Source organism: Xenorhabdus yunnanensis, from assembly GCF_028598805.1.
Lineage (GTDB): Bacteria > Pseudomonadota > Gammaproteobacteria > Enterobacterales > Enterobacteriaceae > Xenorhabdus > Xenorhabdus yunnanensis.
Genome location: NZ_JAQRFI010000002.1, coordinates 115344 through 173014 on the forward strand (window position 1 = coordinate 115344; position 57671 = coordinate 173014).

A 57671-nucleotide genomic window follows, 5' to 3' on the forward strand; every position below is an offset into this window, starting at 1 on the left:
GAATACCATTACTCTTGTTTTCCTGAATCAACTTTGACGGCTTTGGAACTTCATGAAACGTCAGCGGAATATCAGGTTCAGAAACAAGACCCTCTATCTATTTGGGTAAGTGCATTTAATTTACTCAACGAGGAAGAAAAGGAGGTAATTATCGAAGTGATATTACGAGATGGCATAAGAAGTTTTTTAGAAAAAATTACAGCTACTTGAGGCAGCTTTTGAAAAGCCAAATGTTTAAAATTTGGCTTTCTCTTCACTGCTCCAGTACAAAGCGAGGAGAAAAAGATGAAGAAAGAATGGTATTCTGCAAAGGAACTCATCGGCCTCGCAGGGCTGCCATCGTCTCCCCAAGGAGTTAATCTGATGGCAAGACGCGAAGGTTGGGAACAACGCCGTAAGCGCGGAGTGCAGGGAAAGGCGCTCGAATATAATGTCAACAGTTTGCCCGAAGAAGTGCTGAATGTACTGACTGTCAGTGAAAATTCGGTCGAGTACTACCGGAATAAGCGACAGGATCCATTTATAATCTGGGTAGAGGCTTATTACCAGCTGAGCAAACCCGAAAGGGAACGAATGGTTAAGTTCATTTTGAGAAAAGGGCTGGCTAGCCTTATCCAATACGTTGGTATTCAAGATATTGATAGTAAAGACAGTATCCCAGATTGAGTAATCTGGGACACTGATTGATTCAACTCAGGAAAGTCGCTGTACAGCGACATGAGCTAATCCCTCAAGGGCCGCCTTGTATGGAGAATCGTCCAGTATTTGCAATGCTGAAATTGCCTTATCTGCTTCTTCCTCCGCCCGTTGGCGGGTGTATTTAAGTGAGCCACACTGTTTCATTGTTGCGAGTACGGTATCCAGTAAATGGCGGCCATTTCCTTGTTCAATAGCACTTCGGATTAAAGCGGATTGTTCCGGTGTCCCATGGTTCATGGCGTGCAAAAGAGGTAATGTTGGCTTGCCTTCGTTCAGGTCATCCCCCGTATTCTTGCCGAGCTTGTTGTTGTCTGCGTCGTAATCCAGCAGATCGTCAATTAATTGAAATGCTGTCCCCAGATAGCGACCATAATCACGCAATGCTGCTTCTTGTTCAGGAGTGGCGTTGGCAAGAATGGCTGCTGAATGGGCTGCGACTTCAAACAGGCGGGCAGTTTTACTATAAATAACCCTCATATAGTCATCTTCTGAAATATCAGGATTATTGCAGTTCATCAACTGCATTACTTCGCCTTCAGCAATGACATTGGTGGCGTCAGACATCAATTTCAATACGCGCATGGAGTCAAGATCGGTCATCATTTGAAATGAACGCGTATAAATGAAATCACCCACAAGGACACTAGCAGCATTGCCATAAATGGAGTTGGCTGTCGCCTTTCCACGGCGCATGTCAGATTCATCAACAACATCATCATGCAGCAATGTTGCGGTGTGGATAAATTCAATCAAAGCAGCAACTTTTATGTGCTTTTTGTCTTCGCAGTGAAGAGCTTTACCTGCCAATACTGCTATCATTGGCCGGATGCGCTTGCCACCACCGCTGATAATGTAATAACCAAGTTGGTTGATCAGCGCAACGTCAGAATTTAATTGGTTAAGAATGGTTTCATTAACCGCTGTCATATCATTAGCGGTAAGTTTAATTATCGATTCTAAATTCATGTTTTGGCTTTGGACTCTGATTCAGAGCTGTGCTCATTAATTAGCATATCAATAGATATCATGATATATCGATTGTACTTGAAAAACCGTTCAAATAAATGACAATTGAAAAACTCTGTTTTTTTCTCATCTGTTCTAATTCTGCACTTGTCTTCCAAACGGTTTTTGCGTAGAATTCGCGCCCTATTGTGAATATTTTATAGCGCACTCTGGAAAGAATTTTTAGGGGGTGCGCGGAAAGCGGAGTTTATATGTACGCAGTTTTCCAAAGTGGTGGTAAACAACACCGAGTAAGCGAAGGCCAAACAATTCGCTTGGAAAAGCTGGACATCGCAACAGGTGAAACGGTTGAGTTTGACCAGGTGCTGATGGTCGCTAATGGTGAAGACATCAAAATCGGCGCTCCAGTAGTTGAAGGCGTTAAAATTAAAGCTGAAGTTGTTGCTCACGGTCGTGGCGAGAAAATTAAAATCGTTAAGTTTCGTCGTCGTAAACATAGCCGTAAGCAACAGGGCCACCGTCAGTGGTTCACTGATGTTAAAATCACTGGCATCGCTTAAGATTTTAGGAGAGCAGATTAATGGCACACAAAAAGGCTGGCGGCTCGACTCGTAACGGTCGCGATTCTGAAAGCAAACGTCTGGGTGTAAAACGTTTTGGTGGTGAGTCTGTTTTGGCAGGCAGCATCATCGTTCGTCAACGTGGTACTAAATTCCACGCAGGTAACAACGTAGGTTGTGGCCGTGACCACACCCTGTTCGCATTAGCTGACGGGAAAATTAAATTCGAAGTTAAAGGTCCAAAAAACCGTAAATTCATCAGCATCGAAGCTGAATAAGTTTTTTGAATCTTAATCGAACCTGAAGCCCTGCAATGTGTTGCAGGGCTTTTTATATTCTGGATTACGCCATCTCTGGGTACATCAGCCATCCAGCTTTATAGTGGCTATCCTACGGAGAAAAATGATGAAATTTGTAGATGAAGCCAAGATTCTGGTTGTTGCGGGAGATGGTGGCAATGGTTGCGTCAGCTTCCGTCGTGAGAAATATATTCCCAAAGGTGGGCCGGACGGCGGTGATGGTGGTGATGGTGGTGATGTCTACCTGCTGGCAGATGAAAACCTCAATACACTGATTGATTACCGTTTTGAAAAATCCTTCCGCGCTGAACGTGGTCAAAATGGACAAAGCCGCGATTGTACTGGTAAACGTGGTCAGGATATTACCATTAAAGTTCCAGTTGGAACTCGTGTGCGTGATATTGCCACGGGAGAAGTGCTTGGGGATATGGTGCGCCATGAACAGCGTTTTATGGTTGCAAAAGGAGGCTTCCACGGCCTAGGCAATACTCGTTTTAAATCTTCGGTGAATCGTGCTCCTCGTCAAAGAACGATGGGGACACCTGGAGAAAGCCGTGAGCTGATGTTAGAACTGATGTTGCTGGCTGATGTGGGAATGCTGGGTATGCCAAATGCAGGCAAATCCACCTTTATCCGCGCTGTATCGGCAGCAAAACCGAAAGTGGCTGATTATCCGTTTACAACTCTGGTGCCAAGTCTTGGCGTCGTGCGTATGGATAACGAGCAAAGCTTTGTAGTAGCGGATATCCCTGGTTTGATTGAAGGGGCATCAGAAGGTGCTGGATTGGGCATTCGTTTCTTGAAACATTTGGAACGTTGCCGTGTATTGCTGCATTTGATTGATCTCTGTCCGATCGATGAATCTGATCCGGTTGAAAATGCCCGTATCATCATCAAAGAGCTGCACAAATATAGTGAAAAACTGGCAGAAAAACCGCGCTGGTTGGTGTTTAACAAGGTAGATCTCACAGATCCAGAAGAAGTTAAGCAGCGAGCAAAAGCCATTGCTGATGAGCTTGGCTGGGAAGGTGATTATTACATGATCTCAGCTGTGAACCGTCAGGGCGTGAAAGAGCTTTGCTGGGACATTATGGAATTCATGAAGACGCAGCCTCGTAGCATGGAAACGTCGGAAGAATCTCAGCCCGAAAAAGTCGAATTCATGTGGGATGACTACCATAAAGAACAGTTACAGCAATCATCTGATGAAGATTGGGATGATGACTGGGACGAAGAAGATGACGAAGGCATTGAGTTTATTTATAAACACTAATCTTCATGTAGATATTCGAACATAACAAAAGGGCGCTAAATACAGCGCCCTTTTTTCGTTCAATCTTTTTTGAACAGCTGAGTCTGTTCAGTGTTTTTGGTATAACGTTTTATATAAATCGTGTTCAAAACGCGATAGTGGAACACGGCGGGTTCGCTGTTCTTCAGGGGGAACCGAGTACCCAGAGATAAATTGGACAAAAGCAATTTGTTGCCCACTGGCGGCAGTCATAAACCCTGTGAGATTATAAACCCCTTGTAATGATCCTGTTTTAGCAAAGACTTTACCATCAACTCCCGACTCATGCAGACCTGGACGATAAGCCAACGTGCCATCATATCCCGCTCGGGGCAACATGGAGATGAAATCCAGCTCATCATTGTGCTGAGCAATAAATTGCAATATCTCCATCATGGTTGTCGGTGTGATTAAATTGTGGCGTGAAAGGCCTGAACCATCCACCATGATGGTATTCCTTAAATCAATACCGGCTTTTTGTTTCAGTATCTGACGAACTGCATCAGAACCTGCCCGCCACGTGCCTGGAACGTTGAAATAACGATGGCCGAGGGTACGAAAGATTGTATCTGCAATCATGTTATCTGATTTTTTCAACATGATTTTGAGCATATTATTTAATGGTGCAGACTGATTCAGGGCGAGAATTTTTTCTGGGTGTAGGGGAATTGATTGGCGCCGTATATGACCTTTTAACTCAATGCCTGCAATATTAAGCTCATTTTTCAGGATATTGCCAGCATAACTAGGTCCATTTTGGATGGCAAATACCAGTGGGAGTGGTTCATCGCGTTGTGTCAGACAACCTGTGAGAGTGTATCGATTCAAGTCACCCACCGTAACATCAAGTTCACAATATTTTGCTTCTGGTGATCCCTTAGCCAATGTTTTGACTTCACTGAATACATTGACAGGATAAAAAGAGGGTACACGGACAAATGCCAGCTCATCAGGTTGTTTTGAGCTGTAAAGTGAAACAGAAAAGCAGTTTTTATCCACGATTGCTGCTGATGGAGGAGCACTGAAGCATTGGGTCATATCGTTCCACACCCAGCCGGGCGCTTTATCGTGGCTGGCAAAAATTGAAACATCTATGATGAGATCGCCATTAATTTGTTTGATGCCAGATTGTTTTAAGGTCTCGACCATATTGCGCAGTTGCGTGCGCGTCAGCATCGGGTCACCTACAAAACGGGCCATTAGATTACCTTCTAATACGCCATCGGAAATATTAGCATCACTTTCCAGTGTTGTTATAAAACGGTAATCCTTACCAAGCTGTAATAGAGCTGCCAATGCCGTTACAATTTTCTGCGTACTTGCAGGTAAAGCCATCTGTTGCCCGTGGTAATCAATTAACGGTTCTTTTGAGCCAACTACTTGGGCGATAAATGAAAAATTAGTTCCCGTAGGTAAATATTGGGCACTTTTCTCAATAGAAGAAGCATTTACACTGAAAATACTCAGGCTTAAGCTGAGTATACAAGCTATTCTGTTGGTAATTTTTAAAAGAGCCATAGATCTCGCATACGAAGGTGAATGTATTCCAAAAATATTTGTATTAATAATACTAAGGTGCAATTCAAAGGAAAAGTAAACGATGATCCATCATCAACTCTACGTTAGAATAATAGATTAGCAGGTAAATATGCATGTGAACTTCAGATTATGCTGGTTTACACTCCTTTTATTGTCTGGAGGCCCGCCTGATAGGGTGTGCTCATTGTGCTGTTATTATAAAAATCAGGAAGATGTGTTTGGGCTTAGGATTGATTTAGAGGTTTGATAAATGAAACAAATTCCGATGACTGTACGTGGCGCGGATAAATTGCGCGAAGAATTAGAACATTTGAAAAATGTACGTCGCCCTCAAATTATTGCCGCAATCGCTGATGCCCGTGAGCACGGTGATTTGAAAGAAAACGCGGAATATCATGCCGCTCGTGAGCAGCAGGGTTTCTGCGAAGGCCGTATTCAGGAAATTGAGGCAAAACTTTCTAATGCACAGGTGATTGATGTCACGAAGATGACCAATAGTGGCCGGGTGATTTTTGGGGCAACGGTAACGGTACTGAACGTGGATTCTGATGAAGAGCAGAACTACCGTATCGTAGGTGATGATGAAGCAAATATTAAAGAAAATCTTCTTTCAGTAAATTCACCGATTGCTCGTGGCCTGATTGGTAAAGAAGTGGATGATGTTGTTGTGATCACCACGCCCGGCGGTCAAGTGGAATACGAAGTTTTGAATGTGGATTATCTCTAAAACACCATGATAATCGACTATCTGTGCTGATATGTGAAGTTGACATAAAAGAAAAAAGGCCAGTTTTTGGCCTTTTTTATCATGGTGAATACAATCAATATGGCATTTTTGTACAAATATGCCGTGATTATTTAGGTAGACTAATCTTGCGTTCTTCCGATGGACGGTAGAGAACTAACATTTTTCCAATGATTTGCACATTATGTGCACCGGTTTCACGAACAATCGCTTCAGCGATCAAAGTTTTTAGTTCACGGTCTTCGCCTGCAACTTTGACTTTGATAAGCTCGTGATGCGAAAGAGTTTGTTCGATTTCAGCCAACACGCCTTCGGTTAGCCCATTGTTGCCGATCATAACGACAGGCTTTAATGAATGAGCGAGGCTTTTCAGGTATTGGACTTGTTTCTTGTTAAGAGTCATCGTTTTTTTACTTAGTTGGGATTGAAAACGGCATATTCTACCGCCATCTCATATCTATCACCATAAAAGTGTGGTGTGGTTTGATAAGAGAGCGCAAAAAAATAAGGTTCTCTATTAGTATAGTTGGAAAGAACAATGGCCAATAAAAAACGTTCAGCAAGCTCAAGTCGCTGGTTACAGGAACATTTTAGTGATAAATATGTTCTTCAGGCGCAGAAAAAAGGGCTTCGCTCTCGCGCTTGGTTTAAACTTGATGAGATACAGCAAAGCGACAAAATCTTTAAACCGGGCATGACCGTTGTTGATTTAGGCGCTGCTCCGGGTGGATGGTCTCAATATGTAGTTAGTCAGATCGGCAATAGTGGACGAATAATTGCTTGTGATCTTTTGCCGATGGACCCGATAGTTGGAGTCGATTTCCTTCAAGGAGATTTTCGTGATGAGCTTGTATTGAAAACATTACTTGAGAGAGTTGGTGATAATAAAGTCCAGGTCGTCATGTCGGATATGGCTCCCAATATGAGTGGAACCCCCGCGGTCGATATTCCCCGATCCATGTATCTGGTTGAGTTAGCGTTGGGTATGTGTCGTGATGTGCTGGCCCCTGGGGGTAGTTTTATTGTCAAAGTGTTTCAGGGAGAAGGCTTTGATGAATACCTGAGGGAAATACGCTCCCTTTTTGCGAAGGTAAAAACTCGTAAACCAGAAGCTTCGCGGGCACGATCACGTGAAGTATATATTGTAGCGACAGGGCGGAAAGTATAGTACCCTGACTACTATTTGTTAACACAGTTGTAATATGAGGTTAATCCCTTGAGTGACATGGCGAAAAACCTGATTCTCTGGTTAGTCATCGCAGTTGTCTTGATGTTATTGTTCCAGAGTTTTGGTCCCAGCGACTCTAGTGGTCGTAGGGTAGATTACTCTAATTTCATCAATGAGATATCGCAGAATCAAGTAAGCGAAGTAAATATTTCGGGTCGTGACATTAATTTCACTAAGAAAGACAACAGTGGAAAATACAGCACTTATATGCCGATTCAGGATGAAAAGTTGCTGGATAGCCTACTCAGTAAACAGGTAAAAGTTATTGGTGAACCACCAGAAAAACAAGGCCTGTTGGCGACCCTCTTTATTTCATGGTTCCCAATGCTACTGCTAATTGGCGTTTGGATCTTCTTTATGCGTCAAATGCAAGGTGGTGGCGGTAAAGGGGCTATGTCTTTTGGTAAAAGCAAAGCCCGCATGTTGACGGAAGACCAGATCAAAACTACATTTGCTGATGTTGCTGGTTGCGACGAAGCAAAAGAAGAAGTGGGCGAATTGGTTGAGTATTTGCGTGAGCCTGGCCGTTTCCAAAAACTGGGCGGTAAGATCCCGAAAGGTATCCTGATGGTTGGTCCTCCGGGTACTGGTAAAACGTTGCTGGCGAAAGCTATCGCTGGCGAAGCGAAAGTCCCTTTCTTCACCATCTCTGGTTCTGATTTCGTTGAAATGTTTGTTGGTGTAGGTGCTTCTCGTGTTCGTGATATGTTTGAACAGGCGAAAAAAGCAGCACCGTGCATCATCTTTATTGATGAAATTGATGCAGTAGGCCGTCAGCGTGGTGCTGGCTTGGGCGGTGGGCACGATGAACGTGAACAGACACTGAACCAGATGCTGGTTGAGATGGATGGCTTTGAAGGTAACGAAGGTATTATTGTTATCGCAGCAACTAACCGTCCTGATGTTCTGGACCCTGCCTTACTACGCCCTGGTCGTTTTGATCGTCAGGTAGTTGTTGGCCTGCCGGATGTACGTGGTCGTGAGCAAATCCTGAAAGTTCATATGCGTCGTATTCCGCTGGATACTGATATTGATGCATTGATCATTGCTCGTGGAACACCGGGTTTCTCTGGCGCAGATTTGGCTAACCTTGTGAATGAAGCTGCTTTGTTTGCTGCTCGTGGTAACAAGCGCGTTGTTTCTATGGTTGAGTTCGAAAAAGCCAAAGATAAGATCATGATGGGAGCAGAGCGCCGCTCAATGGTGATGACGGAGGAACAAAAAGAATCCACCGCATACCATGAAGCTGGACATGCCATTATCGGTCGTTTGGTACCAGAACACGATCCTGTGCATAAAGTGACGATAATTCCTCGCGGCCGTGCGTTAGGTGTGACGTTCTTCTTACCAGAGGGTGATCAGATCAGTGCGAGTCGTCAGAAATTGGAAAGCCAAATTTCAACTTTATACGGTGGTCGGTTAGCTGAAGAAATTATCTATGGTGTAGATAATGTTTCTACTGGTGCGTCCAATGATATTAAAGTGGCGACTTCTATTGCGCGCAACATGGTGACACAGTGGGGTTTCTCAGAAAAACTGGGGCCATTGCTGTATGCGGAAGAAGAAGGTGAAGTTTTCCTCGGTCGTTCGGTTGCCAAGGCAAAACATATGTCTGAAGACACTGCGCGTTTAATTGATCAGGAAGTGAAGGCTATCGTCGATCGTAACTATTTACGTGCTCGTCAGCTTCTGATGGATAATCTTGATGTTCTTCATACAATGAAAGATGCGTTGATGAAGTATGAAACTATTGATGCACCTCAGATTGATGATCTGATGAATCGTACAACAGTACGCCCACCAGCAGGTTGGGAAGGTGACAATAATAATGGCGGTAATAACGGCAGTAATAGCAATAACCGCCATAACACATCATCCCCGCAGCAAACTTCAAAGCCAACGGATGATAATCCAACCACGTAATCTGGTTAACAATCTTACCAACCAAGGGCAATAACGAATTGTTGCTCTTTTGGACTTGAAGACTGTATTTCTTAAATTAAACCCCAGGCTTGTCCTGGGGTTTTGATATTAAGGCACCTAGCGATGAAACTAACAGCCAGAGGCAGTGTCCTCAATCTTGCCTGCCCACAAGTGATGGGAATTTTGAACGTTACTCCCGATTCTTTCTCTGATGGTGGAACCCATAATACCTTTGACATAGCATTGAGACATGCCGCTAAGATGATTGAAGAGGGAGCGGCCATTATTGATGTGGGAGGAGAGTCAACTCGTCCCGGCGCTGATGAGGTAAGTGAGCAGGAAGAATTGGATCGTGTTATTCCAGTGATTGAAGCCCTGGCACAGCGCTTTGATACTTGGATCTCCGTGGATACGTCAAAAGCTGCTGTCATGCGAGAATCAGCCAAGGCAGGGGCTCATATTATCAATGATATTCGCGCGTTGCAGGAACCAGAAGCACTTGATGCGGCAGCACAAAGTGGCTTGCCAATCTGCTTAATGCATATGCAGGGACAACCCCGTACTATGCAAACTGAACCTCATTATGAGGATGCCTTATCGGAAGTAAAAACATTTCTGATACAGCAAATTGAGCGCTGTATTACGGCGGGTATTGCAAAAAACAACCTGATTCTTGATCCTGGCTTCGGTTTTGGTAAGAACTTATCGCATAATTATCAGTTATTGGCTCGCTTGCAAGAATTCCATCATTTGGGCTTGCCTATTCTGGCGGGGATGTCACGTAAATCTATGATTGGTAAATTGCTTGATGTACCACCGCAGGAGCGTGCGACAGGAAGTGTCGCTTGTGCTGTAATTGCAGCCATAAAAGGTGCCCAAATTATCCGTGTGCATGATGTGAAAGAAACCGTTCAGGCAATGCAAATCGTTCATGCAACACTGTCTGCCAACATGGCTTGCAAGGAATACGGTATCTGAAAAGAATACGATTTTTGTAAAATGCACAGTTTGTAAAGTATAACGTTTGTAAAATACAACGTCTGTAAAGCACATGATGCCAGCAAAAATTCGCTGTGAGCAGAGAAATAAGTTCAGCAAAGGAAAAAGAAATTTATGAGTAACCGTAAATATTTTGGTACTGACGGTATCCGTGGCAAAGTGGGTAATACCCCGATTACCCCTGACTTTGTTTTGAAACTTGGTTGGGCTGCAGGAAAAGTGCTGGCGCGTCATGGTTCTCGCAAAATCATCATTGGTAAAGATACCCGAGTCTCAGGTTATATGCTGGAATCTGCACTGGAAGCAGGGTTGGCCGCCGCAGGATTATCAGCATCTTTTACCGGCCCTATGCCAACACCTGCTGTGGCATATCTGACACGTACTTTTCGTGCAGAGGCTGGCATTGTTATTTCCGCTTCCCATAATCCTTACTATGATAACGGTATTAAATTTTTCTCTATTGATGGAACTAAATTACCTGATGATGTTGAAGAAGCGATTGAATCGGAAATGGAAAAACCCCTGACTTGTGTGGAATCTGCTGAGTTAGGGCGTGCAAATCGGATTGTTGATGCGGCGGGTCGCTACATTGAATTTTGTAAAGGAACATTTCCCAGTGAGCAAAGTTTAAATGGATTGAAAATTGTTTTAGATTGCGCTAACGGTGCTACTTACCACATTGCTCCGAATGTTCTCAGAGAGCTGGGAGCGGATGTTATTATGATTGGTTGCGAGCCTAATGGCATCAATATCAATGAAGAATGCGGTGCAACAGATGTTCGTCTATTGCAAAAGCGAGTACTGGAAGAGCAGGCACACGTTGGTCTGGCATTTGATGGCGATGGTGACCGTATCATCATGGTTGATCATCTGGGTCAAAAAGTTGATGGTGATCAAATTCTTTATATCATCGCGCGTGAAGCCTTGCGACAAGGCCAGCTACGTGGTGGAGCAGTGGGTACGTTGATGAGCAATATGGGGCTGGAGTTGGCACTAAAACAGCTTGGCATTCCATTTGCGCGAGCGAAGGTCGGCGATCGCTATGTGCTGGAAAAATTGCAGGAAAAAGGTTGGCGTCTTGGCGCAGAAAACTCAGGCCACGTGATTTTGCTGGATAAAACTACAACAGGTGACGGAATTGTTGCTGGATTGCAAGTCTTGAGTGCTATGGTACGCAATAATATGAGCCTGCATGACCTATGCAGTGGTATGAAACTGTTGCCTCAAATTTTGGTTAACGTTCGCTTTGCGGGTGATACCGATCCCTTGCAATCAGAATTAGTGCTGGAAGCCGTAAAATTAGTTGAGGCGGAATTGAATGGCTGTGGTCGTGTTCTGTTGCGTAAATCAGGTACAGAGCCATTGATTCGCGTAATGGTGGAAGGTGAAGATGAAAAGCAAGTCACTGCATTGGCGCATCGTATCGCAGATGCAGTGAAAAAAATCAGTTGATTTGTTGATTTTTTCTTCGATTGGCGCCAGTATTTAAAATTAATCTTGCGTGTCTGATACGCTTTGGTTAGTATTCACACCCGCTCAATAAGTTAATTTCTTTAATTTTGTGGGCGGGTGATGCACTATAACGTCGCTACGAAATTGTGGTAAACCCCACGAGGAAACGGGTACAACATATGTATGAAGCTCTTTTAGGTATATTCTTGCTGGTTGGTATCGGGCTGATCGCTCTGGTTCTGCTACAGCAGGGTAAAGGTGCTGATATGGGTGCTTCTTTCGGCGCGGGTGCATCTAGCACACTGTTTGGTTCATCGGGTTCCAGTAACTTCATGACTCGTATGACAGCTATTTTGGCTACGCTATTTATTGTTATCAGTCTGATTTTGGGTAACATGACCAGCAACAAGACTAGTTCCAGTAGTAAATGGGATAATCTTGTCGAACCTGTAAGAGTTGAAAAACATACAGAAGTTCCGGCACCGCCAGTAAAACCAAATAATAGTGATATCCCGCAGTAAATTTCAGTAATAGAATTGAAATAGGGTTGTTGGTTTTAACAGTGTTGTTTTTAATTGTTAGTAAATAACCATTAAAATAACAGTCCTATGAATCAGTGCCGAGGTGGTGAAATTGGTATACACGCTACCTTGAGGTGGTAGTGCCTAAACAACGGGCGTACGGGTTCAAGTCCCGTCCTCGGCACCATTAATCTAGAAACTTGCGTTTTTAGTATTATCAGCGTAAGATTTGCCACGTTTTCGAACGCGGGATGGAGCAGCATGGTAGCTCGTCGGGCTCATAACCCGAAGGTCGTCGGTTCAAATCCGGCTCCCGCAACCACTTCTTAATAACATGTACCTTTTCAACAGTAATAATTCGACAGCCATTGAGATATCGATCCTGATTTGGCAGATTGCTTTGAAAGGTATAGAAAGAAGCTGGTTGAGACCACTGGCAGTAAACAGGGTCCAGTTGCATAAAGCCCCGAGTCTCGGGGTTTTTTGTTATTTGACAGCAGAACTACTGGGCTATATAGCCCTTTTTTTATGTCTTGGGGGTGGGCTTGTCCACATTAGAGCAAAAATTAACAGAGATGATTTCAGCACCAGTTGAAGCTTTGGGTTTTGAATTAGTTGGCCTGGAGTTTATTCGCGCACGTGTATCAACTTTGCGGGTCTATATCGATAGTGAAGAGGGTATCACTGTTGATAATTGTGCTGATGTTAGCCACCAGGTCAGTGCAGTGCTTGATGTTGAAGATCCGATTTCAGTACTTTATAACCTGGAAATATCTTCACCAGGGCTTGAGCGTCCACTGTTTAAAGCTGAGCATTACCAGCGTCTTATGGGTGAAAAAGTCAGCTTAGTTTTACGCATGGCAATGCAGAATCGTCGCAAATGGCAAGGTATCATCAAGGCCGTTGATGGTGAAATGATTACGGTTACGGTGGATGGAAAAGACGAAGTGTTCGCACTGAGCAACATCCAGAAAGCGAACCTGGTACCCCACTTTTAAAGTTCGGATGAGGCAACTAGGATGAATAAAGAAATTCTGGCTGTTGTGGAAGCGGTTTCTAATGAAAAATCTCTCCCTCGCGAAAAAATCTTCGAAGCATTAGAGATTGCACTGGCGACAGCCACCAAGAAAAAGTATGAGCAGGAGATCGACGTTCGCGTTTGCATCGATCGTAAATCGGGTGATTTTGATACCTTCCGTCGTTGGTTAGCTGTAGACGAAGTGACTCAGCCAACACGCGAAATCACACTAGAAGCTGCAAAATATGATGACCCAGAGGTTGAACTGGGTGGTTATATTGAAGATCAAATTGAATCAGTGACTTTTGACCGTATCACGACACAAACGGCAAAACAGGTTATCGTACAGAAAGTACGTGAAGCTGAGCGTGCGATGGTTGTGGATCAATTCCGTGAACAGCAAGGCGAAATTGTGACCGGTCAGGTCAAAAAAATGAACCGCGAAAATATTACTTTGGATTTAGGTAATAACGCTGAAGCGGTTATTTTGCGTGAAGACATGTTGCCACGGGAAAACTTCCGTCCGGGTGACCGCGTACGCGGTGTCCTGTATGATGTGCGTCCTGAAGCGCGTGGTGCACAGCTTTTCATCACCCGTTCTCGTCCAGAGATGTTGGTTGAGTTGTTCCGCATCGAAGTGCCTGAGGTTGGCGAAGAGATCATTGAGATCAAAGCTGCTGCCCGTGATCCAGGTTCCCGAGCAAAGATTGCAGTGAAAACCAACGACAAACGTATTGATCCTGTTGGCGCTTGTGTCGGTATGCGTGGTGCAAGGGTACAGGCCGTTTCCAGCGAGCTGGGCGGTGAAAGAATTGACATTGTGCTGTGGGACGATAACCCTGCGCAGTTTGTCATTAATGCAATGGCTCCGGCGGATGTTGCATCTATTGTGGTTGACGAAGATAACTGCACAATGGATGTTGCCGTAGAAAATAGTAATCTTGCTCAGGCGATTGGACGTAATGGTCAAAACGTTCGCCTAGCGGCACAGCTGTTGAAAAAGCATTGTGGTGATGACAAGTGGGAACTGAATGTCATGACTGCGGAAGAGCTACAAGCAAAACATCAGGCAGAAGCACATGCTTCTATTGATACATTTACTAAGCATCTCGACATTGATGAAGATTTCGCCACCGTATTGGTCGAGGAAGGCTTCTCCACACTAGAAGAGTTGGCCTATGTGCCAATCAATGAACTTCTGGCAGTAGAAGGTCTTGATGAAGAAACTGTTGAAGTTCTTCGTGAACGCGCTAAAGCGGCCTTGACGACGCTGGAACTGGCTCAGAAAGAGAGTCTTGGTGATCAGCAACCTGCCGAAGATTTATTGAATCTGCCTGGCATGGAGCGTACTTTGGCGTTTGACCTGGCTGCCCGTGGCATCTGTACTCTGGAAGATCTTGCCGAGCAGGGTATCGACGACTTATCTGATATCGAAGGACTGAATGATGAGAAAGCAGGAGAACTCATTATGGCAGCCCGTAATATCTGTTGGTTTGGCGATGATGCATAAATAAACTGTAGCAGGAAGGAACAGAATGACAGAGGTAACCGTAAAATTACTGGCAGAAGAGATCCAGACATCGGAAGAACGTCTAATCCAGCAATTCGCTGATGCTGGCATTCAGAAAACCGCAACTGACTCTGTTTCCCAGAAAGAAAAAGAAGCTTTGCTGGCCCACCTTAACCGCGAACAAGGCGGTTCTGGCGGTCAGCCAGGTAAATTGACACTACAGCGTAAAACGCGCAGTACACTAAACGTTCCTGGCACCGGTGGCAAAAGTAAATCGGTAGCGATTGAAGTCCGCAAAAAACGCACATATGTAAACCGCGATGCCATTGAACAGGTTACAGCGGAAGAACAGGCGCAGCGTGAAGCGGAAGAGCAAGCTCGGCGCGAGGCAGAAGAGAAGGCGCGGCTTGAAGCTGAAGCGAAACAACTCGCGGAAGAGCAAGCTAAACGTGTAGCTGAAGAAAAGGCGAAACGTGAAGCAGAAGAGAGCGCTCAACGTGAAGCAGAAGAAAAAGCCAAACGTGAAGAGGCTAAACTGTCTCAGCGTGAGGCGGCGGAAAAAGAAAAAGTGACTAAGCAACATACCGAAAACAAACAAAAATCAGTTCAGACTGAATCTGCCGCGCAAAATGAAAAAGCGCGTCGTGAAGCGGAAGCTGCAAATTTAAAACGTAAAGCTGAAGAAGAAATGAGCCGTAAGGTGGAAGCAGAAGCTAAGCGTGTTGCAGAAGAAGCGCGTAAAATGGCAGAAGAGAATCAAGAAAAATGGTCTAATGTCTCTGATAACAATGAGAATAGTGACTACCACGTAACCACTTCCCGCTATGCTCGTGATGCGGAAGATGAAAATGACGCCAAAGTAGAAGGCGATCGTCGTGCCCGCTCCCGTGGCGGCAAAGCAGCCCGCCAGAAGAAGAATAACAAACATTCTGAATCGAAAGCAGATCGCGAAGAAGCACGTGCAGTGGGTCGTACCAAAGGTAAACAACGTAAGCCTAGCTCTTTACAGCAGAGCTTCACTAAACCTGTTGCCGCGGTTAACCGTGATGTCGTGATTGGTGAAACAATTACTGTAGCTGAATTAGCTAACAAAATGGCCGTTAAAGGTGCTCAGGTTATCAAAACCATGATGAACATGGGAGCAATGGTAACCATCAACCAAGTTATCGATCAAGAAACAGCGCAAATGGTTGCCGAAGAAATGGGGCACAAAGTTATCCTGCGTCGTGAAAACGAGCTGGAAGAAGCGCTGATGAGCGATCGTGATACGGGTGAAACTCTGGCAGAATATCGTGCTCCAGTTGTAACTATCATGGGTCACGTTGACCACGGTAAAACCTCTTTGCTGGACTATATCCGCTCCACTAAAGTGGCTTCCGGAGAGGCTGGCGGCATTACCCAGCACATTGGTGCTTATCATGTGGAAACTGAAAAAGGCATGATCACCTTCCTGGATACTCCGGGTCATGCTGCATTTACTTCCATGCGTGCACGTGGTGCGAAGGCAACAGATATCGTTGTTCTGGTTGTAGCAGCGGATGATGGCGTAATGCCTCAGACCGTAGAAGCTGTCCAGCATGCTAAAGCGGCCAACGTACCGGTTGTTGTTGCTGTGAACAAGATCGATAAGCCAGAAGCTGATCCGGATCGTGTGAAGAATGAACTGTCACAATACGGCATCATTCCAGAAGATTGGGGCGGTGAAACCCAGTTCATCAATGTGTCTGCTAAAGCGGGTCTTGGTATTGATGAATTGCTGGAATCAATTTTGCTTCAGGCTGAAGTTCTTGAACTGAAATCTGTACGTACTGGCATGGCGAATGGTGTAGTCATTGAATCCTTCTTGGATAAAGGCCGTGGTCCAGTTGCAACTATTCTGGTTCAGTCTGGTACTCTGAACAAAGGTGATATCGTTCTGTGTGGCTTCGAATATGGCCGTATCCGTGCGATGCGTAACGAATTAGGCCGTGAAGTGACCTCAGCTGGCCCATCTATCCCAGTGGAAATTTTGGGTCTGTCCAATGTTCCATCTGCGGGTGATGAAGCGACTGTTGTTCGTGATGAGAAAAAAGCGCGTGAAGTGGCCCTGTATCGTCAGGGTAAATTCCGCGAAGTGAAATTGGCTCGTCAGCATAAGTCCAAGCTGGAAAATATCTTCGCCAACATGGAAGAAGGTAAGGTATCAGAGCTGAATATCGTTCTGAAAACTGATGTTCAGGGTACATGTGAAGCAATTTGTGACTCACTGCTGAAACTGTCCACAGATGAAGTGAAAGTGAAAATCATCGGTTCTGGTGTGGGTGGTATCACTGAAACTGACGCAACACTGGCAGCGGCATCTAACGCAATTATTCTGGGCTTTAACGTTCGTGCTGATGCTTCTGCGCGTCGTATCATCGAAAACGAAAGCTTGGATCTGCGTTACTACTCCGTTATCTATAACCTGATTGATGAGATCAAACAGGCAATGAGCGGTATGCTGGCACCAGAATATAAACAGCAGATCATGGGTCTTGCCGAAGTTCGTGACGTATTTAAGTCACCGAAATTTGGTGCAGTTGCTGGTTGTATGGTGACAGAAGGTTCCATCAAGCGTAATAACCCGATCCGTGTACTGCGCAATAACGTCGTAATTTACGAAGGTGAATTGGAATCCTTGCGTCGCTTTAAGGATGATGTTAACGAAGTCCGTAATGGTATGGAATGTGGTATCGGTGTGAAGAACTACAATGATGTTCGCGTTGGCGACATGATTGAAGTCTTTGAAGTGATTGAAATCAAACGCTCCATTGATTAATACCATCATCTATCCAATAGATTTATTCCATTCTTGGGGGGCTTAATGCCCCCCAAAATGTCAGGAGATATAACAATGGCAAGAGAATTCAGTCGTACTCAACGCGTTGCACAGGAAATGCAAAAAGAGATTGCCATCATCTTACAGCGCGAAGTCAAAGATCCCCGTATCGGAATGGCGACGGTCTCTGGTGTTGAGGTTTCCCGCGATCTGGCTTATGCCAAAGTATTTGTAACCTTTCTGAATGTACTGGTGGAAGGCCATGATTCAGATAGGGTGGAAGAAGGTATCAAGGCATTGAACGAAGCTTCTGGTTTTATTCGTTCCCTGCTGGGTAAAGCGATGCGTCTGCGTGTCATTCCTGAACTGACATTTTCTTATGACAGTTCTTTGGTGGAAGGGATGCGTATGTCGAATTTGGTCAGCAATGTCGTTAAAAACGATGAGAAGCGTCGCGTATCTGCGGATCACAACGAGGAAAAGTGATGGGACGCCGTCGTAGAGGCCGTGCTATACACGGTGTACTGTTGCTGGATAAGCCACAGGATATTTCCTCCAATGATGCGTTGCAGAAAGTAAGGCGGATTTTCAATGCCAGTAAAGCGGGTCACACTGGCGCACTAGATCCATTGGCAACAGGTATGTTGCCGATTTGTCTTGGTGAAGCCACCAAATTTTCCCAATTCTTGCTGGATTCTGACAAACGCTATCGTGTGATTGCCCGTTTAGGACAGCGTACGGATACTTCGGATTCACATGGGACAATCATTAGTGAACGTGAAGTAAAAATCACCGAATCTCAGCTTGATGCTGCATTGGATACATTCCGTGGTGATACCATGCAGGTTCCTTCCATGTACTCTGCATTGAAACATCAGGGAAAACCGCTATACGAATATGCCCGTAAGGGGATTGAAGTTGAGCGGGAAGCGCGTCCTGTCACTGTTTATGAATTACAATTCATTCGCTGGGAAGGGAATGAGCTGGAATTAGAAATACACTGTTCCAAGGGAACTTACATTCGAACCATCATTGATGACTTAGGGGAACTTTTGGGCTGTGGCGCTCATGTCATTTACTTGCGTCGTTTGCAGGTTGCCAATTATCCCAATCAAAGAATGGTAACGTTGGAACAATTACATGAATTAAAACAACAGGCTGAAGATCAAGAGATTGAGGCGTGGGAATTGCTTGATCCATTGTTGCTACCAATGGATACCGCCGTCGCCCATTTTCCTGTCATTCATTTAACTTCCGTGGTTGCGTCTTACTTTAAACAAGGCCAACCAGTTCGAAGCAAACATAATTTGACTTCAAATGAATGGGTGAGGGTCACCGAAGGAGATGAAAATAAATTCATCGGCATTGCGGTGATTGATGATGATGGCTTAGTGGCTCCGCGCCGTTTAGTTGTTGAAGAAACTGAATAGCTGTTGAAACTGAAATCGAATAATGATAGCAACCGACAAGGAATTTAAAGCAGGCAAATTGAGTAGGGGTACAGAATGACGATGATTGTGCTGTCTTGCGCTTCACTTATTTGCAGCGTAGAATACCGCGTCTATATATGAGTTGCTGAATTAGAGATCGGCACTTGTCATTTTAAATTACACATTTGGAGTTATACTATGTCTCTAAGTACTGCTGCAAAAGCACAGATTATTACTGAATTTGGTCGCGGCGCTAACGACAGTGGTTCCAGCGAAGTTCAGATCGCACTGCTGACTGCTGACATCAACCAATTGCAAGGTCACTTTTCAGAGCACAAAAAAGATCACCACAGCCGTCGTGGTCTGCTGAGAAAGGTTGCACAGCGCCGTAAGCTGCTGACCTACCTGAAGGGTAAAGATTTGGCACGTTATACTGCTCTGATTGAGCGTCTGGGACTGCGTCGCTAATCGATGTGTTTCAGTGGAAAGGGGCCTAATCGGGCCCCTTTTCTTCTAGGAAACGGAATCGATAGGAACCGGAATTAAGAGATTTAAACACTATTTTTACCGTTTCTAAAATTTAAATCTCTTCCGCTACAGTGACTCGCGCGGCTAATGAGAGTCCTTAAAGGAGTGAGCACTGTCATTAGTCGTGAGGGTGTAGCAAGAAGAGAAAATCCATTGTTGTCGTTCTTTTAAAACGACAACACTAACAAAGGAACATTATTTTGCTGAATCCGATTGTTCGTAAATTCCAGTATGGTCAACACACTGTGACCATCGAAACCGGCATGATGGCTCGTCAGGCGACAGCAGCCGTTATGGTAAGTATGGATGACACTGCGGTGTTTGTAACCGTCGTAGGTCAAAAGAAAGCCAAAGCAGGTCAGAATTTTTTCCCTCTGACTGTTAACTATCAGGAGCGTACTTACGCTGCTGGTCGTATTCCGGGAAGTTTCTTCCGTCGTGAAGGTCGTCCGGGAGAAGGTGAAACGTTAGTTGCTCGTCTTATTGACCGTCCTCTGCGCCCTCTGTTCCCAGAAGGTTTCCTGAATGAAGTTCAAATCATCGCGACAGTCGTTTCTGTTAACCCACAAGTAAACCCTGATATTGTTGCCATGATTGGCGCTTCTGCTGTATTGGCATTGTCTGGTATCCCATTCAATGGCCCAATTGGTGCTGCGCGCGTTGGTTATGTCAATGATCAGTACGTACTGAACCCAACCAGTGATGAGCTGAAAAACAGCCGTCTGGATTTGGTTGTTGCAGGTACTGAAGGTGCGGTACTGATGGTAGAATCCGAAGCGGAGCTGCTGTCTGAAGAACAAATGTTGGGTGCGGTTGTGTTTGGTCACGAGCAACAACAGATTGTGATTGATAACATCAATGCATTGGTCGCTGAAGCGGGCAAAGAGAAGTGGGATTGGTCACCAGAGTCTATCAATCAGTCTTTGCACGATCACGTTGCGGAACTGGCTGAAAGCCGTCTGGGTGATGCTTATCGCATTACTGAGAAGCAGGAGCGTTACGCTCAGGTTGATATCATCAAAGAAGAAGTCTCTGCGGCCATTCTGGCAGAATCTGCGGAAAAAGGCATTGAACTGGAAGAGGCAGAAATCCTTGAAGTTCTGTCTGTTCTGGAGAAAAACGTTGTTCGTGGTCGTGTCCTGCGTGGCGAGCCTCGTATTGATGGCCGTGAAAAAGACATGGTTCGTGCTCTGGATGTTCGCACAGGCGTACTGCCACGTACTCATGGTTCATCTCTGTTCACCCGTGGTGAAACGCAGGCACTGGTTGCTGCAACACTGGGTACAGAGCGTGATGCTCAAGTTATTGATGAACTGATGGGTGAGCGTGCAGATCGCTTCCTGTTCCATTATAACTTCCCTCCATACTCTGTAGGTGAAACAGGCATGGTCGGTTCACCAAAACGTCGTGAAATTGGTCACGGTCGTCTGGCGAAACGTGGCGTATTGGCTGTAATGCCAAGCATCAACGAATTCCCATATACCGTTCGTGTAGTTTCTGAAATCACTGAATCCAACGGTTCTTCTTCTATGGCTTCTGTCTGTGGTGCTTCATTGGCACTGATGGATGCTGGCGTGCCAATCAAGGCTGCCGTTGCAGGTATCGCAATGGGTCTGGTGAAAGAAGGAGATAACTTTGTTGTTCTGTCTGACATTCTGGGTGACGAAGATCATCTGGGCGACATGGACTTTAAAGTTGCAGGTAGCCGTGATGGTGTCAGCGCATTGCAAATGGATATCAAAATCGAAGGCATTACCCGTGAAATCATGCAGATTGCTCTGAATCAGGCTAAAGGTGCCCGTCTGCATATCCTTAATGTAATGGAGCAGGCAATTCAGAGTCCACGCAATGATATTTCTGAATTTGCACCACGTATCCACACTATCAAGATCAATCCAGACAAGATCAAAGATGTGATTGGTAAAGGTGGTTCCGTGATCCGCGCATTGACGGAAGAAACAGGCACCACCATTGAAATCGAAGATGATGGTACAGTGAAGATTGCGGCGACTGACAGTGATAAAGCACGTCATGCCATCAGTCGTATTGAAGAAATCACGGCTGAAGTTGAAGTTGGCCGTATTTATAGTGGTAAAGTTACCCGTATTGTTGATTTTGGTGCATTTGTTGCCATCGGCGGCGGTAAAGAAGGGCTGGTACATATCTCTCAGATCGCGGACAAACGTGTAGAGAAAGTCACTGATTACTTGCAAATCGGGCAAGAAGTTCCTGTGAAGGTGTTGGAAATTGACCGTCAGGGTCGTATCCGCCTGAGCATGAAAGAAGCCCTGATCACGACTGATGAAACACCACAGTCAACAGAATCATCAGTAGAATAAATTTGACGTAAAGAGCGGTGTCCTGTAAAAAGGGCGCCGTTTATCTCAATATATTTCGGGTTGTTATTTACAGTAACTTGAAATATGAGAGAAAGTTAATTTTGGGCAGGAAGCCTGAAACATACAATGTGGGTGGAGTAACAGGGCATTCTGATTAATGTCTGACTTCGGGAGTGGGAAATGAATTCTTTTCTGCGCTGGTATTATGTTGCGGCTATTTTTCTTCTTGTAGGATGTAGCAGCAATGGGTGGCGTAAAAATGAAGTTATTGCTATTCCATTACAGCCAGCATTGCAACAAGAGGTTATCCTGGCCCGCATAGAACAAATACTTGCGAGTCGGTCTCTCACGGAAGATGAGTATGCACAGCTTTTATATGAACGCGGTGTGCTGTATGATAGCCTTGGGCTGAGGGCACTGGCGCAGAATGATTTTTCAGTGGCTTTGTCTATCCGTCCTGATATTCCTGATATTTTTAATTATCTAGGAATTTATTTTACGCAGGCAGGCAATTTTGATTCTGCCTATGAAGCGTTTGATTCTGTTTTAGAGCTTGATCCAACTTACAATTACGCGCGAATGAATCGCGGCATTTCACTGTATTACGGTGGCCGTTATCGATTGGCGCAGGATGATCTGCAGGCGTTTTATCAAGACAATCCGAATGATCCCATCCGTTCGTTGTGGTTGTACCTTGTGGAAGAAAAAATTGATTCTAAGGTTGCAATGACGAATTTGTCGTACCATTTTGACAAAGCGAACCGAGGGCTATGGGGCTGGAATATCGTTGAATTCTATTTGGGCAAAATCAGTGAAAAAACACTGATGGAGCGATTACAACAGAACTCAACGGATAACACTTCGCTCGCTGAGCATCTCAGTGAAACTGACTTCTATTTAGGTAAGCATTACCTAAGTCTGGGGGATGAGGATAGCGCAGCTGCGTTATTCAAGCTGACGGTAGCTAACAATGTCCATCACTTTGTTGAGCACCGCTACGCATTGTTGGAATTGGCGTTACTAGGCCAAAAACAAGATGACTTATCGGAATCGAACCAACAATAGCTGACGAACATATTCACGACAGATTTTAAAGTCCACATCTCTAGAGGTGGGGGCTTGTTTGTTCGTTTAATAACATAATTTGAGCCAGTTCACATTTTAAATGAAAATGACAGAAATTCTTTTCACTGTGTTATGTAGACTGGCCGCCACAATTAATGAGGCACCATTACATGACCACTGAGACTGAAATCTCTTTTGCTGATTTAGGTTTATCAGCCCCTATTCTTTCTGCACTGGAAGGCTTGGGCTATGAAAAGCCTTCTCCTATTCAACAACAATGTATTCCTCACCTGCTGAACGGCTGTGATGTGCTGGGCATGGCACAGACGGGTAGTGGTAAAACTGCGGCATTCAGCTTGCCTTTACTGCATAACATTGATGCTGAACTTAAAGCTCCACAGATCCTTGTGTTAGCACCAACCCGTGAACTGGCGGTACAGGTTGCTGAAGCGTGTTCAGAGTTCTCCAAGCATATGCGCAATGTGAATGTTGTTGCACTTTACGGTGGGCAGCGTTACGACGTCCAATTACGTGCATTGCGTCAAGGGCCACAAGTTGTGGTGGGAACGCCTGGCCGTCTGTTAGATCACTTGAAACGTGGAACATTGGACCTGTCCAATCTGAAAGGTCTGGTACTGGATGAAGCCGACGAAATGTTGCGTATGGGCTTTATCGAAGATGTTGAAAACATCATGAGCCAGATCCCTGCTGAACACCAGACAGCTCTGTTCTCAGCAACTATGCCTGAAGCGATTCGCCGCATTACCCGTCGCTTCATGAATAACCCACAAGAAGTTCGTATTCAGAGCAATGTCACCAACCGTCCTGACATCAGCCAGAGCTATTGGTCTGTTTACGGCGTGCGCAAAAACGAAGCACTGGTACGTTTCCTTGAAGCAGAAGATTTTGATGCTGCGATTATTTTCGTACGTACCAAAAATGCAACGTTGGAAGTGGCAGAAACTCTGGAGCGCAACGGTTACAACTCTGCAGCACTGAATGGTGACATGAATCAGGCTTTGCGCGAACAAACACTTGAGCGCCTGAAAAATGGTCGTTTGGACATTCTGATTGCGACTGATGTAGCTGCTCGTGGTCTGGATGTTGAACGCATTAGTTTGGTTGTTAACTACGATATCCCAATGGATGCAGAATCTTATGTACACCGTATCGGTCGTACTGGTCGTGCAGGCCGGGCAGGTCGTGCCCTGTTGTTTGTTGAAAACCGCGAGCGTCGTTTGCTGCGTAACATTGAACGCACCATGAAACTGACAATTCCAGAAGTTGAACTGCCGAACGCAGAACTTCTGGGTCAGCGTCGTCTGGAGAAATTTGCCGCTAATGTTCAGCAGCAATTGGAAAGCAGCGATCTGGATCAATACCGCGCATTGCTGTCTAAGATGGGCACTGGTGATGAACTGGATATGGAAACACTAGCAGCAGCCTTGCTGAAAATGGCACAGGGTGAGCGCACACTTATTCTGCCACCAGACCCAGTGCGTCGTCCTCGTCGTGAATTCAACGATCGTGATGACCGCCGTAATGGCAACAGTTTTGGTGAGCGTGACCGCGGTGACCGAAATGACAGAGGTGACAAAGCTGACAGAGGTGATCGTCCTCGTCGTGAACGTCGTGACGTGGGTGATATGGAACTGTATCGCATTGATGTGGGTCGTGATGATGGTGTTGAAGTTCGCCATATCGTGGGCGCAATTGCAAACGAAGGTGATATCAGCAGCCGTTACATCGGCAATATCAAACTGTTTGCGACTCATTCCACGATTGAGCTGCCAAAAGGGATGCCAGGTGAATTACTGTCTCACTTTACCCGTACCCGTATTTTGAACAAACCACTGAACATGCAGCTGTTGGGTGATGCACAACCATTTGAACGTCGTGAGCGTCGTGGTGGTGGTCGCAATGGTAATGGTGGTAACGGCGGTAATGGTGGAAATGGCCCACGTCGTGACCGTGAGGGTTTCGGCAATAACGGTGGTCGCCGTTTTAACAGCGAACGTCGTGGTGGTGGTGAGCGTGGTTCTTTCCGCGGTCGCAGCAACGATGATTCCAATGGTGGTGCATCTCGTCGCCGTCAAAGCAGTGGCAACGTATAAGATAACGTATAAGTACATACGAATATCTGATTGACTTGCTGGATTCATTGTGTTGAAAATATCGCAATGATAGATTGAATAAAGCCCTTTCTCTGTAAGAAGAAAGGGCTTTTTCTATTTATAGCATATGATTATTTATGACATATGATGCTCCAATGGATGAATCAGTACACGGTGTTTACACTCAAAAATCTGCTTAATTCCTTTCAGAAAGCCATGCCGATGAAGCAGAGTGTGTAACTGAAATTCTGCATCATAAAACTTACCGATAAGTAAACGTGACGTACTGAAATTTCCCTCAATCTCCACCTCTTTCTGATTATTGAGGTTTTTTAGGATCATTCTATTTGTCTTAATTTTGAGATAAAAATCCGCCAAGGGCATCTCCTTTGTTTATTTTTCCTGTAGGATCAGGAGATTATGCCCTAAGCGATGATTAATTTAACCCCAATTCTTCTTTTAGGGGTTTCAGATAACGACGGCTCACAGGAATACGTTTATCATTGCTTAGAACCAGTTCTGCCTGTCCGCTTTCGACAAAAACAATTTCCCGCAAATGGGTCATATTGACGAGATATTGGCGATGGCAACGAGTCAATGAAGTACGGGTTTCCAGAGTACGCAGGGTCAACTCGGTAAAGCCTTCCTGTCCGTTGGCGCTCATGACATATACACCACTTAGCCGGGAAGTGACATACAGTACATCACCCAATGGCATCAACCAGATGCGGCTATGTCCAGTACAGGGAATGTATTTCAGTTGCTCATCTTCGCGTTGCAGATCTGCCAGATTCTGTTTTTGATAACCGGAACGCAGCCGTTGCAAAGTTTTATTCAAACGCTCTTTTTCCAGCGGCTTTAACAAATAATCGAAAGCGTGCTCTTCAAAGGCTTGCACCGCATACTCATCAAAAGCGGTCAAAAAGACAATATAAGGGCGATGCTCAGGATCGAGCATACCTACCATTTCAAGCCCAGTAATACGGGGCATTTGAATATCAAGGAAAACGACATCGGGTTTCAGACGATGGATAGCACCGATTGCTTCCACTGCATTGGCACATTCACCGATGATTTGAATATCCTTTTTCTCTTCCAGCAGGCAACGTAGGTTCTCACGCGCCAGAGGTTCATCATCAACAATCAATACATTCATACTTACGCCGCTTTGTCAGCCCCTTTTTCCAACGGTAAACATAAAATGATACGAGTAAATGCTTCTGGCTGGCATTCAACATGCACGCCGTAGTGCTCACCATAGCGAAGACGCAGACGTTTATCTACCAGACTCATCCCAAGTCCATCTCCCATTTGTTCAGAGCAATAAAGTCCTGCATTGTCTTCAATTTCTACTCGCAGCAAATTGATATCCTGATAGGCACGGATCGTAATTTGTCCTGTTTCTAATAACTGTGACGTACCATGCTTGATGGCATTTTCTACCATAGGTTGCAGAGAAAATGCGGGTAATTTTGCATAGCGCAGCGCTTCGGGTATCTCTATGGTAATCTGAAGACGTTCACGGAAGCGCGCTTTCTCAATTTGTAAGTAAGCATTTACATGTTCTATTTCATTCTCCAGTGTGGCGATGTCTTCGGACCGTTTCAAATTCTTACGGAAAAATGTTGAAAGATACTGTACAAGCTGGCCTGCCTGCTGACTATCTCGCCGAATGACCGCTTGTAACGTATTTAAGGCATTAAATAAAAAGTGAGGATTTACTTGCGCGTGAAGGAGCTTTATTTCTGATTGCAGTAACGATTGCTTATTCCGTTCATACTGTCCGGCAAGAATTTGGGCTGAGAGCAGACTGGCAATGCCCTCGCCTAATGTGCGATTGATGGAACTGAATAAACGATTCTTGGCTTCGTAAAGTTTGATAGTACCAATGACCTGCTGATTTTCTCCACGTAAAGGGATAACCAATGCTGAGCCGAGTTTGCAGGTTGGGTTGAGGGAACAGCAATAAGGTGTTTTATTGCCATCGGCATACACGACTTCATTATTCTTAATAGCACGATGAGACTGTTCGGCAGCAATGGGAGTACCGGGTAAATGATGATCTGAACCGGTGCCGATAAACGCCAGTAACTTCTCTCTGTCTGTAATCGCGACAGCACTGATCTCCAATTCCTGATAGATAACTTTTGCTACACGCATACTATTATCTTCATTGAATCCTTTATGCAAAATTCCCTCTGTACAGACAGCAATTTTTAAGGCTTGGGCAGAAAAAGCGTTGTTGTATTTTTCGAAAATGGCACGTCTGTCCAATAAAATACGGATAAACATGGCCGCTCCTACACTATTGGCGATAATCATAGGAGCAGCGATATCTTTCACCAAATTCAGTGCGTCGCCAAAAGGATTGGTAAGAAGAAGGATGATCCCCATCTGGGTGCATTCAGCAAAGAAAGTGACAATAGCCGCCGTCCACGGGTTCAGCAACTTATTAATCTGGCCTCGTTTCATCAGGTAAATATGGACAAGGCCACCAAGCACGCCTTCCACAATGGTGGATACCATACAACTGAACGCAGTCATACCTCCGAGAGAATAGCGATGCAGCCCTCCAGTGAAGCCCACCATTGCTCCTACTGTGGGACCACCGAACAGTCCTCCCAAGACGGCACCGATAGCACGGGTATTGGCAATAGAATCATTAACATTCAGCCCAAAGTACGTTCCCATAATGCAAAAAATAGAAAAAATAACGTAACACATCAATTTATGTGGTAAGCGAACGGTGACTTGCAGCAGGGGAACAAACAGAGGTGTTTTACTTAGCAGCCAGGCGGTCACCAAATAGACACACATCTGCTGAAGTAATAACAACACGAGGTTAAATTCGTACATATATTTTCGTTGTGAGATTAATAACGATGAATAAATTTAAAGTAACATTATCAAAGGTTGAATTTCATGTCGTCAATAGACTTTTATATAGTCAAGAAACTTCGGTAGAAGCACGTATTTATTCTCACGAAATTTCAAGTTGTATTGAGGCGGCAATAAGATGGTAAGCCATAGCTTTCTATGTGACGATTGAATGAACGTAGTCAACAAAAAGTAATTCGAAAGACGAAGGATATCAATATAGGCAGGATGCTCCGCCCCTTATCGGGACGGATTTTTTGTTAAGAAATGAATGGAATTAGTTCTTGCAGCTAACGTAATCGAAGGTATTATCTGAGATGACATGTGGATTGTAGTGATCGATGGTCATCGAATAATATCCAGTTACTGGTCTTTTATCTTTTTGTCCCTGTTCCCCATTTGGGTCTGTTCCCGGCGTTGAAGAACGATAGGCGCGACCGTCTGGCCAGCCAAACATATCTTGTATTTTACCCGCATAGACTTGACTCAGGTTGATCAACTCACCTTTTGTCGGTAGTTTTGCGTGCATTATGCCCTGACAATATGAGAATGCGCCTTTATTGCTACGGCGATGCCATAATTCACCATGCTCAAAATGCGTGGCCTTTCCTACTCTATGGCCTTTTTCTGCCTCTACTTGTAATAGTGGTCGTCTAAACGTGATTCCATGTAGAGTTATCGTTTCAGCCATGTGTCCCCAAAAGTTTGCATCTGGAACGTCTGGGCTGGTAATCACAGTGAAAATAACATCTTCCGATTCAGGCGCAGCGCTGCCATCCGCTTTGGCAGACAGCGTTGTCTTCACTCCAAGTCCGTTTGGATCGGTCACGGTGACAGGCAGAATACCTTGGTTATCGCTGAAATCCTGATACATACCTAATTTATCATTGAGCAATACCGAGATCTTCTGAGACTCATTCTGGCGGTTTAGCGCTTTGATAGCTTTAAGATTTACAGCTACATTTCGGACGAATTTCCCATGATTCAGTGTTTTGATTTTCAAGGTGATTGGCTCATCTTTTTTAACTTTATTGGCACTCATCGTAATCGTGATTTTGTCGGCGAGTCCTCGGACTGTGCCACCTCTACCGCCATCATGAGTATAATTGCCTTGCCCGCTTCCCATGCTGCTATCAACGATTTGGGTATTCCCAATGAGGCCCAGCCCGTTTTGTGCTTGCACAGCAAGTGCTTTCACTGTACCTGCATCTGATTGTGTCAGTGTATAGTCAGGGATTTTGCCTGACTCGGTAATCGTATTACCCTTGCTAATATCAATACTGCCTTTGTTACTCCATACATAACGGGATTTATCAACTGTATCCCCATGATTAGCGTAAAAATTATAGGTTGCACTCAGTTTTTGCCCCATAACTAACTTACCGGTTATGGTCAAATTTTTGACAATTGGTGCATCGGGATGCACGAATGTGATCTCTACGGGATTGATAGTTATTCCGTACACTTTCGGCGTAACTTTCAGGATCCCCGTTTTTTTACCGGCAATAAGCAGAGATTGATAAACACCCGGTTGCGTTTCTTTCAGTGTTGCGATTTTTGGATCGCTGCCTTCTCCACTTAATACATTGGTGAGCAATTTGATATCTGAAGCAATACCGCTGACTGGATGGTTATCTTTGTTCTTTAAGGTTAGCGTCAGGATAGTGGTGGAATGATCATCAGCCAGTAGTTCTGTATCTTTTGTGGTAAAAGTTGATTTATCATTATTGATTCTCTCTGGGAGGACTTGCACCTGAATTTCTACTCGTTTGGAAGCATTACCACGCTTATCATAAGCAATGGCCCCCACCATATAGCTATTATTGCCTTGAGATTGGTATTTTGGCAGGGTCAGCAGATAGCTAAGGTCACTCTTGTGTTTGATCTGCCCACCATTGGCCCGCAGCCTTGTGGCATCCCATTGGATATAGTTAAACCCATACTTGCTGTTGACACTGATACGGAGGGGCTTAATCTCACCCGCATGACCGATAACCTGATTATCCATCGCCAGAGAGATCACTTCACGTTTACGGTATTCAAGAACGATCTGATTATTGCGCTCAACCAAATCATAACGACTGCCTTGCAGGGTACGTTTGGCTGCTACTGCATCCGGATCAATTTGTTTTGACCACGGTGTGCCTATTTCATAATTCAGCTCCATATTGAACTGAGTATCTCCGCTACCGGACATATTTTGTTTACGGTCAATACCGAAAGTCAGTAATGGGATAGGGGTATAATTAATCCCGATAGTGAAGGCGGAAGGATCTTTTTTGCGGTGGCCTTTATTTATTAGCCCAACTTCATCTCCGAAGTATTGTTCATACATCAACTTACCACCGAGCTGTGGTAAAGAAGGCCAATAGCCTTGTACTTTCAGGTCGAATCCATTAGCGGGGCGTTCATCATAATCGGCCAGAAGGTGCGATTCTTTCCAATTACTTAAACGAAAATAGCCGTTCGTAGACAATTTAAGGTAATTACGGGCATATTCTGCGCCAAGGCCGAGTCGGCTATTATCACCAGTGATATCGTGGTCGAAAAAAGCATTGTAACCCAGCATCCAACCGTCAAAAAACTGACGTTGTCCAAATCCGATATTGATGGTGTTGCGCTTATCAATATGGCGAAGGCCGAATTGTATGAAAACCAGCTGATGAGGGGTATCATACAGTGGCAGCAACATATCAAACTGACTGTTATCCAAATGACCATGACTATCCATATTAGTTTGCACACGAGCTGTGCCGTAGCGTCCCAACCAATTTTGGATTTGCTGACTGGCTTCTCCCATTGCCAGATTGTTTAATTGACTCATTGCATTATTTTTAATGTCGTCACTGCCCAGCAACTGACCAATTCGAGAGGAAACTTCAGCCAGGCGCTTAGAGTTTTCGTCTGTAGTATCTGTAGTCGAGGCCTTTTTTACTGTAATCGGAGCCTTGTCTAATGAAGATCGCTCTAATGATGACTGTTGTAATGAATAATAATTAAAGGGAAGAAGTTTATTATTTCGAGGTTTTGGGACATCAATCTCACTACCAACGCCGAGTGCGGTAAAAGGCTTATCAAAAGTACGCAGCTGGTTGATTTTTTTTAAGTCAGAGACGGTTAAGCCATAACGTTTGGCGACAGAATTGACTGTTTCTCCTGATTTCAGGACATAATGCTCTGTTGGTAAAGCCCATTTTTCATTTTGAAAAGTTGAATGTGTTTTGGCTGTAGCGATAGCGGGAGTGAATGCACCAGCAATGGGAAGCACAAGTTGGGTGATAATGTTCACCCAAGCTACACGTTTCAACAACTCTTGCTGATTCTGTAGCCACGGCTTATCGAATTTTTTGTTCATAGCTATAAACCTGTAACAATAAAAAAACATCAGGTGATAGCCAGCAGTAAACCTATCCATTTCAGGATATTACTTTCTATTTACTACTCGCCATGAGTCGTGTAACCAGGGAGAAAAACGCCAGATAGTGACGAAATAAAAGAATGACAACACGGCATTACCTGATTTGAGACATTACAAAATAGTTAACAAATTCTGATTGATAGTTAACTTCTAGGCTATTGATCTAGTATTTTGCATTTGTAAGATTTTTTATTCCAACATAAAATCAATTATTGATCAATATAACTTTCACTATCAATCATTATCAATAAAACTGAGAATGGAGAAAAAATGGCTGCTTTAGCTAATTCAGGTATTATTCTAATATTCAAAACATGTTTTATCTTATTAATTAAGTAAAAACAAATGGTTATCATTCTTATTTGTATTGTTTGGATGCTATTTTCCTGATTAAAATAAAATCAGCATAAAATATAAGAGAATATTATTGGTTAACTATTTGCTATGATCTATTGCCTATTTTCGTTTTCCTTTTTTATTGCAAACGACCCAAGAATGTATACTCATTGTTTGTATAGCAATATATAAAATTAATTTTCAGCCATTAATGCTAAAATATAATTAAAGATTTATTTGTGCAAGATCAAAAAACACACAGGAAATAATAGTGTAATTTCTTATGCAAGGACAGCAGAACTGTTCATTGTGCTTTACAATTATTGATTATGTTTTTGTGATTTAGATATTATTTATATTCTGCAAAATCGCATATAGGTCATATAATTAATTTCTGGAGATGCCCATGAAGCGTAGTTTAGTTGGTGAAATAGTCATAATCACTGGAGCAGGTTCAGGTATTGGGCTTGCCGCTACTACTGAATTTTTAAAAGAGGGGGCATATGTTATAGGAGGAGATATTAACCTGGAGCAACTTTATGAATTGCAGGGAGGGGAAAATCTATTTCCTTATCAGTTTGATGTCGGAAATCCTTCAGATATTGATGGCCTTATTAATACAGTCATCAATAAATTTGGAAGGATAGATATCCTGATTAATAATGCCGCATTAGTAAATCAATCTGCTTGGCTATATTCGAATGGCTCGGAGTGTATTACCTTATATGCGTAATCAGAAAAAGGGTATTTTACTCCACATAGCTTCTGAAGCAGCATTAATGCCAAATTTGAATCTCCCTGATTATAGTATTTTGAAATCTTCAATTCTAACGCTATCTAAAGTGATATCACGGGAGTTTGGAAAATATGGAATTCGCTCCAATGTTATCTCTCCTGCTTTTATTCATACCTCTATCTACGATAAACCTGAAAGGTTGATAACTCAGCTTGAACAAAAATATGAGGTTGGACGTGAAGAGGCATTACAACGCTATATCGAAGAAGTTGATATAGCCAAATCATATTAATATGACATAATACCTAAACCCTAGACGACAAGGCATAACACGAGATGGGCTACAGTTTAGATTTTCGAAAGAGAGTACTGGCATACAAAGACAAGCATTCGTTGACTTTCGAACAAACGAGTGCCCATTTTGAAATCTCCATGCGCACCTTGTTTCGGTGGTGCAATAAGATAGAACCTTGCATGACCCGCGATAAACCCGCCACGAAAATCCCTGATGCGGTGCTCATTGCGGATGTCCAAAACTTTCCCGATGACTATCAATGGGAAAGAGCAAAACGTTTAGGTGTCTCACAATCGGCTATTCATTACGCCTTGAAACGGCTTCGGATCACCCATAAAAAAAACGTTAAAACACCCTCGCGCTGCTCTTCAGGCTCGTCAGGCATTTATCGAGCGCATCAGCGACTATGAATGGACTGGCAGGCCGATTGTGTATTTGGATGAAAGTGGTTTTGCTCGGTCGATGCCACGTCAACATAGATATTCGGAAAAAGGGTTACGCTGTTTTGGTACGCATGACTGGCACGCAAAAGGCCGCATTAACGTCATTGGTGCCATTATCGAAAATACCTTCGTCACCTTAAGCTTGTTTATTTGGAAAAAACTATAACTTCCAAAGCGTCAGCTTGCGTGGTTTGGCAGCCTTAGAAAACATGTCCGAAGGTTTCCATCTATGCCTTATCAGCGACGAATTGGTCTGGGGTGATTTTTGTACAAATGCCACAATGGGATTTTAAGATCATGTATGATTCTCGCTACGATGACTATGGATAAGCCCCGCAAAAATAGCTTTTGACGATGTTTGCCCTGTAGACGTTTTGTGATAAGGGATTTATTATCGATTCTTGATATATGATCGGGAAATACAGCAGGATTTTGGCAGAATACGCGTCACTTTGCACGAGAAGGAGTCTGAGCTGTGTTAAATAAAATCCACTCCCATTTAATAAATCAAGGGCCTGCATTACTGCGCTTCCCATTAAAAGCAACTCCTTTTATCTTACAGCGCCAGGTGCTGGAGCGATTTCTTGGTTGGCAATTTCAAGAGGCATTCAACGATTTCATCCTTATTGCTGCTCGTAAGGAAAATCCTGATACATTGTTGCTTCAGCATCGTTTACGAGTTGGAGAAAATACAGAATTGGGACTACACGTGAAAAATCTTATGGATTCCATCGAACTGGAATCTATACCACCCATTCTTCGCTTTGGTTTATTGCGTCTGGCTGAATTTAGCAAAGCGGGACAGAAAGAGGGCGCAGATCAGAACGATCGCGCGTTATCGTCATGTTAATCAGGGTCGAAATTCCTGTCGATGCTATGGGGATTGATCGTTTGTTACGCCAATCTTTTGAAACATCGGCAGAAGCTGAGTTAATTCATCAACTAAGAGAAGATGGTTTATTGACACTGGGTATTGTTGCGACCGACGATGAAGGCCATGTGATTGGCTATGCCGGTTTCGCACCTGTTGATATCAATGGCGAAGATCATCAGTGGGTTGGCCTGGCGCCATTGGCGGTAGCAGAACAGTATCGTAGTCATGGGCTTGGTGAAAAATTGATTTATGAAGGGCTGGATAGTCTGAACGAGTTTGGTTATGGAGCGGTCGTGGTGCTGGGGGATTATGAATACTACCACCGTTTGGGTTTTAAACTTGCCAACGAATATCAATTGTATTGCCAATGGCCTGATTGTGAGGATTACTTTCTAATCTACACCCTGGCTGATATTTCACAGAGGGATTGTCATGGACTGGTTACTTACCCTGCCCATTTTGATAGCCTGTGGTCATTGTCTGAGTGATTGCTTCTTTTGCTGAACTCTCTGATTGAGTGAAAAGCTTCTCAGATAAACCGATTTTTATTAAATAAGTCGTTATGCATAGAGGCTGGTCAATAACCAGCCTTTCTTTTTGCTGTTTACTCAGTTTTTTCACGCGATATTCCACTTTCAGTGCCATTCCCTTATCTCTGACCGGACTTTGATAAACCAACGTCAAGGGACCTTTTCCTCTCAGGAATTTTGCGCCTTTTCCAGCCGTATGTTGCATAAATCGACGGGATATATTTGTGGTAATGCCAGTATATAGTAATCCGTCCCGTGTTCTGATCAGGTAGATATACCAGTTAGATTCTTTACTATTCATTATTTATTTTAATAAATTAAACCAGTTGGTTTCTTTAGGAAATTAAATTATGTTTCAGTTATAAACATAATTATCAGTGTGATTCTAAGTTGGTTTTCTGATGTTTTGTTAACATAAATAAATGAATTTGTTTGGATTATATGTCATTTATCAACTAGTAGTAGTGTTTTATATTCAAATAAATTGAATGATTATAGCAGTAATTGCTAATTATCATATCCTGAATAAGCGTATAACATGCTCACAAATACGAGGTATTCATCCTGTTTTTAAAATTAGCAGAGAAGCAAAATATGAAAAATGTAAAAAATATCGTCGCAGTTTTGGCATTATGTGCGGTTTCAGTCGGTTCTTTTGCTGCTACTGAAGTTCAAGTTGCTAAGGGAGATAAAATTGGTGTTGTTTCAGTTAACGGTGCAGCTACACTAGATAGTTTGACCGCAGAGTTATCCAAAAAAGCTGAAAAAGCTGGTGCGACATATTTCCGCGTTATTTCTGCAACGGGTCAAAACCAACTCAACGGAGTTGCCGAAATTTATAAATAATTTATAGTATTTCTATACAAAACTCTTGGTTTATTTAGTCAAATACAGAACATGTAACTGGGTAGAAATCCAGTCGTGTTCTGTTAGTATTTGAATAAAATAACAGTATGGAAATATATGAATTTAAATAAAGAAATTTTAATGATTTGTCAATATCTCGCCAAGCAACATGTATTCACACTTTGTACTTTTTCAGCTCAAGATTTATGGTGCGCTAGCTGCTTTTATGTCTTTGATGCGGATAGCATGGCATTCTGGTTTATGACTGAATCAGATACCCGCCACGGTCAGATGATGCAAAACAATCCTATCGTTGCAGGTACTGTTGCTGGTCAAAGACGTAACATCGCGCAAATCAAAGGTGTTCAGTTTCGTGGTGAAGTTATTCCGTTGACAGGTGAAGCCGAAAGTATCGCCAGAACGCGTTATTGCCGCCGTTTTCCTATCGCCCTCACAGCCAAATCCCCAATCTGGCAGCTCAATATAAATGAAATCAAAATGGTGAATAACACCCTCGGTTTTGGCAAAAAATTGCATTGGCAGCGTTAATGCCGATGCCTGATCACTAAGGGCATTTTCTATCTTAGATCATTCTCTATCTTAAATAATGGATGATCTGATTATGGCTGCCTCGCCAAATTAACGACGGATCATACAGCGCTTGTTCAAACTTCCCATCCACTACAACATGGATATAACTGATCACTTCTTGTTGAACTTCACTTAATTCATTGAGGATATAGCCTGTCCATAGCCAGATATCCTTATCTGGGCATTCTTCTCGTACACGTTTAACCAGTCGCAACACGCTGGGAACATTATGGGGATGCAGAGGATCGCCGCCAGATAATGACAAACCTTGTCGTTTAATACGGCTATCGTTCAGGTCAGTGATGATCTGATCTTCAATTAGCTGCGTAAAAGGCTGGCCCGAATCGAGCCGCCACGTGCTTTGATTGTAACAGCCACGGCATTGATGCAAACAACCTGACACGAATAGCGTACAACGGGTTCCTGGGCCATTCACCACATCAACCGGATAGTATTGATGATAATTCATGGCATTAACCGACCTGCCCATTGCCGAGATGTTTCACGCGGCGTTTTACTTCTTCCTGCTTACCTGTGTTGAATGGGCGGGTATCCGGGCTGCCGAGGTAACCACAAACACGACGAATAACTGAAACATGGGCTGAATCATGATTGCCACATTGGGGGCAGGTGAACCCTTTACTGGTACAGGCAAACTCTCCGGTAAAACCGCATTGGTAACACTCATCAATTGGGGTATTGGTGCCATAGTAAGGCACGCGTGAATAGCTGTAATCCCAGACATCTTCCAATGCTTTCAAATTATGTTGCAGGTTGGGATATTCACCGTAGCAAATAAAGCCGCCGTTTGCCAATGGTGGATAGGGTGCTTCAAAGTCCAGTTTATCGTAGGGATTGACCTTCTTCTCCACATCAAGATGGAAACTGTTGGTGTAATAGCCCTTATCGGTAACACCTTGGATCATTCCAAATTCAGCGGCATCCAAACGGCAGAAGCGATCGCATAAATTCTCGCTTGGCGTGCTGTACAAACTAAATCCATAGCCCGTTTCCAGTTTCCATTGATCGACTGCTTTATGTAAGTGTTTAACAATGGAAATGGCTTTTTGTTGGCGCTGTTCATCATCAAAGAGATGAATATGATTACCATATAACGCGTTTATCGTTTCATGGAGACCGATATAGCCCAATGAGACAGAAGCCCGACCTTGCTTAAAAATATCGGCAATATTGTCATCGGCTTTCAGACGTACACCACAAGCACCTTCCATATAAAGGATCGGGGCAACGCGAGCTTTAGTATTTTCGAGGCGAGAAATTCGGGTCATTAGTGCTTTTTTTGTGAGCAACAAACGCTGATCCAAAAGTTGCCAAAAATCAGCTTCATCACCTCTGGCTTCGAGTGCAATACGGGGCAGATTCAGGCTGATAACGCCCAAATTATTGCGCCCTTCGTGAACTTGCTGACCGTTTTCCTCATAAACGCCGAGAAAACTGCGGCAGCCCATTGGCGTTTTAAACGACCCCGTTACCCTGATCACTTGATCATAATTGAGAATATCGGGATACATGCGTTTGCTGGCGCACTCCAGTGCCAATAATTTAATGTCATAGTGAGGATCACCATACCGATGATTCAATCCATCGCGAATGGCAAAAACCAGTTTGGGGAAAACGGCAGTCTTGCGATTTTTCCCCAAACCAGCAATGCGGTTGCGCAGAATCGAGATTTGAATCAGACGGGATTCTTTTGTTATTCCCAACCCGAAACCGAAAGTGACAAACGGCGTTTGTCCATTGGCGGTATGCAGCGTATTGACTTCATATTCCAGAGACTGGAAGGCGTCATAACACTCTTTTTCTGTGCGAGCTTCTGCGTAGGCTACTTGATCTGCAATATTCCACTCTTTGGCAATGGCCAGATGCTTGTCATAACTGGCTGTTACAAAAGATGCGAGGACTTCATCAATGCGATTAATGGTTGTACCACCATAAATGTGGCTGGCAACTTGCGCGATGATCTGAGCGGTGACAGCAGTGGCGGTGGAAATGGATTTGGGCGGTTCAATTTCCGCATTGCCCATTTTAAAGCCGTTGGTCAGCATACCCTGTAGATCAATCAGCATACAATTAAACATAGGAAAAAACGGGGCGTAATCCAGATCATGATAGTGAATTTCGCCTTTGTCATGTGCCTGCACTACATCATGCGGTAACATATGCTGCTTGGCATATTGTCGAGCGACAATTCCCGCCAATAAATCACGCTGGGTTGGGATGACCTTACTGTCTTTATTGGCGTTTTCATTGAGCAGAGAGAAATTGTTTTGCTCGATCAGGCCACGAATTTCTTGATCCAGTCGATCATGCCATTCATGGGAAGTCTGTTCACAGGTATTGCTTCTACTAACGTTAACTTGGCGGTCATCCTGCTGCGTCACAACCATTTTCACGATATGGCTCCTCAATATGTTATCCACAGGCGAAAATGGCAGGAATGCTCGTTTTTGTTTGGATGTGGATAATCTTGTGTATAAATACCATCTGCCAATCACTACATGTAGTGGTTTGTTTTTATTTAAACACAATATATAGATAATTTAAGCTAATATACAACCTAAAAACTTGATCTGGGACAAAGAAAGAGAAGGTTATCAAGAAAGGAAAAGAGGACACAAGACGGGGCTAACAACCCTGATACCGGAGTTATCAGGGTTGAAGGAACGACAAATTAGCTACGAACGGCGATCGCTTCGATTTCGATTTTCACATCTTTTGGCAGACGGGCAACTTCAACACATGAACGGGCAGGGAATGACGCATTGTGTTCAGCGAAGAATGCTTCGTAAGTTGCGTTCACAGCAGCAAAGTCATTCAGATCTTTGACGAAGACCGTGGTTTTTACGATATCAGCCACTTTCAAGCCAGATTGTTCGATAATAGCTTTAACGTTTTCCAAAGATTGACGGGCTTGGGCGGTCACCTCTTCAGGGATGGCACCGGTTTTTGGATCAACAGGGATCTGACCGGAAGTGATAACCATGCTGCCCAGATCAACGCCCTGAACATAAGGGCCGATTGCTGCTGGTGCATTTTCGGTATGGATAGAACGTGACATTAGAAACTCCTGTTTGACGTCTAAATGGAAAAATTTCCTGGATCGCTATTATAGTGATCCTCTGTCCCGCATCAATTGATACAGGACATTCTTAATTGCTTGAACTGGGATTAATCGTTATCAATAACGGCCTGACGATCAAACTCTTTCTCACAGTACTTACAGCGCAACACTACATCATCTTTCTCTGACGTGATATGGAAGCTGCTGTCGACGGGTTCATTATGGCTGATGCAATTACTGTTCGGGCAAACAAGGATACTGTCGATCTGGTCTGGCAGATTGATAGGCATCTTTTTTACTACAATGTAATTTTCAATATTATTGATTGTCGCGTGTGGCGCATACATGGCGAGCTGGTTTGCTTGTTGCTCTGTCAGAAAGGTGTTTTCAATCTTGATCAGATCTTTTTTACCCAGATGATTGGAAGGTAGATTCAGGCCAATGGTAACGCGCTGGTCTGTTTCGGTAAGTTTGAACAGAGACAATAGCTTAAAACCGACATGAGCCGGAATGTGATCGATAACCGTGCCACATTTGATAGCTTCTACTTGTAATTGATGGTCTTGTGTCATGTTGTGTCATGAATACCGTTTCGGTATTCCTCCTCCAGATATTAGGGGATTAAGGAAATGGGTTTATTTTGTCACAGACTATTTGGCATTTCATCTGATTAACTTTTTAATTTTAAAGACGATTTAATTTAAAAAGCGATTCAATTCAATGGTAGAAAATAAATAAAATTTGATGGTTTTCGGTTGCGTTGCTAACCTGTAAATATATTGTTATTTAAATGATTGCATTTCAATATTACAGCGTAAGGTCGAACATGTTGCTCTCTATTTCTTCTGAAAATATAGATCTGAAAAAAAATTCTGTGGAAAAAATCCCAGTAACGAAAGATTTTGATTGGAAAATAATTAATGAAATTCCTATTTATGAATGTGGTGAATATTTAGAGAAAATTACTGATTCAGATAAATTAAAGCAAACACCAGTTTATTATATTGAGGGAATAAAAGGCTCTATTGAATATTGCATGGTGAGAAAAAGCGTGGCTGAAAAATTAGGGATGGCATCGCAATTACTTCCTACCCATTTAGGGATTTTAGTATTGGATGGTTGGCGTTCACGGGAAACTCAGCAGGCATTGCAAGATAAAACACAGGCAAAGATAGCAGCTCAATATACTGAATTATCCGCTGAAGAACAGCAGAAACTATTACGGCAATTTGTGGCTCCGGTGCCTATAGGAAAAAATCAAATCAGCCCGCATCTGACGGGAGGAGCAGTGGATATTACACTCTTCGATATGGAATCTGGTCACGCACTGTTTTTGGGAACAGAGTTTGATGAAGTGAGTGAACTTTCCTACACTGCAGCATTAGAAAAAAAGCCAGAAAAAAATATGCCAGCCACGTTATATCGCCGATTACTGTATCAAGCCATGACGCAAGTGGGGTTCACCAATTTACCGACTGAATGGTGGCATTTTGATTACGGTAACTCCATATGGGCATTTTATAAAAACCGGACTGCCATTTATGGTGCAATAGATGAAGTTCCACGCTTTTAATAAGTAAATGCTTTAATGAATCAGTGAGTAAATATCTTATTTTTTATTTGTTAAATATCAGGATAAATAATGAAAACCACATTGATTGCAGCGGATAATTCATTAATGCTTTGGGCTTTTATTATGATTGCTGTTGCTGCCGCCATAATGTCTGAGCAGCATTTCAAATGGGCATCTAAAATACCGGGAGCTGTGATTGCATTGATAATTGCGGTCTTTGCTTCCAATTTACATATTATTCCTACTGCAGCACCGGCTTACGATGCTGTCTGGGAGTACATCCTGCCATTGGCGATCCCTCTATTATTATTCAAAACTAATTTGCACAGCATTTTTAAAGAGAGCGGGCGGTTACTGGTAATTTTTCTGATTTCTTCCATTGCTACCATGATTGGCGCGATCGTTTCTTTCTGGCTTTTCAGGGCCTACATACCCGAATTAGATAAAATCAGTGGCATGATATCCGCCTCTTACACAGGAGGAGGTGTTAACTTTGCGGCAATGGCTGCCAAGCTGGAAACTTCCCAAAGCATGGTAGCATCGACCATCGTTGCTGATCATTTTATGATGGCAGCTTATTTTATTATCCTGATGGTCTTATCCGGCTGGGGAGTGGCGAGAAAATTCTGGGCCAGCCCCTATACTGACATGGTTGAAAATACGCCTGATTTGGATAAGTCCCAGCCATTGGCAGCCGCTTATTGGAAACCAAAAAATATTGCCCTGAAAGACATTGCCTCATCGCTGGCATGGTCGATTTTTATTGTCGCACTGTCATTTTATCTTTCATCATGGCTAAAAAGCCTGCTTGGACAACCAAACAACATTTATCAAGAACTGGTTTTCAGTCTGATTTCCGACAAATATCTGCTGCTTACTACTGTCACTTTTATTATCGTCTCGATATTTAGAAGGACATTCAGCAAACTGAACGGTGCTCAGGAATTGGGTACTTATGCCATCTATATGTTCTTTGTGGTGATTGGCATACCTGCTTCCATTCAAGCCATCATCAGTCATGCGCCACTGCTATTTGCCTTTGTCTTTGTAATTGCCATGATCAACTTGATCCTGACTTTTGCTGTGGGCAAAGTGTTTAAATTCAGTCTTGAGGAAAGCATTCTGGCGTGTAATGCCAATATCGGCGGGCCAACTACCGCCGCCGCAATGGCAATCAGCCGTGGTTGGATCAATCTGGTCGGCCCGATAATGGTGATTGGTACAGTCGGGTATGTGATTGGCAACTATGTAGGGACGTTTGTTTATTTTGTTGTGGGATGAAATAGTGGGATGAACAAGCGCAGCTAACAGCGCTGCAACTTGAAAAATAGAGGGAATCAACATTAATAAATACACGATGTTATGGATACATCAGATGAAAAATCTATGATGTTGAAACCAAAGCCTTTTGATATCTTGACGGTATTTATGCCCGGTAGCCATTGGAATACAACAGCGGGAGCAACACATGTTGTCATCGTATTATGATGCCAAACACGTGCAGTATGTGCATGCCCGCTGCCGATGAACTTAATCTTATATTTCTCACAAAGAGCCAATAATTCTTCGCCATTATTTAACATGCAGCTATCTACAATTGGTGTACCTACGGGAATAGCATGGTGATGCATGAATATGGCGATATTAACATTGCTGTTTTTAATAATTTTTCTTTCTAATTCAGTCAAGTTAGCTTCGGATATCAAACCGAAATCTTCTCCTTCAACAACAGTATCGACTGAAATAAAATGCCAGGATTTATTTTTATACTCTCGGGAATTGAGAATATACTGATATTGTTCTTCTGAGAGAGTGATGTCAAAGTTACTCTTGAGATCATGATTACCCAGTATCGCTATATAAGGCGTTTTTAGTAACTCCATTTTTTGCAAAAAATATCTGTAGGCTTCAACATCTCCATCATGTGCAATGTCGCCGGATACGATAATTAACTCTATTTCAGTGAGTGCTTTTATTCTGTATATTTCATCACAAACAAAATCAAAATTTTCATAAGGATTTACATCAAACATTTTTTGATCGCGGTTTCGGGTCAAATGTATGTCTGTTAAGTGAATAACTTTCATTTTTTATTACCTCTGAAAAGAAATGGATTGTATGATATGTTCCAATCGTAAATATCAGTTGATTCTAATTTTTTTATTTTATCGGCTAAGAGGATGCCTATCGGTAGAAGAATGATGGACATGATGACTTTATAAGACCATGTTGTTGCAATTATTGTTACTAATTCATTAAAGCTATATTTTGAAGAGAGGCTTATGGGGTATGCTGATAGTAGAAGAGCTGCTTGAGTAATCATTGACGCAATGATATATCGGATGAAAAAAAATCGACCAAGGAAAACTTTTTTTAAAGAAGATATGACGAATCCGTTTATAAAATAAGAAATAGGCACAGAAGTCCATGTTCCTACCATTACTCGCCAGAATTCCCCAAACAGTGCGTTAAAATTCATTGATATTTGATTGTTTTCTGGTTGTGCATGTGATGCGGCAAAGATAATCATGACAAAAATTGATTGGCATAGAACTATTATCCAAACAGTATTGACTCCTTGCCGATATCCATAAACTTCTGTCTGAATTGTAGATATTAGGAAATAAAAAGAGAATAAGATCCCACTGAACGTGATCTTAAAACCACCAAAGTCTAGCGTTTTATAGACGAGAACATCACAAGTCACCATTATTGTGACAGATAAAGCAACAAATAGGGAATCATATTTGAATTTTGTTTTATTAGGATAAGAGTGTGTCACTTTATTACCTTTAGTTTCGCGGGATTAGATGATTTAATTTTTTCTGTTCTTGAGATTTCATCAGAAATTTTTCTTCCGTCTTTTAATCCAGACATATAGGCTATTTTTACAAGGTTTGTTGGATCTAATTTATCTACTATATTTTGATCTATCAGTAATTCCTTTCCACTTATTTCTCTGCGAGAATAAGCATTCTGTATTGTGAATGAAAGATCTCTCCTTTCTTCTATTATTTCAAATTTCTGTTTCTCTTTCATATCATACTCTTCAAACCGAGTTATGAATATAATATCAACAGGGTTTATATTATATAATAAATCACTATCAAAAATATCTTCTGCAGTGGCTTTTATACATGTATGAGTACCTAGTTCTTTTAATATATAAAATCCATTTTCTTTTATTGGCTCGAATTTTTGTAAACTATATATATAACGAGGTTTAAATGTTTTTTTGAAAAAATCAATTATTTTACTCATGATGAAAATCCTATTTTAATTTTTTAATTGATTTAATCACAACCCCAATTATTGTGTAATTATGAGTTAATATAGTTTTAGGTTCGTTTTCAATCCCTAATATAGAAAAATAAATTCCACTTTCACCTACAAAAATTTGTCTAAAGCAAATCGGAGCATCTTTAATTTTGACGAGAACGACATCACTGTCACAAAAGCTTTCGGTTTTGGAGACAATGGCAATCGTGTTGCTGTCGAAGTACGGAGATAATAAGTTATTTGAAAATTCTACTGCGAAAAGAGAGTGTTCATGATGACTATTAATACTTATTTTATATAAATTTGTATTAACTGTTTTTCCGGCTATATAGCTATCCAAGTCACCATAACGAATTAGAGGTATTGTTGAAATAATTTCTTCATTTTCATTTGACTTATACAATTTGTTGTCGGTAATTTCACCAAGGTTTACACCAAATACATCCGCAATGGATGAAATAGTTGCGATAGTGGGGTTTCCGACACCACGTCTGAGGCTATTAATAGTCGCGATTCCCAGACCTGTCAACTTGCTCAGGGTTTGCGGGTCTATATTGTTTTTTTTCATTAAAAAATCAATATTTTGTGCGATGTTGGATAACAGAGTATCAGCTTCGGTTGATTTTTTATTGTTCGATTCTTGCATTATATCATCTCTTTGATAATATATTATCGTGCGTTGATATTCATAACCTAATCTTATCTATTAGGGTTTAGTAATACAAGTGCTCAGCATCAGGGGAATTTAGCGTTTGTGTTGGACATACTAAGGAAGGGATATGAAAGAAAGGAATCATATCTGTATGATGGGAAGAGTGAATTCTGTATCAAGAAATAGCGTTTTTGCTCGTTATGTTCAACATTTACTTGCTGAACATAACGAGTAATTGATCTTTATACTCATAATAAAAGAGAATATTGCAATGATTTCAAATGCAAATAATAACATAGGGTTTTATTAAATTACTTGATTAATGTTTATGTCAATATTTGGTTGTGTTGATATAATGAATGCAACCTAATGATATAATTTAATATTTATATTTTAAATTGTTATCAAATCAGATTTTGAATAGGAGATTTGAAAAAATACTTATTTCTATAGCTCTTTCATGTTTATTAAGTGCAATTATTTATCTGCTGGAATTTGTCAGGATGATATTTATATAGGCTCATATATGAACCGCATGGAAATTCTTTAGCACCATAAGAAAAACCTTTACCCTCGAATTAAAATAGAAGCCTTACTCACCACCTGACCTCTGATATCGTATATTTGATCTCCATCACATTATTGTCGTTATTTATTGTCGTTATTCATGACCGTTACTAAACATCGTGAACAACGCTATCCACATGTGTCACTCATGCAATAGCTCGGTTTTTTCGTTGTATAACTACGGGATAACTACCATAACGGATGGATAGGAGTATGATTATAAAAAAGTGGTCATCGCCTGTTTTTTGATTATATCGCGAAGTATGACTACTCGGTCCGCCCCTACGATTATATCGGTGGTAAGCCGCCAATGGATGAAATCGGCGTTATTGGTTCACCTGCAAATCCTGTGGTCAGTCTGTGTTGACCACGACATAAAAAATAGAGATTTTTATGAAATTCAAATCAAAAATAAAACCTTACCACGCGGCTGCTGGTGGCTGGGGTTCACTGGAGGCAACAACCCGCTTTGTCTTTGATAGTAAACAAGCCCTGAAAAATATGGTTAACCTGATGCGCATGAACAAGCCCAGAGGCTTTGATTGTCCCGGATGCGCGTGGGGAGATGATAATAAAAGCCTTTTCAGTTTTTGTGAAAACGGTGCCAAAGCAGTCACTTGGGAAGCGACTCGTCGGCATGTTGATCGGGAATTCTTCGCAACTCACAGCGTGAATAAACTCTACCAACAAAGTGATTATTTCCTTGAATATCAAGGGCGAGTAGTTGATCCGATGAGCTATAATCCGCAAACGGATCATTATGAGCCGATTAGCTGGAATGATGCTTTTGCCCTGATAGCCAGCCATATAAAGGCAATGGATAACCCCAATCAGCTTGAACTATATACCTCTGGGCGCGCCAGTAATGAGGCTTCATGGCTGTATCAATTGTTTGGTCGCGTGGTGGGAACAAATAACTTCCCTGATTGTTCCAATATGTGCCATGAAGCCAGTGGCTACGGCATGTTGCAAAGTTTGGGAGTTGGGAAAGGCACTATTCGGCTGCAAGATTTTGATCATGCTGATGCCATCTTTATATTCGGACAAAACCCCGGTACAAACCACCCACGGATGTTGCATAGCTTGCGGCATGCCGCTGAACATGGCGCTCGCATTGTCACATTTAATACTCTGCGTGAGCGCGGTTTGGAACGTTTCGCTGATCCACAAAAACCGCTCGAAGTGATCACCCCAATGGCAGGGGAAATTAGCCACCGTTACTATCAGCCTAAACTTGGCGGAGATATGGCAGCAGTGCGCGGGATTGTGAAGGCACTTTTGGAAACCCATAACACTCTGCTGGTCGAAGGTAAATCAGGTATTTTTGATCTGGAATTCATTTCAACTTATACCGAAGGGGTGGATGCTTATTTGCAAGAAGTCGCTGCAACTGAATGGTCATTTATCGAGGAGCAATCGGGATTGACTGAAGCACAATTGCGCGAGGCGGCAACTATTTACCAAAACGCTGAGCGCGTCATTTGTACTTGGGCAATGGGGATAACTCAGCATAAACATTCTTTGGTTACTGTGCGTGAAATCGTCAACCTTCAATTACTTTTTGGTCAGTTGGGCAAACACGGTGGGGGGCTTTGTCCGGTGCGTGGTCACAGTAATGTGCAGGGTAATCGGACAATGGGGATTAATGAGAAACCTGCCAAACCTTTCTTGGATAACATGGCAGCCCATTTTGGTTTCGAGCCACCTCGTGCTCATGGTCATAATGTTGTGAAAGCGTTGAATGCCATGTTGCGTGATGAAGTTAAGGTGTTGATCGCACTGGGTGGGAACCTTGCGGCAGCAGCTCCGGATAGCCCACGAACAGAAGAAGCTCTCAAGCACTGTGATTTGACCGTGCACATCAGCACAAAATTAAATCGGAGTCATCTTATTACCGGTAAAAAAGGTGCTCTTATTCTGCCGACATTAGGTCGTACCGAACGAGATATTCAGGCTACAGGATCGCAATTTGTGACGGTAGAAGATTCTTTCAGCATGGTTCATGCCTCAGAGGGAGTGAACAAACCGCTATTTGATAGCCAACGTTCTGAGACCGCGATTGTTGCAGGCATTGCCAATGCGACAGTAGGTAATACCGCGACGATTAACTGGCTGGAATTAGCGGGGGATTACAATAAAATTCGCGATCACATTGCAGCGACCATTCCAGGATTTGATAGCTTTAATACAAAATGCGAACACCCCGGTGGTTTCTATCTTGGCAATGCTGCGGCTGAATTACGTTTTGCTACACCAAGCAAAAAAGCTGAATTCAGCCATGCTCCGTTACCAAAAACACTATTCCCGCAAATTGAAGGCACTGATGTTCCTTTCACGTTGCAGACCCTGCGCTCGCACGACCAATACAACACCACGATTTATGGACTGGATGATCGTTATCGCGGAGTCTATGGTCAGCGGGAAGTGTTGTTCATGAATCCGGCAGATATTGCCCAATCGGGATATCAGGCTGGCGATCTGGTAGATATCGAGACAGTATGGAATGACGGTATTAAGCGCAAAATCTCTGGTTTTAAGCTGGTTCCTTACACCATTCCTCGCGGAAACCTTGCTGCTTATTACCCAGAAACCAACCCATTAGTGCCAATGGAAAGTATCGGTGATGGCACAGGCACTCCAACCTCTAAATCTGTACCAGTGAGATTATCCCTTACTGAACAGGAAGCATCTGAGCCTCAGCGTCTTGTATAAGATGCTTGTAGTTAAAATCAGTTAGTCATAAGCACGTCGATTCAGGCTCGGTTTTTGAAGATAACGATACGATCTTCATCATTAAAAACCGAGCTGGTTAGTACACAGCTATACAGCTATAATCAATATTGTACCATGATAATTATCTATTTCCTCTGCCTCAAAACTGGTGTCTGATTTAATCATTTGAAAAAATCTTGGAACAGTAATTATAAAAAACTCAGTGATTAAATTTCACTTCGTAAGAGTAAAATACATAAGATTAATGTGGACTTAATTGTTTTTTAAATGAATAATCAACGAGATTAAGAATTAGATTGTAGAATGCTTCGGATAAAATCATACTCAGTAAATTTAAAAATGAATAAAATATTAAATACATTTAATAATGGATTTCAATATGAAGTTATTCACGCAATGTTGGATGTATTTATTCAAAAAATTACATAAATTGTTCTGATGAATAGCTTTGGTGAAGTATTTTTTCGAAAAATACTGAATGAAATCAATTTTATTTTTATTCGGCTATTAATATATAAGGAGTTATTATGGAAATGAATAAACCATTCTACGCAATTGCCCACCGAGTTCTGACAGAAAAAAGTGTAAGGGCTGCTATAGCTCATGGCGCTAATGCTATTGAGATAGACTGTACGGCATGGAAAAAGGGATGGTGGGCTGATCATGATGGCTTGCCAGCTTCAGTAGGCGATAAATTAGAAGACATTTTTAATTCTGTTATTAAGAATGATAAAAATAAGCAAATTTGTTTTATCTGGCTAGATATAAAAAATCCTGACTATATCTCAGATCCAAGTCATATAGCATCAATAGAAATGTTAAGAGATTTAGCTAGAAATATTCTTGAGGTTAATGAAGTTAAAGTTCTTTTTGAGTTAACTTCTTATAAACGAGCCTGGGATGTCATTACTAAAGGGGTGAATGGCAGAGAAGCTGTTTCTGTTAGTGGAGAATATGAAAAAGTCTTATCCATATTTATGAACAGCAAAAATACAATACCAGTAGAAAAGCAGGTGATGGATTATGGTTATCCAGATTTAAGTTTTGAATTTGAAATAATTAAAAAAGAATTAAAAGAAGGTGTTGAATCAAATAAATTTGGCAAAGTATTTTCATGGACATATATACGCGGGCAATTAACTGAACTTAAACAATTAGTAGATGAAGTCAAACTGGATGGAATTATCTACGGCTTTAAATTTACTGATTATTATGATCATGAAGATTCACGAGAAGCGTTCAAAGAGGTTAAAGAAGCCTTTGAGAAAACTGGGAGGAAATTAGCAACCCGTGGAGATTTTCTGTGGTAGATATTATTTTGATGGCATGTATGTTGATAAGACTGAATTAATTTTTTGGCTCATTTTAGACGAACTTAGAAAACAGTTTACTGTTGTTGATGTAGTAGCTATTGCTTCGATGCTGGCGAGTTTACCAGTGTTAGACGCGCCTGGTAAGGCAGGAGGTGGCGCGACCAAAGGTACAAGCCCTCTTTCCGTTGCGAGCCGCAAACTCATTCATCACAAGTTCAATACGAGACGCAAGACCATTACATGGGGACAACTGTTGAAAGGCAAGTGGGCTTATACGACCAGTCTTGCTACATTTGTTGGTCGTTGGCTCAGGGGGGAATCATTAGTATGAACAAAGTTGATGATGTGCGGGCGCTTATAAAACAACATTTCTGGGAAATGTCAGATGAGGATTCTTTAAGCACAAGCGACTATTGCGTTGTACCTGAAGATGCTTATGATTTTTTGGAGGAATACACTGAGAAACTGAACGTGGATATGACCGGTTTTCCGAACACAGGGATTCTTTTTCTTCCTAATGCCATTCTCCCCCGTTATCTGCAAACGGATCATCACGATCCAGCACCCTTGACGGTTCAGATGCTGATAACGTCCGCAGAAGCGGGTTGTTGGCTTTATCCCGACAATTAATGTGTCAGTTTCTGGGCTTAATATCAAAAAATCTGTTCTAGTCGTGAAGTATGCTCAAAATCACTATACTTCCTGTACAAAATTCACTTCGAGTTAAAATAAGAAAAGCGCTTCCAATACACGTATACTTGAAATTAATTATTGGGATCTTAATTGTTTCTATTTGTTATATTTATTAACGTGATAGGAAATTTAGATAAGTAATAATAGGTGAAATAAATAAAATTTTTCTTGAAGAAAAGAATATTATGACTAAGACGTAATTACCTCAATCATAATATTAATGGCTGTTTATTCTTTTAGTGAGCTATGACAACATCTTCATTCAATACCAGCGACAACAATGCCTGACGGGCAAAAATACCGTTTCCTGCTTGCTGGAAATAATAAGCATATGGTGTTTTATCAACATCTACCGTGATTTCATCAATACGTGGCAGCGGATGCAGTACTTTCAGGTTCTCTTTGACATTCACCAGATCCGCCACTCGCAGAACGAATTGAGCCTTGATATTGGCATATTCTGAAGGATCAAGACGCTCTTTCTGGACACGGGTCATATACAGAATATCCAGTTCAGGCAGGATATCTTCAAAATTATGGTGAAGGCTGTAACTTACCTGTTTTTCTTCCAGCATATGCAGGATATAGCTTGGCATCGCCAATGCATCTGGAGCGATAAAACAGAAATGGTTGCCATTAAATTTTGCCAGTGCTTGTGTCAACGAATGGACGGTACGGCCATATTTCAAATCACCAACCATGGCGATTTTCAGGTTTTCCAGTCTGCCCTGAGTTTCCTGAATGGTGAACAGATCTAGCAAAGTCTGGGTCGGATGTTGGTTTGCACCATCGCCGGCGTTAATAATTGGGATATGACCGGAGAACTCAGAAGCCAATCGTGCCGCCCCTTCCTGTGGATGGCGCATGACGATAGCATCGGCATATTGGCTGATGATAGAAATAGTATCAGCCAGAGTTTCTCCCTTTTTACCCAATGAGGTATTGCTACTGTCAGCAAAGCCAACTACGGAAGCGCCGAGTCGCTGAATAGCGGTTTCAAAAGAGAGACGGGTGCGCGTTGAAGCTTCAAAGAAGCAACTCGCAATCACCTTGTGTTTCAGTAACTCAGTCTGTGGATTGGCTTTCAATGCAGCGGCCGTCTGCAATACCAGTTCCAGATCTGCGCGGCTCAGATCATTAATTGAAATGATATGCTTGCGATATAACGGGTTAGCCATGTTTACGTTCCTCTTTTATGACTTCTAGCCTTGGACTCGGCAGGCAAAAAAAAGCCCCTCAATTGAGGGGCTTTTTAAATGTTTGGTTAAGCAATGGGAAAAACAATGCGCTTACGCTGCCAGCAGACAGTGTTTTGTTAGCTTGATGTTTTTTAACAGCCTTTACGGCGCAATCTTTCATGTTTTCTCCCTGCAAATCGTCGCGCATTATACTCACGATAGCATTCATCGCAAGGTTTACGGGAAGAAATTTTGACGTTATTCAACGTGGATAAGATGGGAGAGATTGAGTAATTACAACGATATCGATTTTTTAACCATTGTAACTTGGAATATCAACAGTGGATTTTTATCAAATGCTTGCACAATTGCTAGATAATAATCCTTATCTAGCACCTGTGCCTAAAAAATACAATAGTAAGTGAATGATGTATAATTAAGGTTACATATATTAAGTAACTTTTTAAAAAATAATAGTTTATTACCCATTATCTCCGATGCTTATCGCCATCCTATTTAAGGCATTCATTACTGATACGGCTGCAGTCAAATCAACGATTTCCTTTTCTGAAAAAGCTTTTTCAAGGCGTGCTCTGATAGCATTAAGCTCTTTTTTCCTAAGGCCTATTGTTATTGCTTCACACCACTCCAATGCTAATGTTTCGTTCGAATTATAGATATCAGAATTAAACCAACCTGATAACTTATCCAGCTTTTCTTCCTCTATACCTAACTTACGACCCATTTCCGCATGGAGTCTACAACAGTATGCACAGCCATTAATTTGTGAGGCTCGCATTTCAACCAAAAGAATAATTGAATGATCCAATTCAGACTTTTGTATTTCATCATAACACTTATATAAAGGATTTATTATCTTAGGTGATATTTTGACATAATTCATTATAACCTCTATTTACTATTCTAGTAGGATTACGGATAGTTCATCTGATGATAGTCTACCACTTCTCAAAAGTAGAGATATAGAAAATTGTAAAGGATCATTTGAAATAAAGGATTCAATATTTTCAAACCACGATTGAGAATTTCTTGCTGCTATATGTAAATTGTATGATTCACTTTCTCGGCGATGTTGATAATGAGTAAGATAGGTTGAATTCAATTCATTGCATGATTTTAGATTTTCCGCTAATACAATTGCGTCCCCTATTGCTAATTTTGTTCCAGAACCGATAGAAAAATGTGTAGAATGAGCCGCATTTCCTAGCAAAACTTTTTTATCGTGATGCCAGTATTTGCTGATTGGTGAAACAAAGCGGCGCCAATAGGCTTTTTCTCGGCATATGTCATTAATTTTCAATGGGTGACCATATAAATGTCGATGAAATACTTTTTCAAGAAAAATAATGGTTTGTTTTTCATCCATATGTGAAAAACCTGTTTTTATCCAAGTTTCATAAGTACATTCAACAATAAATGTAGAACAATTTTCCTCAAATTTGAAGCAATGTGCCCAAAACCAGCCTGTTTCTGTCTGTTCAAAAATAAAATTAAAATTATTATTAAATAGTTGTGAGGTTCCTAACCATAAGTAGAGGTTCTTTCCTTCATGAATATGTGTATTGAATTTATTTTTTAACTGGTGTCTTACCTTACTGTTGGAACCATCACTAATAATAGTCAAATCAGTGGGAGGATTAATAAGATCTTCAGCTTCTAATGAAGAGCTATAATGAATTTTGATACCAAAATCCTGTGCTCTTTTTCTTAGAATATTGATCATTTTTAATCGACTGATAGCGAGAAGTCGTTGTCCAGATGAACGGATCGTTTTTCCTTGAATATGAATATCAACATGGTTTAACGTTAAAATATGAAGTCTGAATTGTTCAACAATAATAGGGTCAATATTGGCCAATTGTTGTAAAATGGGTTCAGAAAGAGTAAGTCCCCACCCAGTTGTAACATCTGATAAATTACGTTCGTATATAACAATATCATGGTGATGATTATGTATTTTTGTCAGAATGGAAAATACTAATCCAGCAGGGCCTGCACCAATACACTGTATTTTCATTTATCGACTTCCCAAATTTTGTAAATCTGTAAGTGTTAGCTATATCATTCTGGGCTATATGTAACATGTCTAACATTTACTAAGAGCTTTCAAGTGATTGAATCAGAATCTAATTATTGTGCCCAGAAATTATTATGATTAAACGTTAATCAATTTAATTTGGTTTTTCACTGTGTATTACAGCTGCATGTTTCATTCTTTCTTTACTATAAGAAAGAATTTTATTAAGAGTTCTCATAATTAATTATCCTTGGGATAGAGGAAATATTTTTGTCAGTAATTTTTTTCTGAGCCATTTCTATAAGTGATTTACGATCAATTTTACCGTTACCATTAAGTGGAAACTGTTCGACATTGAAATAAGCATAGGGATGTTTATAGCTCTCCACTTGTTGGCTGATGAAGTTGGCTATTTGTTGACTTACGATTTCGAATTCATTAGGAGTAATTTTCAAACATAAAATTGGTCTGCATTCGTGGGAAGAATCTAGCCAGGGAATAATAAATATATCACCAGCTTTTGGAAAAGCTACATTAATAAGTTTTTCCATTTCCACTGGTACAAGCCAGCGTCCAAATACCTTGAATTGATCGTCTTCTCGGCCGTGATAATAAAGAAATCCTTCTTCGTCTTGTGAAAATAAATCTCCAGTGTGATACCAACCTTTTGAAAATTTGAATTTCGTATTTTTATCATTATTCCAATATCCTGAAGCTAATGATTCTGAACGAAGCATAAGCACGCCAGTTTTCCCTATTGGAAGTTCTTTTCCATCTTTATCTGATATCAATCCTACACATCCTGTAATAAGTTTCCCAATACTTCCTGAACGAAGTGGGTAACCGTAAGTTGTAGCAAAAACATGGCATGTTTCAGTAGCGCCAAAGGCATCATGTATTGCAATATTGAATTGATTTAGCCAATCTTTTTTTAAAGACTCTGATAACGTAGAGCCTGAAGAAATAACTAAGCGGAGATGACAATTCTGTTTCAATTCATTATCTTCAAGTAACAAACGAAATATAATTGGCCCAGAAAAAAGAACAGTTGGTTTAAACAGCTTTATATTATTTGCTACTCTTGTCGCAGAAGGCCAAAGGCTGTCTATAATTGCAGTAGCACCAAGATATAGAGAAAAAAATAGAGTACCTCCCATACCATAACCAAAAAATGTTTTTGGTGTTGAGTAGATAATGTCAGTAGTGGACAGAGCTAATTGACGTTTGGCAAAATTTTCACAAGAGGTCAAAATTGATGTAGCACTGTGAATCACCCCTTTGGGTTTTCCTGTTGATCCTGAGGTATATTGAATAAAAGTTGGTTCAAAAGCGGATTTTTCCAAAAATTCGTTCCACTTATCATCTGTTCCTTTAGGCATCCAATCAGAGAATGTGGAAAGATTAGCCGTTTTTTTTATGCGAATAAAACTGATATTTACTTTTGACTCAATAGGTATTTGATTATCCTCATCAATGAAAATAAATGGGTTTTTGAATTCACTGAGAATGTAATTAAAAGTGTTAGCAGGTAACTTTGGGTTAATAATGATAGGTAATGCACCAATTGCTAAACAAGAAAAGAAAATAATTGCTAATTCTCTGCTATCATTGAGACATAAAATTACTATCGTATTTTTTTCTATTTTTTTTAATTTCATAGCTGAAGCACTTTTTTTGACAAAAAATGCAAGTTGAGAATAGCTCAATGAGCCGTCTGGTCCGATAAAACAAGGTTTGTCAAGAAACTTATTTTCTATGACAAATTTTTTTGCTAAATTTATTGATTGATTTTTTTTAACAATATTTTTAAATTTAGTATATGTTTCTAATGACATAATAAATTATCCTTTATATTATTTATTTAAATTCTTAAGTCAATCTTACCAATTTTTTGTAATGATGGCTTATTTTTATAAGCAATATAATTAGTTAAAAATTATGTTACTAATTTGGATTATAAAGTAAATATAAAATGTTATTTTAGAATTAATGGGTTGATTTTTATGTAATTATTTTCATTTTAAGTGTTATAAACTTGTTACCTTAAAATCATGACAATAAATAAATTATTAGATATTATCTTTATTGTTTTATAGATTGTTGGTTTAAATTGAGTGAAATTATTACCATGCATATGGATGTATTTGTTGGATTAAATTGAATATTAGTGTTTCTAATTTAATTAGATTATTAATTTTTAATATCGAAATTAATTTAATTAATGCTGAGATGGCAGAGGAAAACGGGAATAAATAGTATTTGGAGGTGAGTCTGCACATCTGAATATTAATGTAAATATCAAATGTACAAACTAAGGGATTATTTAACTTTAAATACCGCAAAATCTTCAGCCAGATCGGTATTCGGGAATATTTCCCGGCATTCCGCCAATAATCGCGAACAATCTTCGATATCATAGCGCCCGCTGATATGTGTGGCGATAAAGTGTTTTACCTTAGCATCACGCGCGAGTGTTGCGGCTTGTTTGGTGGTGGAGTGTCCACGCTCATTGGCTTTTGCTGCAAATGCATCTTCCAGCGTGGTTTCATGCACCATTACATCAACATTGGCAGCCAGTTTCAGTGCTTCCGGAGTCGGTTCGGTATCCCCGAAAATGGCCAGTGACTTGCCCCGAATTGGTGTACCTAAATAATCTTGACCACAAATTGTACGACCATCTTCCAATGTCACCGTTCCGCCTTGTTTTAAAGTCTGCATCCACGGGCCACGGGGAATACCATCCTGATTCAATTTTTGCGCATCAAGTGCGCCGGGTTTATCGTGTTCTTCAATGCGATAACCATAGCATTCCACGCGATGATTCAGGGCATAAGCCGTGACTTTGAATTCACCGTCATCAAACAGTTGTCCGGGCTGGACTTCGATGATTTCCAGCGGATAGGTCAGGAAAGAGCGGCTCAGTTGCAATGTGGTTTCCACAAACTGACATATGCCGGTTGGCCCATATAAAGTGAGGGGATCGGTGGAACCGCCCATTGAGCGGCTACACAATAATCCGGGCAAACCGAAGATATGATCACCGTGCAGGTGAGTGATAAAGATTTTCTCCAGTTTGGGGATCTTGATCGGGGAATGGAGGATTTGGTGTTGGGTTCCCTCTCCGCAATCAAACATCCACAGTGCGTTGCGGGTGCCCTGTAAATCGAGGATCAGGCTGGTGACATTGCGTTCTTTTGTAGGAATGCCTGCACTGGTGCCTAAAAATTTCAGTTCCATTTTGTTGTTTTCCTAATCATTGTTGTTCTAATGTTTAATATCGTTCTAATAATGTTGAATGCTCTCCCAATCCAGACCGAATCGGGCAAGGTACTTGCGTAATCTGTCGGCATCATTGGGCTGTTTTTTCTGTTGGCGGGAAACAGCAAATAATTTGCGACCTGCTTCCGATAAACTGCTGGATTCACGACAGACTTTAATTACTGTTTCTAGTTGTTGGCGGTCAAACAGATCAATTTCTGTTAAATGATTTGGCAGCAGGGATACGTATTCCTCTCCGTGCCAATTTTGCTTGAGCCTCGAGATTTCTTCTTCAACTAACTGTTGGTTGATACGCCCATTTTCGGCGAATGTAGCCATTCGTGCGATGGAAGCACCGAGTTCGCGAAAATTTCCTCGCCATTGAGCTTGTTCTGAACAAGCAAAATGCAGGTAAATTTGCCGCGCTTCTTTATCAAAGCGAACTTGTGTTTGCTGCATTTGTGCATAGCGAGCAAGTTCATAATCTATGTTCGGCTCGATATCTTCGTGACGTTGTGCCAGACCGGGCAGTTGGTAAGTCCACATATTGATGCGGGCATACAGATCTTCGCGGAATTTCCCCTGAGTGACCCAATCTCGCAGATCACGGTGTGTACCGGCAATTAATTGAAAATCACTGCGTATTTCCTTATCCGATCCGTAAGGCAGAAAATTCTTTTCTTCAATGGCTTTCAGTAGCATCGCTTGCTCATCCAATCCCAGTTCTGCCACTTCGTCAAGAAACAAAATGCCGCCATCGGCTTCACGAAGAAGCCCGCTTCGTGGCTGAATTGCTCCTGTAAATGCCCCTTTGACGTGCCCGAACAGTGTAGACATCGCGTTATCACCGCGCAGGGTGGCACAGTTCACCTCTACAAATCGTCCTTCGATTAAATGACGTGATTGCCGTAACTGATAGATTCGGCGGGCGAGAAAGGACTTACCCGCACCAGTCGGCCCTGTCAGCAAAATTGGCGCAGTAGAGCGCAAAGCGACGCGTTCCACTTGGTCGATCAGGCGGTTGAAATTGGCATTGCGCGTCGCGATACCCGATTTCAAGAACGCAACCTGTTCTTGCTGTTCCCGCTGGAAGCGGCTGGTCAGGGTAGTATAGCGGCTGAGATCTAAATCGATAATCGTATAAACGCCTGCGGGATGACTCTCATCTCCCTCATTTTTGGGTGATGTCTGGAGCAGTTGGGCAGGCAGATAACGGGCTTCAGTCAGTAAGAACCAGCAGATTTGCGCAACGTGGGTACCGGTTGTGATATGTATCAGATACTCTTCGTTTTCAATGTCGAAAGGATAATGAACAGCAAAATCCAGCAGAGTGGTA

General features: G+C 42.1%; 55 protein-coding genes, 2 tRNA genes and 2 pseudogenes (2 of these 59 cut by a window edge). 36 read left to right on the forward strand and 23 right to left on the reverse strand.

Annotated elements, in window-relative coordinates:
- Both PSI23_RS01370 and PSI23_RS01375 read left to right on the forward strand, forming a co-directional pair.
- Positions 1–210 carry the 3' portion of a DNA-binding protein gene (locus PSI23_RS01370; RefSeq protein ID WP_092516812.1) on the forward strand. Its footprint begins 138 nt before the window's first position, so 210 of the gene's 348 nt are visible here — the last part of the coding sequence; the start codon falls outside the window, past its left edge; it ends in the stop codon at positions 208–210.
- Between the two features lie 75 nt (positions 211–285).
- Entirely contained in the window at positions 286–666 is a 381-nt protein-coding gene (locus PSI23_RS01375; RefSeq protein ID WP_273553379.1) for a DNA-binding protein, read from the forward strand.
- 27 nt (positions 667–693) lie between these two features.
- Here PSI23_RS01375 and ispB read toward each other — a convergent pair whose 3' ends face one another.
- On the reverse strand, positions 694–1665 hold the full coding sequence (gene ispB / locus PSI23_RS01380; protein ID WP_273553380.1) for an octaprenyl diphosphate synthase: 972 nt from the start codon (positions 1663–1665) through the stop codon (positions 694–696).
- 251 nt (positions 1666–1916) lie between these two features.
- Here ispB and rplU point away from each other — a divergent pair, with 251 nt between their 5' ends.
- From rplU to cgtA, 3 genes are all read left to right on the forward strand, one after another.
- On the forward strand, positions 1917–2225 hold the full coding sequence (gene rplU, locus PSI23_RS01385) for a 50S ribosomal protein L21 (RefSeq protein ID WP_010845219.1): 309 nt from the start codon (positions 1917–1919) through the stop codon (positions 2223–2225).
- Positions 2226–2245: 20 nt separating this feature from the next.
- Positions 2246–2503, forward strand: coding sequence for a 50S ribosomal protein L27 (gene rpmA, locus PSI23_RS01390; RefSeq protein ID WP_010845218.1), 258 nt, complete (start codon positions 2246–2248; stop codon positions 2501–2503).
- 127 nt (positions 2504–2630) lie between these two features.
- The gene (cgtA, locus tag PSI23_RS01395; RefSeq protein ID WP_273553447.1) at positions 2631–3797 is read left to right on the forward strand and encodes an Obg family GTPase CgtA; all 1167 of its coding nucleotides are present in this window, start codon (positions 2631–2633) and stop codon (positions 3795–3797) included.
- Positions 3798–3884: 87 nt separating this feature from the next.
- Here the strand turns inward: cgtA and dacB are convergent, their stop codons facing one another.
- Positions 3885–5333: a serine-type D-Ala-D-Ala carboxypeptidase gene (dacB, locus tag PSI23_RS01400; protein ID WP_273553381.1), complete on the reverse strand. Its 1449-nt coding sequence runs from the start codon at positions 5331–5333 to the stop codon at positions 3885–3887.
- Between the two features lie 271 nt (positions 5334–5604).
- Between dacB and greA the strand changes: the two genes are divergently transcribed.
- Complete coding sequence (gene greA / locus PSI23_RS01405) at positions 5605–6081, forward strand: transcription elongation factor GreA (RefSeq protein WP_092516831.1); 477 nt, start codon at positions 5605–5607, stop codon at positions 6079–6081.
- 127 nt (positions 6082–6208) lie between these two features.
- On the opposite strand, the gene yhbY is transcribed toward greA, so the two are convergent.
- A complete protein-coding gene (yhbY, locus tag PSI23_RS01410; protein ID WP_139204057.1) occupies positions 6209–6502 on the reverse strand; it encodes a ribosome assembly RNA-binding protein YhbY in 294 nt (97 codons plus the stop codon).
- A 135-nt stretch (positions 6503–6637) separates the two neighbouring features.
- Between yhbY and rlmE the strand changes: the two genes are divergently transcribed.
- The 17 genes from rlmE to PSI23_RS01490 all read left to right on the forward strand — a co-directional run bounded on the left by rlmE (position 6638) and on the right by PSI23_RS01490 (position 25023).
- Positions 6638–7267 carry a 23S rRNA (uridine(2552)-2'-O)-methyltransferase RlmE gene (gene rlmE, locus PSI23_RS01415; protein ID WP_273553382.1) on the forward strand — a complete coding sequence of 210 codons (630 nt, stop codon included), beginning with the start codon at positions 6638–6640 and terminating at the stop codon, positions 7265–7267.
- A gap of 48 nt (positions 7268–7315) precedes the next feature.
- Positions 7316–9250, forward strand: coding sequence for an ATP-dependent zinc metalloprotease FtsH (gene ftsH / locus PSI23_RS01420; protein ID WP_273553383.1), 1935 nt, complete (start codon positions 7316–7318; stop codon positions 9248–9250).
- 123 nt (positions 9251–9373) lie between these two features.
- On the forward strand, positions 9374–10228 hold the full coding sequence (gene folP / locus PSI23_RS01425) for a dihydropteroate synthase (RefSeq protein ID WP_273553384.1): 855 nt from the start codon (positions 9374–9376) through the stop codon (positions 10226–10228).
- 135 nt (positions 10229–10363) lie between these two features.
- On the forward strand, positions 10364–11701 hold the full coding sequence (gene glmM, locus PSI23_RS01430) for a phosphoglucosamine mutase (protein ID WP_273553385.1): 1338 nt from the start codon (positions 10364–10366) through the stop codon (positions 11699–11701).
- A 179-nt stretch (positions 11702–11880) separates the two neighbouring features.
- Positions 11881–12222 carry a preprotein translocase subunit SecG gene (gene secG, locus PSI23_RS01435; RefSeq protein ID WP_273553386.1) on the forward strand — a complete coding sequence of 114 codons (342 nt, stop codon included), beginning with the start codon at positions 11881–11883 and terminating at the stop codon, positions 12220–12222.
- 97 nt (positions 12223–12319) lie between these two features.
- Positions 12320–12409 (forward strand) — tRNA-Leu (locus PSI23_RS01440).
- Between the two features lie 58 nt (positions 12410–12467).
- Positions 12468–12544: transfer RNA gene (locus PSI23_RS01445), tRNA-Met, on the forward strand.
- A 223-nt stretch (positions 12545–12767) separates the two neighbouring features.
- Positions 12768–13220 (forward strand): ribosome maturation factor RimP, encoded by a 453-nt coding sequence (gene rimP / locus PSI23_RS01450; RefSeq protein WP_273553387.1) that lies wholly within the window; start codon positions 12768–12770, stop codon positions 13218–13220.
- Positions 13221–13241: 21 nt separating this feature from the next.
- Positions 13242–14750, forward strand: a complete 1509-nt coding sequence (gene nusA / locus PSI23_RS01455) for a transcription termination factor NusA (protein ID WP_273553388.1) — start codon at positions 13242–13244, stop codon at positions 14748–14750.
- A gap of 25 nt (positions 14751–14775) precedes the next feature.
- On the forward strand, positions 14776–17547 hold the full coding sequence (gene infB / locus PSI23_RS01460) for a translation initiation factor IF-2 (RefSeq protein WP_273553389.1): 2772 nt from the start codon (positions 14776–14778) through the stop codon (positions 17545–17547).
- 75 nt (positions 17548–17622) lie between these two features.
- Positions 17623–18033, forward strand: coding sequence for a 30S ribosome-binding factor RbfA (gene rbfA, locus PSI23_RS01465; RefSeq protein ID WP_273553390.1), 411 nt, complete (start codon positions 17623–17625; stop codon positions 18031–18033).
- Positions 18033–18977, forward strand: coding sequence for a tRNA pseudouridine(55) synthase TruB (gene truB / locus PSI23_RS01470; RefSeq protein ID WP_273553391.1), 945 nt, complete (start codon positions 18033–18035; stop codon positions 18975–18977). Before rbfA ends, truB begins: the two co-directional genes overlap by 1 nt.
- Before the next feature lie 198 nt (positions 18978–19175).
- On the forward strand, positions 19176–19445 hold the full coding sequence (gene rpsO, locus PSI23_RS01475; protein ID WP_273553392.1) for a 30S ribosomal protein S15: 270 nt from the start codon (positions 19176–19178) through the stop codon (positions 19443–19445).
- A 260-nt stretch (positions 19446–19705) separates the two neighbouring features.
- Positions 19706–21844, forward strand: coding sequence for a polyribonucleotide nucleotidyltransferase (gene pnp / locus PSI23_RS01480; protein WP_273553393.1), 2139 nt, complete (start codon positions 19706–19708; stop codon positions 21842–21844).
- Positions 21845–22024: 180 nt separating this feature from the next.
- Positions 22025–22909 (forward strand): lipoprotein NlpI, encoded by an 885-nt coding sequence (gene nlpI, locus PSI23_RS01485; RefSeq protein WP_273553394.1) that lies wholly within the window; start codon positions 22025–22027, stop codon positions 22907–22909.
- Between the two features lie 106 nt (positions 22910–23015).
- Positions 23016–23090: a hypothetical protein gene (locus PSI23_RS23570; RefSeq protein WP_489686875.1), complete on the forward strand. Its 75-nt coding sequence runs from the start codon at positions 23016–23018 to the stop codon at positions 23088–23090.
- Positions 23080–25023 carry a DEAD/DEAH family ATP-dependent RNA helicase gene (locus PSI23_RS01490; RefSeq protein WP_273553395.1) on the forward strand — a complete coding sequence of 648 codons (1944 nt, stop codon included), beginning with the start codon at positions 23080–23082 and terminating at the stop codon, positions 25021–25023. Before PSI23_RS23570 ends, PSI23_RS01490 begins: the two co-directional genes overlap by 11 nt.
- A gap of 135 nt (positions 25024–25158) precedes the next feature.
- Here PSI23_RS01490 and PSI23_RS01495 read toward each other — a convergent pair whose 3' ends face one another.
- From PSI23_RS01495 to PSI23_RS01510, 4 genes are all read right to left on the reverse strand, one after another.
- A complete protein-coding gene (locus PSI23_RS01495) occupies positions 25159–25401 on the reverse strand; it encodes a hypothetical protein (protein WP_273553396.1) in 243 nt (80 codons plus the stop codon).
- A 58-nt stretch (positions 25402–25459) separates the two neighbouring features.
- Positions 25460–26179: a two-component system response regulator BtsR gene (gene btsR, locus PSI23_RS01500; RefSeq protein WP_273553397.1), complete on the reverse strand. Its 720-nt coding sequence runs from the start codon at positions 26177–26179 to the stop codon at positions 25460–25462.
- Positions 26180–26181: 2 nt separating this feature from the next.
- Complete coding sequence (locus PSI23_RS01505) at positions 26182–27879, reverse strand: sensor histidine kinase (RefSeq protein WP_273553398.1); 1698 nt, start codon at positions 27877–27879, stop codon at positions 26182–26184.
- Between the two features lie 298 nt (positions 27880–28177).
- A complete protein-coding gene (locus PSI23_RS01510; RefSeq protein WP_273553399.1) occupies positions 28178–31255 on the reverse strand; it encodes an inverse autotransporter beta domain-containing protein in 3078 nt (1025 codons plus the stop codon).
- 805 nt (positions 31256–32060) lie between these two features.
- On the opposite strand from PSI23_RS01510, the pseudogene PSI23_RS01515 reads away from it, so the two are divergent.
- From PSI23_RS01515 to PSI23_RS01535, 5 genes and pseudogenes are all read left to right on the forward strand, one after another.
- Positions 32061–32682, forward strand: a pseudogene (locus tag PSI23_RS01515) (SDR family NAD(P)-dependent oxidoreductase).
- A 44-nt stretch (positions 32683–32726) separates the two neighbouring features.
- Complete coding sequence (locus PSI23_RS01520; protein WP_273553400.1) at positions 32727–33095, forward strand: IS630 transposase-related protein; 369 nt, start codon at positions 32727–32729, stop codon at positions 33093–33095.
- A gap of 19 nt (positions 33096–33114) precedes the next feature.
- A complete protein-coding gene (locus PSI23_RS01525) occupies positions 33115–33294 on the forward strand; it encodes a hypothetical protein (protein WP_273553401.1) in 180 nt (59 codons plus the stop codon).
- 309 nt (positions 33295–33603) lie between these two features.
- Positions 33604–33978: a ubiquinone anaerobic biosynthesis accessory factor UbiT gene (ubiT, locus tag PSI23_RS01530; protein WP_273553402.1), complete on the forward strand. Its 375-nt coding sequence runs from the start codon at positions 33604–33606 to the stop codon at positions 33976–33978.
- Positions 33972–34490, forward strand: a complete 519-nt coding sequence (locus PSI23_RS01535; protein ID WP_273553403.1) for a GNAT family N-acetyltransferase — start codon at positions 33972–33974, stop codon at positions 34488–34490. The genes ubiT and PSI23_RS01535 overlap by 7 nt, the downstream gene beginning before the upstream one ends.
- Before the next feature lie 58 nt (positions 34491–34548).
- Here the strand turns inward: PSI23_RS01535 and PSI23_RS01540 are convergent.
- A pseudogene (locus PSI23_RS01540) lies at positions 34549–34833 on the reverse strand (GIY-YIG nuclease family protein); the annotation flags it as partial.
- Positions 34834–35126: 293 nt separating this feature from the next.
- On the opposite strand from PSI23_RS01540, the gene bhsA reads away from it, so the two are divergent.
- Both bhsA and PSI23_RS01550 read left to right on the forward strand, forming a co-directional pair.
- Positions 35127–35378, forward strand: coding sequence for a multiple stress resistance protein BhsA (gene bhsA / locus PSI23_RS01545; RefSeq protein WP_273553405.1), 252 nt, complete (start codon positions 35127–35129; stop codon positions 35376–35378).
- Positions 35379–35495: 117 nt separating this feature from the next.
- Positions 35496–35927 carry a YhbP family protein gene (locus PSI23_RS01550; protein ID WP_273553406.1) on the forward strand — a complete coding sequence of 144 codons (432 nt, stop codon included), beginning with the start codon at positions 35496–35498 and terminating at the stop codon, positions 35925–35927.
- Between the two features lie 46 nt (positions 35928–35973).
- Here the strand turns inward: PSI23_RS01550 and nrdG are convergent, their stop codons facing one another.
- The 4 genes from nrdG to pyrI form a co-directional block, all read right to left on the reverse strand.
- On the reverse strand, positions 35974–36438 hold the full coding sequence (nrdG, locus tag PSI23_RS01555; protein WP_273553407.1) for an anaerobic ribonucleoside-triphosphate reductase-activating protein: 465 nt from the start codon (positions 36436–36438) through the stop codon (positions 35974–35976).
- Between the two features lie 4 nt (positions 36439–36442).
- Positions 36443–38383 carry an anaerobic ribonucleoside-triphosphate reductase gene (gene nrdD / locus PSI23_RS01560; protein ID WP_373567269.1) on the reverse strand — a complete coding sequence of 647 codons (1941 nt, stop codon included), beginning with the start codon at positions 38381–38383 and terminating at the stop codon, positions 36443–36445.
- Positions 38384–38661: 278 nt separating this feature from the next.
- Entirely contained in the window at positions 38662–39048 is a 387-nt protein-coding gene (gene ridA, locus PSI23_RS01565; RefSeq protein WP_273553408.1) for a 2-iminobutanoate/2-iminopropanoate deaminase, read from the reverse strand.
- 110 nt (positions 39049–39158) lie between these two features.
- Positions 39159–39623, reverse strand: coding sequence for an aspartate carbamoyltransferase regulatory subunit (gene pyrI, locus PSI23_RS01570; RefSeq protein WP_273553409.1), 465 nt, complete (start codon positions 39621–39623; stop codon positions 39159–39161).
- A gap of 302 nt (positions 39624–39925) precedes the next feature.
- Here pyrI and PSI23_RS01575 point away from each other — a divergent pair, with 302 nt between their 5' ends.
- Together PSI23_RS01575 and PSI23_RS01580 are read left to right on the forward strand one after the other, a co-directional pair.
- Complete coding sequence (locus PSI23_RS01575; protein WP_273553410.1) at positions 39926–40624, forward strand: M15 family metallopeptidase; 699 nt, start codon at positions 39926–39928, stop codon at positions 40622–40624.
- Positions 40625–40693: 69 nt separating this feature from the next.
- On the forward strand, positions 40694–41905 hold the full coding sequence (locus PSI23_RS01580; protein WP_273553411.1) for a DUF819 family protein: 1212 nt from the start codon (positions 40694–40696) through the stop codon (positions 41903–41905).
- Between the two features lie 62 nt (positions 41906–41967).
- On the opposite strand, the gene PSI23_RS01585 is transcribed toward PSI23_RS01580, so the two are convergent.
- Genes PSI23_RS01585 through PSI23_RS01600 form a run of 4 tightly spaced genes read right to left on the reverse strand, consistent with a single transcriptional unit; the run spans position 41968 to position 44549 of the window.
- A complete protein-coding gene (locus PSI23_RS01585; protein WP_273553412.1) occupies positions 41968–42711 on the reverse strand; it encodes a metallophosphoesterase family protein in 744 nt (247 codons plus the stop codon).
- Positions 42708–43406 carry a VUT family protein gene (locus tag PSI23_RS01590; RefSeq protein WP_273553413.1) on the reverse strand — a complete coding sequence of 233 codons (699 nt, stop codon included), beginning with the start codon at positions 43404–43406 and terminating at the stop codon, positions 42708–42710. The genes PSI23_RS01585 and PSI23_RS01590 overlap by 4 nt, the downstream gene beginning before the upstream one ends.
- Positions 43403–43885: a hypothetical protein gene (locus PSI23_RS01595; protein WP_273553414.1), complete on the reverse strand. Its 483-nt coding sequence runs from the start codon at positions 43883–43885 to the stop codon at positions 43403–43405. The genes PSI23_RS01590 and PSI23_RS01595 overlap by 4 nt, the downstream gene beginning before the upstream one ends.
- A gap of 10 nt (positions 43886–43895) precedes the next feature.
- A complete protein-coding gene (locus tag PSI23_RS01600; RefSeq protein WP_273553415.1) occupies positions 43896–44549 on the reverse strand; it encodes a helix-turn-helix domain-containing protein in 654 nt (217 codons plus the stop codon).
- Between the two features lie 966 nt (positions 44550–45515).
- Here PSI23_RS01600 and PSI23_RS01605 point away from each other — a divergent pair.
- The 4 genes from PSI23_RS01605 to PSI23_RS01620 all read left to right on the forward strand — a co-directional run bounded on the left by PSI23_RS01605 (position 45516) and on the right by PSI23_RS01620 (position 49798).
- Positions 45516–47834, forward strand: coding sequence for an FdhF/YdeP family oxidoreductase (locus PSI23_RS01605; RefSeq protein WP_273553416.1), 2319 nt, complete (start codon positions 45516–45518; stop codon positions 47832–47834).
- 548 nt (positions 47835–48382) lie between these two features.
- On the forward strand, positions 48383–49165 hold the full coding sequence (locus PSI23_RS01610) for a PI-PLC domain-containing protein (protein ID WP_273553417.1): 783 nt from the start codon (positions 48383–48385) through the stop codon (positions 49163–49165).
- Between the two features lie 16 nt (positions 49166–49181).
- Positions 49182–49499, forward strand: coding sequence for an STM2901 family protein (locus PSI23_RS01615; protein ID WP_507232772.1), 318 nt, complete (start codon positions 49182–49184; stop codon positions 49497–49499).
- Positions 49496–49798 carry a DUF1493 family protein gene (locus tag PSI23_RS01620; RefSeq protein WP_273553419.1) on the forward strand — a complete coding sequence of 101 codons (303 nt, stop codon included), beginning with the start codon at positions 49496–49498 and terminating at the stop codon, positions 49796–49798. Before PSI23_RS01615 ends, PSI23_RS01620 begins: the two co-directional genes overlap by 4 nt.
- A 299-nt stretch (positions 49799–50097) precedes the next feature.
- Here the strand turns inward: PSI23_RS01620 and pyrB are convergent, their stop codons facing one another.
- The 7 genes from pyrB to rtcR all read right to left on the reverse strand — a co-directional run.
- Positions 50098–51039 carry an aspartate carbamoyltransferase gene (gene pyrB / locus PSI23_RS01625; RefSeq protein WP_273553420.1) on the reverse strand — a complete coding sequence of 314 codons (942 nt, stop codon included), beginning with the start codon at positions 51037–51039 and terminating at the stop codon, positions 50098–50100.
- Between the two features lie 58 nt (positions 51040–51097).
- Positions 51098–51220 (reverse strand): hypothetical protein, encoded by a 123-nt coding sequence (locus tag PSI23_RS01630; RefSeq protein ID WP_273553421.1) that lies wholly within the window; start codon positions 51218–51220, stop codon positions 51098–51100.
- Positions 51221–51520: 300 nt separating this feature from the next.
- A complete protein-coding gene (locus PSI23_RS01635) occupies positions 51521–51943 on the reverse strand; it encodes a carboxymuconolactone decarboxylase family protein (RefSeq protein ID WP_273553422.1) in 423 nt (140 codons plus the stop codon).
- A 15-nt stretch (positions 51944–51958) separates the two neighbouring features.
- Complete coding sequence (locus PSI23_RS01640) at positions 51959–53077, reverse strand: FAD-dependent monooxygenase (protein WP_273553423.1); 1119 nt, start codon at positions 53075–53077, stop codon at positions 51959–51961.
- 224 nt (positions 53078–53301) lie between these two features.
- Complete coding sequence (locus tag PSI23_RS01645) at positions 53302–54912, reverse strand: AMP-binding protein (protein ID WP_273553424.1); 1611 nt, start codon at positions 54910–54912, stop codon at positions 53302–53304.
- 484 nt (positions 54913–55396) lie between these two features.
- Entirely contained in the window at positions 55397–56314 is a 918-nt protein-coding gene (gene rnz / locus PSI23_RS01650) for a ribonuclease Z (protein ID WP_273553425.1), read from the reverse strand.
- 45 nt (positions 56315–56359) lie between these two features.
- Positions 56360–57671 carry the 3' portion of an RNA repair transcriptional activator RtcR gene (rtcR, locus tag PSI23_RS01655; RefSeq protein WP_273553426.1) on the reverse strand. The gene runs 266 nt beyond the window's last position, so the window shows 1312 of its 1578 coding nt (coding positions 267–1578); its start codon lies off the right edge, out of view; its stop codon occupies positions 56360–56362.

Coding starts and splice junctions, on each gene's coding strand:
- rbfA (WP_273553390.1), top strand. CDS start 17,623: ATGGCAAGAGAATTCAGTCGTACTCAACGCGTTGCACAGGAAATGCAA.
- PSI23_RS01630 (WP_273553421.1), bottom strand. CDS start 51,220: ATGAAAGATTGCGCCGTAAAGGCTGTTAAAAAACATCAAGCTAACAAA.
- folP (WP_273553384.1), top strand. CDS start 9,374: ATGAAACTAACAGCCAGAGGCAGTGTCCTCAATCTTGCCTGCCCACAA.
- PSI23_RS01505 (WP_273553398.1), bottom strand. CDS start 27,879: ATGTACGAATTTAACCTCGTGTTGTTATTACTTCAGCAGATGTGTGTC.
- cgtA (WP_273553447.1), top strand. CDS start 2,631: ATGAAATTTGTAGATGAAGCCAAGATTCTGGTTGTTGCGGGAGATGGT.
- dacB (WP_273553381.1), bottom strand. CDS start 5,333: ATGGCTCTTTTAAAAATTACCAACAGAATAGCTTGTATACTCAGCTTA.
- infB (WP_273553389.1), top strand. CDS start 14,776: ATGACAGAGGTAACCGTAAAATTACTGGCAGAAGAGATCCAGACATCG.
- PSI23_RS01595 (WP_273553414.1), bottom strand. CDS start 43,885: ATGAGTAAAATAATTGATTTTTTCAAAAAAACATTTAAACCTCGTTAT.
- ridA (WP_273553408.1), bottom strand. CDS start 39,048: ATGTCACGTTCTATCCATACCGAAAATGCACCAGCAGCAATCGGCCCT.
- PSI23_RS01580 (WP_273553411.1), top strand. CDS start 40,694: ATGAAAACCACATTGATTGCAGCGGATAATTCATTAATGCTTTGGGCT.
- PSI23_RS01610 (WP_273553417.1), top strand. CDS start 48,383: ATGGAAATGAATAAACCATTCTACGCAATTGCCCACCGAGTTCTGACA.
- PSI23_RS01510 (WP_273553399.1), bottom strand. CDS start 31,255: ATGAACAAAAAATTCGATAAGCCGTGGCTACAGAATCAGCAAGAGTTG.
- rplU (WP_010845219.1), top strand. CDS start 1,917: ATGTACGCAGTTTTCCAAAGTGGTGGTAAACAACACCGAGTAAGCGAA.
- PSI23_RS01605 (WP_273553416.1), top strand. CDS start 45,516: ATGAAATTCAAATCAAAAATAAAACCTTACCACGCGGCTGCTGGTGGC.
- PSI23_RS01645 (WP_273553424.1), bottom strand. CDS start 54,912: ATGTCATTAGAAACATATACTAAATTTAAAAATATTGTTAAAAAAAAT.
- pyrI (WP_273553409.1), bottom strand. CDS start 39,623: ATGACACAAGACCATCAATTACAAGTAGAAGCTATCAAATGTGGCACG.
- nrdG (WP_273553407.1), bottom strand. CDS start 36,438: ATGAATTATCATCAATACTATCCGGTTGATGTGGTGAATGGCCCAGGA.
- pyrB (WP_273553420.1), bottom strand. CDS start 51,039: ATGGCTAACCCGTTATATCGCAAGCATATCATTTCAATTAATGATCTG.
- truB (WP_273553391.1), top strand. CDS start 18,033: ATGGGACGCCGTCGTAGAGGCCGTGCTATACACGGTGTACTGTTGCTG.
- PSI23_RS01635 (WP_273553422.1), bottom strand. CDS start 51,943: ATGAATTATGTCAAAATATCACCTAAGATAATAAATCCTTTATATAAG.
- nusA (WP_273553388.1), top strand. CDS start 13,242: ATGAATAAAGAAATTCTGGCTGTTGTGGAAGCGGTTTCTAATGAAAAA.
- PSI23_RS01585 (WP_273553412.1), bottom strand. CDS start 42,711: ATGAAAGTTATTCACTTAACAGACATACATTTGACCCGAAACCGCGAT.
- yhbY (WP_139204057.1), bottom strand. CDS start 6,502: ATGACTCTTAACAAGAAACAAGTCCAATACCTGAAAAGCCTCGCTCAT.
- bhsA (WP_273553405.1), top strand. CDS start 35,127: ATGAAAAATGTAAAAAATATCGTCGCAGTTTTGGCATTATGTGCGGTT.
- PSI23_RS01620 (WP_273553419.1), top strand. CDS start 49,496: ATGAACAAAGTTGATGATGTGCGGGCGCTTATAAAACAACATTTCTGG.
- nlpI (WP_273553394.1), top strand. CDS start 22,025: ATGAATTCTTTTCTGCGCTGGTATTATGTTGCGGCTATTTTTCTTCTT.
- rnz (WP_273553425.1), bottom strand. CDS start 56,314: ATGGAACTGAAATTTTTAGGCACCAGTGCAGGCATTCCTACAAAAGAA.
- PSI23_RS01520 (WP_273553400.1), top strand. CDS start 32,727: ATGGGCTACAGTTTAGATTTTCGAAAGAGAGTACTGGCATACAAAGAC.
- btsR (WP_273553397.1), bottom strand. CDS start 26,179: ATGAATGTATTGATTGTTGATGATGAACCTCTGGCGCGTGAGAACCTA.
- PSI23_RS01640 (WP_273553423.1), bottom strand. CDS start 53,077: ATGAAAATACAGTGTATTGGTGCAGGCCCTGCTGGATTAGTATTTTCC.
- PSI23_RS01615 (WP_507232772.1), top strand. CDS start 49,182: ATGTATGTTGATAAGACTGAATTAATTTTTTGGCTCATTTTAGACGAA.
- rlmE (WP_273553382.1), top strand. CDS start 6,638: ATGGCCAATAAAAAACGTTCAGCAAGCTCAAGTCGCTGGTTACAGGAA.
- ispB (WP_273553380.1), bottom strand. CDS start 1,665: ATGAATTTAGAATCGATAATTAAACTTACCGCTAATGATATGACAGCG.
- greA (WP_092516831.1), top strand. CDS start 5,605: ATGAAACAAATTCCGATGACTGTACGTGGCGCGGATAAATTGCGCGAA.
- secG (WP_273553386.1), top strand. CDS start 11,881: ATGTATGAAGCTCTTTTAGGTATATTCTTGCTGGTTGGTATCGGGCTG.
- PSI23_RS01600 (WP_273553415.1), bottom strand. CDS start 44,549: ATGCAAGAATCGAACAATAAAAAATCAACCGAAGCTGATACTCTGTTA.
- PSI23_RS01550 (WP_273553406.1), top strand. CDS start 35,496: ATGAATTTAAATAAAGAAATTTTAATGATTTGTCAATATCTCGCCAAG.
- rpsO (WP_273553392.1), top strand. CDS start 19,176: ATGTCTCTAAGTACTGCTGCAAAAGCACAGATTATTACTGAATTTGGT.
- PSI23_RS01490 (WP_273553395.1), top strand. CDS start 23,080: ATGACCACTGAGACTGAAATCTCTTTTGCTGATTTAGGTTTATCAGCC.
- glmM (WP_273553385.1), top strand. CDS start 10,364: ATGAGTAACCGTAAATATTTTGGTACTGACGGTATCCGTGGCAAAGTG.
- PSI23_RS01535 (WP_273553403.1), top strand. CDS start 33,972: ATGTTAATCAGGGTCGAAATTCCTGTCGATGCTATGGGGATTGATCGT.
- rpmA (WP_010845218.1), top strand. CDS start 2,246: ATGGCACACAAAAAGGCTGGCGGCTCGACTCGTAACGGTCGCGATTCT.
- PSI23_RS01375 (WP_273553379.1), top strand. CDS start 286: ATGAAGAAAGAATGGTATTCTGCAAAGGAACTCATCGGCCTCGCAGGG.